Source organism: Kitasatospora sp. NPDC088742 (assembly GCF_055584905.1).
Genome location: NZ_JBVJLD010000062.1, coordinates 1 through 48,663, shown reverse-complemented (window position 1 = coordinate 48,663; position 48,663 = coordinate 1). Strand labels below are relative to the sequence as shown.

The window sequence follows — 48,663 nt, the reverse complement described above, 5'->3', positions numbered from 1 at the left end:
GTTCCAGCACTGCCCACTGGGCGTCCGTCAGATCTCCCCGAGCCATGGATCAAGATCATCGCATGACCTTGATCCACTTCTGAAACAGGCCCTAGTACCCCGTGCGGGGCCGGTCGCTTGCGGTGGGAGGGACTCCGGTCGTGGTGGTTCCGGGTGTGCGGGCAGGTCACGGGACGGTGGTCGCAGGGGGCGCACCGCAGCACTGGTGCAGCGCATCGCGCGCCCCCGGTGACGGAACGCGCCCATGAACCCGTCCGATGCGCCCTTCCGGCGCACGCTCCGTGACCGTGCCCCGCCCTCTGTCCCCACTCCCCCGGATTCGAACCCAAGTCGCAGCCTGATCCGTCGACTGACGGGGCATCACCTTCCCGGACCGTGTCCCGGCACCCTGCGGCCTGCCCGGCCGCAGCCCCGGGACCAGGGGAGGGAGCACACCCGTGCCCGCACACGACTTCAACCGCCGCACCCGCCGCCGGACCGACCCGGACGTGATCGTGGTCGGCGCCGGACTCGCCGGACTGGCCACCGCCCGTTCGCTGACCGGCCAGGGCCTCACCGTCCAGGTCCTGGAGGCCACCGAACGGCTCGGCGGCCGGCTGGCCGCAGACACCTTGGACGGCTTCCGGCTCGACCACGGCGGCCAACTGCTCAACACCGACTTCCCGGAGCCCGGGCGGCGGCTCGACCTGGACCGGCTGGAGCTGCGACCGCTCGCGCCCGGCGTCCTGGTGCACAGCGCCGGCCGCCGGCACCGGTTCGGGGACCCGCAGGGCGCCGCCAGGACGGCGAGCGTGCGCGGCCCGTTCGGCAGTCCGCTGGACCGGGCCCGGCTCTCCTCCGCCCTCGGCCGGCTCGCCGCCACCCCGGCCTCCCGGCTGCTGGCCCGCCCGGAGACCACCGCCGCCCGCGCCCTGGCCGACCGGGGCCACTCCCCGCGCACCGTGGACGGCCTGCTGCGGCCCCTGCTCGGCGCGCTGCTGAGCGATCCGGAGCTCGGCACCAGCAGCCGGGTCGCCGATCTGGTGCTGCGCTCCTACGCGCGCGGCCGTCTCTGTCTTCCGGCGGCCGGGCTGGCCGCCGTCCCCGAACAGCTCGCCGAGGGCCTGCCGGCCGGCACCGTCCGGCTCGGCGTCCGGGTCACCTCGGTCTCCGCCGACGGCGTCGAGACCGCCGCCCACGGCCGGATCGCCGCCCGCGCGGTGGTGCTCGCCACCGACGCCCGCTCGGCCTCGGAGCTCCTCCCGGGGCTGCGGCTGCCCGGCTTCCACCCCGTCACCACCTACTACCACGCGGCCGACCGCTCGCCGCTGGGCGAGCCCGTCCTGCTGCTCGACGGGGACCGGCCGGGCGGACGGGCGGTGCTCTCGCACTCATTGGTGCTCAGCGACGTCTCCGAGGCGTACGCCCCGGCGGGGCGGGCCCTGATCGCCACCACCGTGCTCGGCGGCCGGCACTTCGACCACGGCGGGGCGAGCGGGTACGAGCCGGTGCTGCGGCGACGCCTCGCCGAGCTGTACGGGGCGGAGGCCTCGGGGTGGGAGTTCCTGACGGTGCGGCACCTCCCGGACGCGGTACCGGCGATGCCGCCGCCGCACAACCTCCGACGGCCGGTCCGGGTCGTCGCGGGGCTCTACGTCTGCGGCGACCACCGCGACACCAGCACCGTCCAGGGCGCCCTGGTCTCCGCCCGCCGCGCCGCCCACGCCGTCCTGCGCGACCTCGGCCTCCCGGTCACGGCCCGCGCGGCGGAGGCCGCCTGACGGCTGCGCAGGCGTACCTGGCTGCGCCACCAGGGGCGCGGGCGCGCGGGGGAACGGCAGCACCTGCAACTGGCTGACGGTGCGCGAGTTGCGGGTGAGCCGCCTTCCGACCCGCGCCCCGCGGCGGAGCCGCAAATCGGCAGAGCCTCGCGCCCCCGGCCTCACCCGATTTCGCCAGGCCCCGTGCCAGGATGACGATATGACTCAGAGTCGGGCATATCGCCCATGACGGCCGAGGACGCCGATGCCGTCGCGCTGGTGCTGATCCCGGCCTGTGCCGTCGCCGCTCCGCTGCTGGCGGACCGGGTACAACGCTGGCTGGCCGTCCCGACCGTGGTGTTCGAGATCGTGCTCGGGGTGCTGATCGGGCCCGACGTGCTCAACTGGGCCGAGGTCGGCGACCTGGTGGACGCGCTGTCGCAGTTCGGCCTGGCGATGCTGATGTTCCTGGCCGGGTACGAGATCGACTTCGGCAAGCTGCGCGGCGGCCCGCTCAAACGCGCGGTCGCCGCGTGGCTGGTCACCGTCGCGCTGGCGCTCGGCTTCGGCGCCCTGGTGAACCGGGATCCCCTGGACGGCGCCTTCGCCGGCCTCGCGCTCACCACCACCGCGCTCGGCACCATCCTGCCGATCCTGCGCGACTCGGGTGCGCTGCCGACGTCGTTCGGGTCGATGACGATGGCCACCGGGGCGGTCGGCGAGTTCGGCCCGATCGTGGCCATCGCGGTGCTGCTGAGCGGCAACACGCCCGCGAGGTCTGCGGTGATCCTGGCCGCCTTCGCGCTGATCACCGTCGCGGCCCTGGCCTACGCGCGGCGCCCGCGCCCGGCCTGGGCGGCCCGGCTGATCCGCCGGACGCTCCGCACCTCCGGCCAGTTCGCGATCCGTCTGGTGATCCTGGTGCTGGCCGTCATGGTGGGAACGGCGATCTGGCTGAGCCTGGACATGCTGCTGGGCGCGTTCACCGCCGGGATCATCTCCAAGCTGCTGCTGTCCGAGGTGCCGGAGGCCGAGGAGGAGGTGATCGAGGCCAAGCTGGAGAGCATCGGCTTCGGCTTCCTGGTGCCGGTGTTCTTCGTGGTGAGCGGGATGAACTTCGACCTCGCCGCCCTGCTGGACGACCCCGGCACGCTGCTGCTGGTCCCGGTCTTCCTGCTGCTCCTGCTGGTGCTGCGCGGGGTGCCGGCCGCCCTGCTCGCCCCTCCCGAACTGCACCGGCGGGAGCGGGCGGCGCTCGGCCTGTTCGGCGCCACCGCGCTGCCGCTGGTCGTGGTGATCACCACCATCGAGGTGCAGGACGGGCACCTGCCCTCCTCCACCGCGGCGGCGCTGGTGGGGGCCGGGATGCTCTCGGTCCTGCTCTTCCCGCTGCTCGCCCAGCGGCTGCGGGGGCAGGGCACCCCGCCCCCGCCGGCCCTGGGTCCACGGGTGCGGGCCGAGAGCTGGTGAGGTGCGCGGCCGGAGCTGACAGAGTGCCACTGGCTACCGGGCGGCGCCCCGGCGCACGGCCCTACCGTCGGTACATGGCATCCGACGGCACGGCGATCCTCGCCACCCACAGCACCGAGGCGGTGCCGCCCGCCGTCGCGCACGCCCCCGCTCCGCCCGCGTACCCGATACCCGTGGTCCCGCTCTGGCACGCGGCACCGGACCGGCTCCTCCGCGACACCGGCCGCCCGCGCGACCAGGCCTGACGCCCAGCGCCACCACAGCGCCCCGTCCCGACCGCATGGCAGCACCGCACCGGCTCCTCTGCACCGGCCCGTCCGCACGGGTGCTCCACCCCTTCCCCGGCCCCACCGACCACGGCGAGACCGCCAGGACTCCCCCACACCGGTCAGGCTCGCCCTTCCCATCCCGCAGGCCCCGACCCTCCCCCCCGGTCGGGGCCTGCGGCGTGCGGCACCCGGCCCTGACGCCCGGTCAGATCACCCCCGCCTGGCGGGCGGCCTCGTCGAAGGCGCGGGCGGCCTGGCCGGCGCGGTACGGGGTGAGGCGGCGGTGGAAGTCGCGGAGGTACTCCACGGTGCGGGCGGAGCGCATCTCGCCGGCCGCGCGGAGGGCCTCGGTGGCCAGGCCGCAGGCCTCGTCCACCTCGCCGAGTCCTAGGCGGGAGCTCGCCAGCACCAGGCGGCAGAGGATGCGGCTGCGGGCGAAGGCCGGGGTGCGCAGCCGCAGGGACTTCTCGGCGTGCTGGGCGGCGGGGCGCCACTGCTGGAGGTCGCGGTAGCAGTGGGCGAACTCGTCGGCCAGCTGGGCCTCGTCGAAGTAGCGGGCCCAGGAGGGGAGTTCGTCACTGGGGCGGGCGATGCCGAGGGCCCGTTCGCAGCGCACCAGGGCGGTGGTGCAGGCCCGGACGTCGCCGAGCAGGGCGTGGCCGCGGGCCTCGGCGGCGTGCATCAGGGCCTGCACGGTGGGCGCGGCGGCGGTGCCGACGCCCTGCTGGGCGACCCGGGCCAGCTGGATCGCCTCCCGGCCGTGGCCGAGGTGGACGGCCTGCTGGCTCATGGTGGTGAGCACGTAGCCGCCGAGCACGCGGTCCCCCGCGGCCTGGGAGAGCCGTAGCGCCTGGACGAAGTAGCGCTGGGCCAGACCGTGGGCGGCGATGTCGAAGGAGGTCCAGCCGGCCAGTCTGGTCAGGTCGGCGACGGCGCCGAACAGGGCCCGGCCGATCTGCTCGCCGTACCGGCCGCGCAGCATCGGCTCGGCCTCGCTCTCCAGGTAGCGCACCAGGGCCTGCCGGGCGTGGCCGCCGCCGTAGGCGTGGTCCAGGGCGCGGAAGAGGTCCCCGACGGCGCGGATGGCGGCGATGTCGCCCCGGCCGACCCGGAGCGGCGGGCGCTGCTCGCGGGCCTCCTGGTCGCTGATCGGCGGCAGCCCGCCGCGACTCTGGGCGGGCACCCGTCCGGGTACCCGGGGGACGGCACCGCCGCGTGCGGGCGGCACCGTACCGCGCGCGGCGGCCGGAGCGGGGCGGGCCGCTGACGGTGCGTCGGGCAGGCCGGGCACCGAACCGTCGCGGGCCACCCGCTCGTCGGTGCGGCCGATCAGCCAGTCCCGGCTGGGCACCACCAGGCCGGCCGGGGTGAAGGCGATCCGGCGCAGCTCGGACTGGAGGCCGGTGTCCTTGCGCCACATGGAGGCGACGATGTCCACCGCCTCCTGCGGCGACTCGGCGAACTCCAGCCCGGCGTAGACCGGGGCGCAGGCGTCCAGGCCGATGTCCTGGGCGGTGAGCCGTCGGCCCAGGCGGCGGGTGAAGACCTCGGCGATCAGCGCGGGGGTGGCGCCGCGGGGCTGCTGGCCGCGCAGCCACCGGGTGACCGAGGTCTTGTCGTAGCGGAGGTCGAGGCCGTGCTCCAGGCCGAGTTGGTCGACCCGCCGGGCCAGCCCGGCGTGCGAGAAGCCGGCCTCCTCGATCAGTGCGGCGAGGCGTGGGTTCTGGGTCCGGTCCCCTGAGGCGGTGTCAGCGGCGCGGGCCCGGTCCCCGGGCAGCGCCTCGTCCCCGGCGGCCCGCTCGTGCGGATCGTCGAGGTGCGGGTCGTGCGGATCGTGCGGGTCCAGCTGTCCGTACGCCGGGCTGTCGGTCGCAGGCCGTTGGGGCATATCTGTCACACCTCTCGAGCGCCCCACCAGCCCCCACCTGTCTGGAGGTGCGCCCCCTGTCGGGAATCGGCGCGAATGTAGCGAGCATTTCGCCGCTATGGGTGGATCTGGGCGGGCAATCCTCCGAACGGGTGATGCAATGGCGCCCGTTGTAGGGAAGGTGCGGCGGTCGGCGTTTGGCTTGGACCGAGCCTGTCGCCGTATGGACCACCTGGTTTCGACCACCACGCCACCGCGCCACCCTGTGTGGCTCCGGCACATAGGAGCGAGGGCCGCCACTTCCTACCGTTCTCGGCCATGGACACCATTTCAGCCCGGCCGCTGGACGGCCGTACGGCACTGGTCACCGGCGCCGCCTCGGGCATCGGCCGGGCCTGCGCCGAGGTCTTCGCGGCGGCCGGCGCCCGGGTCTACGTCGTCGACCTGGCCGCCGCCGCGGCCGAGGAGCTCGCCGCGCGGATCGGCGGCGTCCCGGTGGTCGCCGACCTCGGCGACCCGGCGGCGGTGGACGCGCTGCCGGACGACGCCGACATCGTCGTCAACAACGCGGGCCTCCAGCACGTCGCGCCGGTGCACGAGTTCCCGCCGGACCGCTTCGCGCTGATCCAGCGGGTGATGGTGGAGGCGCCGTTCCGGATCCTGCGCCGCACCCTGCCGCACATGTACGAGCGGGAGTGGGGACGGGTCGTCAACATCTCCTCGGTGCACGGCCTGCGGGCCAGCCCCTTCAAGTCCGCCTACGTGACGGCCAAGCACGGCCTGGAGGGCCTGAGCAAGACCGTCGCCCTGGAGGGCGCCCCGTACGGCGTCACCAGCAACTGCATCAACCCCGCCTACGTCCGCACCGCCCTGGTGGAGAAGCAGATCGCCGCCCAGGCGCTGGCCCACGGCATCCACGAGGACGAGGTGGTGGAGCAGATCATGCTCGAACGCACCGCGGTCAAGCGCCTGATCGAGCCCGACGAGGTGGCCCAGCTCGCCCTCTGGCTCTGCTCCCCGACCGCCTCCTACATCACCGGGGCCTCCCTCCCGGTGGACGGCGGCTGGACCGCACACTGATCCCCCGTCAGCCCCGCACTCCCCCCAGACTCCATCTCCCGCAGAAGTGGTGACGCATGCCCAGTTCTCCCGACGCCGCGAGAACGACCGGCGCCTCCCTCAAGAAGGTCGTCGGCGCCAGCCTGATAGGTACCACTATCGAGTGGTATGACTACTTCTTGTACGGAACGGCCGCCGCGCTGGTCTTCAACAAGGTCTTCTTCCCGAACAGCGACCCGCTGACCGGCACCCTGCTCTCCTTCCTCACCTACGCCATCGGCTTCGCCGCCCGCCCGCTCGGCGCGCTGGTCTTCGGCCACTTCGGCGACCGGATCGGCCGCAAGAAGCTGCTGGTGCTGAGCCTGCTGCTGATGGGCGGCTCCACCACCCTGATCGGCGCGCTGCCGACGTACCATCAGGTCGGCGTCGCCGCACCGCTGTTGCTGACCGCGCTGCGCCTGGTGCAGGGCTTCGCGCTCGGCGGCGAGTGGGGCGGCGCGGTGCTGCTGGTCTCCGAGCACGGGGACGCGAAGCGGCGCGGCTTCTGGGCCTCCTGGCCGCAGGGCGGGGCCCCCGCGGGCAACCTGCTGGCGGCCGGCGTGCTCTCGCTGATGACCGCCGTGCTGCCGGACGAGGCCTTCGTCGCCTGGGGCTGGCGGGTGCCGTTCCTGCTCTCCGCGCTGCTGGTGATGGTCGGCCTGTGGATCCGGCTGGCGGTGGACGAGTCCCCGCTGTTCAAGCAGGCGCTGGCCGCCAGCGAGGCCCGCAGGGCACAGGCGCCCGAGCAGCCGCCGCTGGTCGCGGTGCTGCGCCACCACTGGCGCGAGGTGCTCACCGCGGTGGGCGCGCGGATGGCGGAGAACATCTCCTACTACGTGATGACCACCTTCGTGCTGGCCTACGCGGTCGGCCACGTGCACCTGCCCAAGCAGACCGCGCTGAACGCGGTGCTGATCGCCTCGGCCATCCAGTTCGCGCTGATCCCGGTCTTCGGGGCGCTCTCCGACCGGGTCGGCCGCAGGCCGGTCTACCTGGTCGGCGCGGTCGGGGTCGGCGTCTGGGCCTTCGTCTTCTTCGGGCTGGTGGACACCAAGAGCTTCGGCTCGCTGCTGCTCGCGATCACCGTCGGCCTGGTGTTCCACTCGATGATGTACGCCCCGCAGGCGGCCTTCTTCTCCGAGCTGTTCGCCACCCGGATGCGGTACTCCGGTGCCTCCATCGGCGCCCAGTTCGCCTCGGTGGCGGCCGGCGCCCCGGCGCCGCTGATCGCCACCGCGCTGCTCAAGGACTACGGCAGCTCCACCCCGATCTCGGTCTATGTGGCGATCGCCGCGGTGATCACCGTGGTCGCGGTGCTGTGCGCCCGGGAGACCCGCGGCCGCGACCTCGCCGAGGTCGGCAGCGACGAGGCCCCCGCCCTGGCGAAGGTCTGACCTCCGAACGGCCGGTACCCCTTCGGTACCGGCCGTTCCGCACCCGGCAGAGAACTGGCACGATGGCCCGCACCATGGACGACCCGCCCCTCCCCACCAGCGCCGCCGCCCTCCGGCGGCTGCTCGACCTGCTCGCCTCCGGCGCCGCCACCGAGGACTTCGGCGAGGTGCTCGCCGAGGCCCGCCGCCGGGGTGCCCCGGGCGCGGTGCTGGCCGAGATCGACGACGCCACCTGGCTGGCCCTGCGGGTGCACCGGACGCTCCGTCAGCACCGGCGCCGGGAGGCCGAACTGACGGCCCTCTTCGACACCGCCGGGGACCTGGCCGCCTCCCGGGACCTGGACTCCGTCCTCCAGGCGATCGTCCGCCGGGCCCGGATGCTGCTCGGCACCGACACCGCCTACCTGACCCTGCCGGACCGGGCCGCCGGGGACACCTACATGCGGGTCACCGACGGCTCCGTCTCCGCGCTCTTCCAGAACCTGCGGCTCAGCCTCGGCGACGGCCTCGGCGGCCTGGTCGCGCAGACCGCCCGCCCGTACGCGAGCCCCGACTACCGGACCGACGAACGCTTCCACCACACCGGCACCATCGACGCCGGCGTGCTGGACGAGGGCCTGGTCGCCATCATCGGCGTGCCGCTGCTGCTCGGCGGCCAGGTGATCGGCGTGCTGTTCGCCGCCGACCGCTCGGCCCGGGCCTTCTCCCCCGACGAGGTGGCGCTGCTCTGCACCCTGGCCGCGCACGCCGCCATCGCCCTGGACACCGCCAACTCGCTGGCCGAGACCCGGGCCGCACTGGCCGAGCTGAACGCCGCCAACGCCGTCATCCAGGCCCACTCCGAGGCCGTCCAGCGCGCCGAACGGGCCCACGACCGGCTCACCGACCTGGTGCTGCGCGGCGCGGAGGTCCCGGACGTGGCCGCCGCCGTGGCCGCCCTGCTCGGCGGCGAGGTGGGCGTGTACGACGCCGAGGGGCTCGTACTGTCGGGGCGCGCGCCGGGGCCTGACGGACTGTCGGAGCTCGCCGCCGCCTCACGCGCCGAGGGGCGCGCGGTCCGCCACGGCGACGCCTGGATCTGCGTGGTGCTGGCCGGCCAGGAACCGCTCGGCGCCATCGTGCTGCTCGGCCGCCCCGGGCTGGACGACGCCGACCGCAGGCTCTTCGAGCGGGCCGGGGTGGTCACCGCTCTGCTGCTGCTCCTGCGGCGCTCCGTCGCCGAGGCCGAGAACCGGGTCCGCGGCGAACTGGTCGCCGACCTGCTCACCGCCCCCGGCCGCGACCCGGCCGGCCTGGTGGCCCGCGGCCGCCGCCTCGGCGTGGACCTCGGCCGCCCGCACCTGGTGCTGGTCGCCGCCGCCCCACCGGCCGCCCCGCCCGCCGACCGGGCCCGGCTGGCCGGGGCCGCCGCCCGCTACCTCTTCGGCGCGCGCGGCCTGAGCGCCGAACACGGCGAGGCCGTGGTGCTGCTGCTCCCTGACGAAGGGTCACCGAGCCCGGGCGAGGCCGCCGCCCAGGCCGCCGAACGCCTGGCCCGGCTGACCGGCACGCCGGTGACGGTCGGCGCCGGCCGGATCGCGGCCGGGCCGGTGGAGCTGGCCGCCGCGTACGGGGAGGGGCTGCGGTGCGTGCGTGCCCTGCGGGTGCTCGGCCGCGAGGGGGACGGCGCCTCCGCGGCCGACCTCGGCTTCCTGGGCGTCCTGCTCGGCGACGGGCACGACGTGGCCGCCTTCGTCCGGGCCACGCTCGGGCCGCTGCTCGACTACGACGCACGGCGCGGCACGGAGCTGGTCCGCACCCTGCGCTCGTACTTCGACTGCGGCGGCAGCCTCACCCGCGCCAAGGACGAGCTCCACGTGCACGTCAACACCGTCGTCCAACGCCTCGACCGCGTCGAGGTGCTGCTCGGCCCGGACTGGAACCACCCCGAACGCAGCCTGGAGCTCCAGCTCGCACTCCGCCTCCAGCTCTTGGCAGGCGACTGACCGCCCACGGCGCTCAGGGGCACGGGGAACTGCGCGAAGCGGAAGGCGGCCCGGTGTCAGGTCGGGGCACGTCGGCCAGTTGCACGTGCTGCCGTTCCCCTGCGCGCAGTTCCTCGCGCCCCCGGGATGACCTAATTCGCGCAGGCGTACAGTGGCGTGGTCGGTTTTGACGCCTGGCAAGGAGCAGCGGTGAGCGAGCACGTACGGTTCGTGCACATGGGCATAGGCGAGCGCTCGGTCCCCTACGAAGAGGCCTGGGCCGAGCAGCAGCGGCTGCACGCGCTCCGGGTGGCCGACGAGATCCCCGACACCGTGCTGCTGCTGGAGCACCAGCCGGTGTACACCGCCGGCAAGCGCACCAACCCCGAGGACTACCCCCTCGACGGCACCCCCGTGGTGCAGGTCAACCGGGGCGGCGAGATCACCTGGCACGGCCCCGGCCAGCTGGTCGGCTACCCGATCGTGAAGCTGCCGGACCCGATCGACGTGGTCGCGTACGTCCGCCGGCTGGAGGAGGCGCTGATCCGCGCCTGCGGCGAGCTCGGCATCGCCACCACCCGGATCGAGGGCCGCAGCGGCGTCTGGAAGCTCGGCGAGGAGATCCCGGGCGCGGTGGTGGACCCGTCCGAGGTGGTCGAGATCGGCAAGCTGACCCTGCGGATGGGCCTGCCGCTCGGCATCGACCCCCGGCTGGCCGGCCCCGAGTACGCGCCCTCCAACGCGGGCCAGCGCGGCGACGACCGCAAGCTGGCGGCGATCGGCGTCCGGGTCGCCCGGGGCGTCACGATGCACGGCTTCGCGCTCAACTGCGACCCCGACATGACATGGTTCGACCGGATCGTGCCCTGCGGGATCCGGGACGCCGGGGTCGGTTCGATCAGTTCCGAACTGGGCCGCGACTTCGGCGTCGCCCCGGCCCTGCCGGTGGTGGAGCGGCACCTGCGCGAGGTGCTGGCCGAGCTCCCGGAGCCCGCCCTGGCCCGCTGAGGTCCCGTATCGGTACCTTCCGGGCGGGAATGCCGCCCGCCCGTCACGCGCTGTCGTCCCTGCGAATACAGGGCCTGCGCCCGGTGAAACCCGCACAAGCACAGGCGTACCCTAGGGGTACCCCGTCTAGTTCTAGGAGTCGCACGTGTCCGCTGTCGCGCCCGACGGCAGGAAGCTCCTCCGCCTGGAGGTCCGCAACAGCGAGACCCCCATCGAGCGGAAGCCCGAGTGGATCAAGACCCGAGCCAAGATGGGGCCCGAGTACAACGCCCTCCAGTCGCTGGTGAAGAAGGAGGGGCTGCACACGGTCTGCCAGGAGGCCGGCTGCCCCAACATCTTCGAGTGCTGGGAGGACCGCGAGGCCACCTTCCTCATCGGCGGTGACCAGTGCACCCGCCGCTGCGACTTCTGCCAGATCGACACCGGCAAGCCCGCCGACTTCGACCGGGACGAGCCGCGCCGGGTCGCCGAGTCCATCGTCACGATGGACCTCAACTACGCCACCATCACCGGTGTCGCCCGTGACGACCTGCCCGACGGCGGCGCCTGGCTGTACGCCGAGACCGTCCGCCAGGTGCACGCGCTGACCGCCGGCCGCGAGACCGGCCGCACCGGCGTCGAGCTGCTCATCCCGGACTTCAACGCCGTCCCCGAGCAGCTGGCCGAGGTCTTCTCCTCCCGCCCCGAGGTGCTCGCGCACAACGTCGAGACGGTGCCGCGGATCTTCAAGCGGATCCGCCCGGCCTTCCGCTACGAGCGCTCGCTGGACGTCATCACCCAGGCCCGCGCGGCCGGGCTGGTCACCAAGTCCAACCTGATCCTGGGCATGGGCGAGACCCGCGAGGAGGTCAGCCAGGCGCTGGCCGACCTGGTCGGGGCCGGCTGCGAGCTGATCACCATCACCCAGTACCTGCGCCCCTCGGTGCGGCACCACCCCGTCGAGCGCTGGGTCAAGCCGCACGAGTTCGTCGAGCTCCAGCAGGAGGCCGAGGAGCTGGGCTTCGCCGGCGTCATGTCGGGCCCGCTGGTCCGCTCCTCGTACCGCGCCGGGCGGCTGTACCGGCAGGCGCTGGAGCACCGCGAGCGCGCGGCGGTCTGATCGGACGTAGGGCGGAGGCCGGGGCGGGCGCCCCGGCCTCCGGCCTTTTCCGACGGCTTTTCATCGGGCTTTGACCGTTCGGTCACCGTCCGGCAACACAGGAGGGGGAGGCTGTGAGCATGCAGAAGAAGACCGGAGTCCTGGTTTACGCACTGCGTCGCACCGAGCGGGTGCTGCTGGCCGGCGGCCAGCTGAGGGCCCGCCGCAACGCCTGGTCGGCCGTCGTGGAGAACCGGCAGCACGCCGCGGACCGCGCCGAGGTGGCCGGGCTCTTCCCGGCCGAGGCCGACGTACAGCGCCGCCACGCCTGACCTGGGCGGTCGTGGGGTGGCCGTCGAGCACCTGTCGGGGGCGCGTCCGGGTTGCAGTTTGGGGGCGCCCTTGGATATCCCGTGCTCCCGCCACGTACCATGAGCATTATGGCGAGGCAAACATCCGAAACCCCTGGGCGGCTCAAGCAGATCCGCCAGGCGTACACCATGACCAAGAAGGTCGACACCAAGATCGGCCTGATCATCGCGGCCATCGGTCTGCTCACCTTCGGCGTGTTCCTCGCCATCGGCTTTGCGATCGACCACCCGATCTACCTGGGCATCCTCGGCTTCATCGTGGCCTTCCTGGCCATGGCGATCGTCTTCGGACGACGCGCCGAGCGTGCCGCGTTCGGCCAGATGGAGGGTCAGCCGGGCGCCGTCGCGGCCGTGCTGAACAACATCCGTCGCGGCTGGAACGCCAACCCGACCCCGGTCGCGGTCACCCGCAACCAGGACGCCGTCTACCGGGCGATCGGCCGCCCCGGCATCGCGCTGATCGGCGAGGGCAACCCGAACCGGGTGCGTGCCCTGCTGGCCTCCGAGAAGAAGAAGATGGCCCGCGTGGTCGGCGACATCCCGGTGCACGACATCGTGGTGGGCAACGGCGAGGGCGAGGTGCCGCTGAAGAAGCTCCAGGTGCACCTGATGCGCCTGCCGCGCTCCATCACCCCGGGCCAGGTCACCGAGACCAACGACCGCCTGCGCGCGCTGGGCGACCTGCTCTCCAAGGCCCCGATCCCCAAGGGCCCGATGCCCAAGGGCGCCCGGATGCCCAAGGGCGGCCAGGTCCGCTGACCGCTCCCCCACCGACACCACGGCCCCGTCGCGAGACTCTCGCGGCGGGGCCGTTCACTTGCGCCGCTGGTGCGCGGCCGGACTCAGATCCGCACCTCGACGGTGCGCACGGCCTTGTCGTGCAGGCCCCGGGTGTCGCGGTCCCAGACCGCCGCCGGGATCACCAGACAGAGCAGCAGGGTGCGCAGCAGCACCTGAGGGATGCTCGCCCGGCCGCCGTCCAGCCGGATCACCCGAAGGCCGAACAGCCGCTTGCCGACGGTCGTGCCGGTGGTGGAGAGCAGCAGCACGGTGATGACGTAGAGCAGCGGCATGGTCCACAGGTTGGCCGTGCCCGGGTCGCCCTTGGCGATCAGCCCGAACGAGATCAGGCTGCACAGCCAGCTGTCCACGCACAGCGCGCCGAGCCGGCGGCCCGGACCGGCCAGCGAGCCGGAGCCCTCCTTGGGCAGGCCGAGGCGCTCACCCCGGTATCCGAAGTCGGCGCCCATCTTCTCGGCGGCGGCCTTCGGTCCGTCGATCCACGATCCCAACGCTTCTCTGGTGTCCACGAATCCACACTATCCGGGCAGTCCCGGCGATCTTCGAGCCCCTCCCCCCGAGCGGGTGAATCGCTTCCGACGGCCTCCTGCGAATGGTCTGGACCACTTGTCGGGCAGGCGCCGTCCCCAGGTGGTGTTTTGCCCGGAACCGTACGCCTTTGACTCCCCCTTGAGCAGGCCGGTTAACATTCAGGAAACGATGGGGTCACCGGCCAGAAACGGCCGATTCCTAGGGTTGACCCCTAAAACACGCTCGCTGAGGAGGATGGATGTTCAACAACGCCGCCGAGGTCAAGCAGTACATCGCGGAGAACGACATCAAGTTCGTCGACGTGAGGTTCTGCGACCTGCCGGGCGTCATGCAGCACTTCTCCGTGCCAGCGGCGACCTTCGACCCGTCCGAGACCCTGATGTTCGACGGCTCGTCGATCCGCGGTTTCCAGGCCATCCACGAGTCCGACATGGCGCTCGTCCCGGACCTGGCCACCGCCCGGCTGGACCCGTTCCGCAAGGAGAAGCACCTCAACATCAACTTCTTCATCCAGGACCCGATCACCGGCGAGGCCTACAGCCGCGACCCGCGCAACGTCGCCCGCAAGGCCGAGGCCTACCTGGCCTCCTCCGGCATTGCCGACACCGCCTACTTCGGGCCCGAGGCCGAGTTCTACGTCTTCGACTCGGTCCGCTTCGAGACCAGCGCCAACGCCTCGTACTACCACATCGACTCCGAGGCCGGCGCCTGGAACTCCGGCTCCGAGACCGGTGACGTGCGCGGCTACAAGGTCAAGTACAAGGGCGGCTACTTCCCCACCCCGCCGGTCGACCACTTCGCCGACCTGCGCGCCGAGATGTCCCTCGAACTCGCCGCCGCCGGGCTGGAGGTGGAGCGCCAGCACCACGAGGTGGGCACCGCCGGGCAGGCCGAGATCAACTACAAGTTCAACACCCTGCTGCACTCCGCCGACGACCTGATGCTGTTCAAGTACATCATCAAGAACGTGGCCTGGCGGAACGGCAAGACCGCCACCTTCATGCCCAAGCCGATCTTCGGCGACAACGGCTCCGGCATGCACGTCCACCAGTCCCTGTGGACCGAGGGCTCCCCGCTCTTCTACGACGAGCAGGGCTACGCCGGCCTCTCCGACACCGCCCGCTACTACATCGGCGGCATCCTCAAGCACGCCGCCTCGCTGCTCGCGTTCACCAACCCCTCGGTGAACTCCTACCACCGCCTGGTCCCCGGCTTCGAGGCACCGGTCAACCTGGTCTACTCCCAGCGCAACCGCTCCGCCGCGATCCGCATCCCGATCACCGGCTCCAACGCCAAGGCCAAGCGCATCGAGTTCCGCGCGCCCGACCCGGCCTCCAACCCGTACCTGGCCTTCGCCGCCATGCTGATGGCCGGCCTGGACGGCATCAAGAACAAGATCGAGCCCCTCGAGCCCGTCGACAAGGACCTCTACGAGCTGGCCCCCGACGAGCACGCCTCCGTCCCCCAGGTCCCCAACTCCCTCGGCGCCGTCCTCGACGCCCTGGAGGCCGACCACGAGTACCTGCTGGCCGGCGGCGTCTTCACCCCGGACCTGATCGAGACCTGGATCGACTACAAGCGCACCCACGAGATCGCCCCGATCGCGCTCCGCCCGCACCCGCACGAGTTCGAGCTGTACTACGACCTGTAGGACCCCCCTCTGACCTGCGGAAACGCAGTTTGATCTCTCATCGTTTCCGCAGGTCAGGCAGGGTCCTGACCTGCGGAAACGCGTCGCGGGGGGGTCGGCTGCAGTACCTCTGGGGCTCGCGATGTGAAATGAGTGTGAAATGAGCAGGGGTAGATCGAACTCGCCATGACGCCTTCTTGCCCCTGCCAGCATTGGGGAGTACGCCATCTCGCTACTCTCAGTAGCCATAGCTCGCGGCTCCCGGCCCGGCAGGTTCGATCTCTTACCGGCACTGCGCCATCAGGCGAGGTGTCACCTGTGCCCGCCAAGCAGCGGAGCCTGCCATCATCGGGCCGCGCCGGTTCAACGGGCGGCTGATCGGTATTCCGGCCGGCGCGGAGGTCAGCAGCACCGTCGAGAGCCCCGCAGTGGTCGCCTGAGTGAACCGCCCAGGCGGTGCTCGGCGCCCGCACCCGCGACTCGGCGGCGCACACCACCGCGGACCGTATTCCGCCTGCCTTCCACCACCGCTTGCCGAAGCGAGGCGAGTTCGACGATCGGAGGGGTCAACTGATCCCGCTACGCGCACTTGCGGATGGTCACCCGGCCGCCGTTCTTGGTCATCTCACTGGAGTGCGGCGCGAGACAGAGCCCCGTCCACTGGTTGGCGAAGGTGTAGGTACCGCTGATCTTGGTCGGGTTGACCGACCAGAGCTGGTTGCCCGAGTCCCAGCGGGTCTCGCAGCCCCACCACATGAGCTGGGTGTTCTGGCCGGGCGGGGTGCCGTTGTTGTAGGGGACTGTGAGGCAGTAGCCGTTGTTGTTGCGGATGGTGAAATAGCCGTTGCTCGCCTTGACGGCGTTCCATTTCTGCGCGGCCCCGCCGTCGCAGGTACGCTGCACCACGAGCCCGCCGTTGGGGACGGTGGGGCCGATGGCCAGGCACTTGCCGCTCAGCAGGTTCTTGTAGGGAGCCTTGCCACCGGCCGACCACATGTCGTAGGTCTTGGTGGTCGGCGGGTCCTGCCCGCAGATGTCCCTCAGCTCCGTGTCGGTCATCTTGCGGCTCTGATACAACCAGGCGAAGGACCGGCTGGTGTCCGGCACCCGGACGACCGCGTTCTTGACGAGCTCGTTCTTGTTGCCGTCGTAGCGGGCATCGATGTCGACGACCGCCTCGATCAGCGGCTCCTTGACCTCGATCCAGCCGACGCTGCCCAGGGGGACCGCGGCGGTGTGCGTGTGGGTGTCGCTGGTGCTCCAGGTCCAGCTCCAACCGAGCTTGGGCCCGACGGAGGCCTCCCAGTCACCGAACTTCTTCTTCCCGCCGATGTCGAGGCCGAAGGAGAAGCTGGTGGAGGAGCTCTTGGTTCCGGCGACGCTCACGCTGCCGCTACTGGTGCAGCCGTAGGCGATGGGGCTCTTCCCACTGCCGAGCGTGTCGGGCATGGTGGCCTCGCCCCATACTTGCTTGCTGCTTTTGAAGGTGAGGTAGCACTCGGGGTCCCAGTAGATGATGTCCCCGGCCTGCGTGGGCCTCGGGTCGGCGCAGTCCTCGGCTACCTGCGCGGGCGACTTGGCCGCTACCTGTGCGGGCGACTTGGCCGCCGCGAACGCCGTCGGGGTCAGCGGGAAGTAGCTCATTATCAAGGCGAGCAACACGATCGTCTTCTTCATGTTCTTCACGGGGCGTGAGCTTAGGGATCATGAATGGCCGCCGAGGGAACGCCGTATGTATCTCAGGGGCATTGCATGGTTGCGGTCTGTCCGGATTGATCACGTGAGGCCGAGGATTCGCAGGGGTCGGGTGTGGTCGCGGCCGGTGTGGCGGAGGGCAGGGGCGATGTTGGTGTGGCCGTTCTGGCGGAAGATGCCGATGGCGAGGTTGCGCAGGCCGGCCATGGTGCGGGGCAGGTGGCCGGTGCGGACTTTGGAGTCGTCCTCGCGGAAGGTCCGGTCTCGGACGTGGTGCAGGAGGTTCTCGATGCCCCAGTGGCCCCTGATCCAGGTGGCGAGCTGGACGGCGGTGGCATCGTAGGTGTCCAGGCTAGTGATCAGGTAGACCCGTTCGATGGTGAGCTTTCGGCACCGTGCCTGCACTGCTTTCCGGGGAACAACCATCCCCAGAACGAGACATGACATCACATCACAAGACCGGCGAACCGGACCGATCTCGAACATGCAATGCCCCTGGGTGAGTCGCCCGTCAAGCGAGCCGGTGGCAAGCGCGGCCAGTTGGTCGGGGTCGGCCAGCTCGGTCAGGCCAAGGACCGCGACATCCATGCGGTCCGGGGAACCGCGCCAGTTCGGCCCGCTGTCCTCGCCGCCACTCGGTGGCACTGTGTAGCAACCGACCTGGACGGCGCGGCCGCCTACTCGGCGCCGCTCGGCGCTTCTCGTTGCGTCTCATCGTCAAGGGCGCCGCGTGTGCACTGGTTGTGAAATGATCTTCCCTGAGGCCTACGTTTCCGCAGCTCAGAGGCATGTTCGATCAGAACTACGACCTGTAGGGGTACCTCTGACCTGCGGAGACGCAGTTCGATCTCTCAACGTTTCCGCAGGTCAGATGCCCTTCTGACCTGCGGAAACGTCATCAGAGCACGAGGGGGTTGAGCGCGCCGGGAGCAGGGAGGCTGCGGGGGGGGGTGCGTGCGGGGCGCCCTCCCGGGCACAGGAAGGGCGCTGGTGGCCCGGTCCGATCGGGACGGGCAGCACGGACCGGTGTGGGCGGCCTGCCACCAACCGGTACAGACCATGGCCGCCAGACATCCCGGGGCAACCAATCCGCCCCAGGGCATCCATCGGCGCAGCAACCTCGCCCGGCGGTGCGACCTGCGACAGCCCCGGCAGCCCGTCAAGGGCCAACCGACCGGATCGACCACAACCTTCGTACTCAGATCGCGGGCCCTCGCGAGATCGAGGAGGCGGTCGGCGCGATCGTCTTCGGTGAACCGCTCCCGGAAGTCGGACAGCACGCTGAGGTGGAAGCCGGAATCGTCCGGGTCCAGGCACGAGTACGTACTTGAGGTCGATCCGGCACCGCCCGGCCTCCGCAGCAGCACGGTCGGACAGGCCGAACAGGAACTGCAGCACGCTTACCGTGGCCAACTGGCCGGGCGACAGACCCGGCAGCCCGTCGCGCGGCTACCAGCCGACGAAGTCGTCGTCGCGACGAGGCTGCCCACTGACCACGCTCGTCAGCCCGGCTCCGTCAAGATCACCGACTGAGTCGAGCCAACTCTGCGTCAGAACAAACCACCCGGTTGAACACCCGAGGTCAAGGAGGACGCGGGGCCCCGTGGGCAAGGGGCTCGGCGGGCCCTCGTGGCGGTTCGGTGACGTCCGGACGGGTGACCTTCCGCGTGCTGCGCGTGCCCAGGACCCACCGGACGGTCGACGATCACCGGGGGCGACGCGAAGGGAACGATGTGGTCACCAGTACCGGGCTCGATCCGGACGTCCTGCTTCAGCAGCTGTTCTCGACCACCGGGCGCCAGGACCCCTATCCCTGGTACACCCGGCTGCGCGAGGCGGCCCCGGTCCACCGGACCGCTGACGGAACGTACGTGATCAGCCGGTACGCGGAGGCCGCGGCGGTGGTCGGCGATCCGGTGTTCGGGGTCAAGGACGCCGCCTGGTTCGACCACCGTGCCCCCGGCTGGCGGAGCAGCCCCGGGATGTCGCTGTTCTGCTCGTCGATGCTGTTCCAGGACGGGCCGGGCCACCTCCGGACGCGCCGGCTGATGTCGGCGGCCTTCGCTCCCCGTCGGCTGGAGGTCCTGCGCAGGTCGGTGCAGGCCATGACCGAGCGTCAGCTGGACCGCCTCGCGGACGCCGCCGAGGCCGACCTGCACCGCGAGCTCACTCTGCCGGTCCCCCTCGCCACCGCCTGCGCACTGATCGGGGTGCCGACGGAGGACGCCACCGTGGTGTACGACCTGGTGCAGCCCCTGCTCGGTCTGATGGACCCGGTGGTCGACGCCCGTACGCTGGTCCGCTGCGACCGCGCGGCGCTCCGGCTGCGCCCCTACCTCGGTGACCTCCTGACGGAGCGGCGGCGGCGCCCGCTCGACGATCTGGCCTCCGGCCTGGCCGCCGCCCAGGGGCGCGGGCTGCTGGCGGACGGCGAGGCCGAGGCTGCCCTGGTTCTCGCCATGGTCGCCGGGTTCGACACGACCGTCACCCTGCTGGACAACACCCTCCGGGCACTGACGGCGGATCCGGCCCTGGCCGCCTCGGTGGCGCGCTCCACCGCCGCCCTGGGCGCCGCCGTGGAGGAGACGCTGCGCTTCGACCCACCCGCACAGGTGCTCACCCGGGTCGCCAGGCAGGACGCCGTGGCCGGTGAGCTGCGCGTCGAGGCCGGGCAGGACGTCCTGGTCCTGCTCGGCGCCGCCCACCGCGATCCCGAACGCTTCCCCGACCCCGAGCTGTTCGACCTCCGGCGCCCCTCCGGCCGGGTGCTCTCCTTCGGTGGCGGTGCGCACTACTGCCTCGGGGCAGCGCTGGCCCGGATGGAGGCGGGGGTGGTACTGCCCGCGCTGTTCCGCCGATTCCCGCTACTCGCACCTGCCGGGCCCCCCGGGAGCAACGGCCGTATCACGATGCGGGGTTGGCGTTCACTGCCGATGACGCTGCGTCCGTAGCCCGTTCCAACGAGGAGTGGCCGCCATGTCGCTGCAAATGTCCGACACACCATCCGCCTGTCCTGCCTCCCTGCCCCGGCTGGCAGCCGGCGACACGAGCCGGTGGGACGCCCACCGGGACTTCCGGGCCCTTCGGTCGGCAGCGCCGGTCCAACCCGTGCTGGTACCCGGCGGACAGGTGGTGTGGACGGTCACGGGCTACGCCGAGGCGCGGCAGGCACTGGTGGCGCCCGGCCTCGCCCACGATCTGCGCCGGCTGCGGTCGCCGGAGCAGGGATTCGGGGGCCGCCGCTGCCCGGGCGACCTGTTCGCGGTGGAGGGCCGTCACCTGCTCAACAGCGACGGCGCCGACCACGCCCGGCTGCGCGGTCTGCTCACTCCACTGCTGTCGCGGACGGCCGTCCTACCCTGGCGGCCGGTGGTCGAGGAGATCTGCACCGAGCTGGCCGAGGCGATGGCCCGACGGCCGGCCGCCGATCTGGTCGCGGACTACGCCGAGCCGCTGTCCGTCCGGATGACGGCCCGGGTGCTGGGAATTCCGGCGCAACACGTCCCCCGGCTGGCCGAGCTGACCCGGGCCATGGTGACCGCGGGCGATCCGACGGCCGCGCCCGTCCGGCGGGACCGGGTCGAGCTGTTCCGGCTCTGGGCACGCATCCTCGGCGAGCAGCGGCGTTCGCCCGGCGAGGACCTGCTCGGGAGGCTGGCGGCGGCCTGCGGGCGCGGCGAGCTGACGGCGCAGGAACTGACCTCGGTGGCCTGGGGGCTGTTCTCCGGCGGGATCGCGCCCACCACGACGCTGATCGCGGTGGGCGCCGTGGAGCTGATCCGCGCCTCGGATCCGCTCGCCCTCCTCGGCCCCGGCTCCGGAGCCGTCGCGGTCGAGGAGCTCCTGCGGCTCACCAGCCCGTTCGCCTTCTCCGCCTGGCGCTTCGCCGTCGAACCCGTGGACATCGCGGGCACGGTGATTCCCGAAGGCGCCGTCGTGCTGGTCGCGTTGGCCGCGGCCAACCGCGACCCGGGGTGGTTCCCGGAGCCCGACCGGCTGGCAGTCGGCGGCAGGGCGGGTGCCCAACTGGCCTTCGGCCGGGGACCGCACCACTGCCCGGGCACCCACCTGGCCCGGTCGGCGGCCGAGGTTGCGCTGACCGTGCTGTTCACCCGCCTCCCCGGCCTGCGGCTGGCCGTTCCCGAGCAGGATCTACGGTGGCGGGGCGTGCTGGTCGAACGGTGCTTCGAGGCCGTCCCGGTCCGCACCGGGACGGGGCCCAGCCGTTCGGATGGGCTCGATGGGCCGAGCGAATGAGATCAACCCGTACACGCACCAGCATGGTCCGGGACGGGAACGATGGGCGGAGCACCGATCTCCGGAGGACCCCACCGTGATCCGATCGCACCGCACCGCTCGGCAGTTGGCCCTGTCCTGCGCCGCCACCTTGGCCGTGATGGCCGCCGGCCAGCTGCCCGGCTCGGCCGCAGCGACCGAGCCCGCCCCGGCCGCCGTCGTCGACCTGACCATCGACACCCAGCAGGACCCGGTGGCGCCCGGCCACAGCGGTACCCAGTACGTGACCGTCTCCAACAGCGGGGACCGCACCACCGGCCAGTCGCTGGTCACCCTGGTGACACCCGCCTACACCAACATCGACCGTGACCGGCCGCTGCCGGACGGCTGCTCCCTCCGGTACCAGAACCTCGACCCCACCGTGCCCGAGGTGGTCAACTGCCTGCTCCCCGCCGGACTGGAGCAGGGGCAGCCGGTCAGGCTGCCGATCCCCCTGAAGGTCACCGAGCGGGCTCGGCTGACCGGCATCCTCCCGGATCTGGTGAGCGTCGTCCCGGCGCCCGACTCGCCGGACGTCGAGGCGAACCTCAACGACAACTGGTCCGTCGCCTCGCTCACCCTGGTCCAGCCGACCCCGCCGCTCCCGCACGGCAACCAGGTCAGCCTGTACCTGTCCCAGGACCGACCGGTCCTGTCTGCCGACCTGACGACGAAGCAGACCTTCAGCTACGGGAACCTCGGCCCGAACGCGACCATCGGCCCCGTCCAGCTGACCGTGGTCACACCGTTCGGGACCAACGTCGACCGCGAGCAGCCGCTCCCGGACGGCTGCCGGATCGAGCTCTCGGACGAGAGCATCGCCACCCCCGAGATCGTGGTCTGCAGCCTGCCCGCCCTCGGGGTCGGCCAGGACGCCGCCCTGGTGCTGCCGGTTCGGGGCGTGCCGAACGTCCCCGTCGGCAATCTGGTGGGCACCGCCCTGGTCGCCCCGCAGTCCGACTGCGACGTCGAGACCGACCAGACCGACAACTGGGCCCTGGCCGGCCTGAAGGTGCTCAGCCGACCCGCTCCGCGGTGACGCTTCGTCACCGCGGAGCCGAACCCGTGCCGGACCGGACCTGCGGGTCCGGTCCGGTTCTCGCGCGGTGTGATCAGGCGGGGCGTGATCAGTGGGCGGTGAGGGTGACCGGGAGTTCGGCCAGCCCGCGGATGGCGGCGGTGATGTTCTTGTGGCGGGGGCGGGCGGCGGACGGTTCGATCCGCCTGGTCCGGGTGAGCAGGCGGCCGAGGGCGAGACGGGCTTCCAACTGGGCCAACGGCGCGCCGAGGCAGTAGTGGATGCCGGCGCCGAAACACAGGTGCGGGTTGTGCAGGCGCTCCAGGTCGAGCCGGTCGGGCTGGGCGAAGACACGGGGGTCACGGTTGGCGGAGCCGATCAACAGGGCGACCGGTGTGCCCTCGGGCAGCGGCGTGCCGGCGACCACGGCGGGGCGCTGGACGGTGCGGAACGTGATCTGGATCGAGGAGTCGTAGCGCAGCAGCTCGTCCATGGCGCGCCTGCCGAGCTGGCCGGCCCGGACCCGGCCTCGGGCGGCCGCCAGTTGCTCCGGATGCTCCAGCAAGGCGTGAACACTGTTGGCGATGATGTTGGCAGTCGTCTCGTACCCGGCCATCAGCAGGAGCGCGTACATCGGGATCAGGTCGCGCCGGGCGAGGGTGTGACCGGAGTCCGCCTCCGCGATCAGGGCGCTCAGCGCGTCGTCACCGGGAGTGCGGCGTCGTTCGGTGATCTGACGGCGCAGGTAGGCGACGAAGCCGGCGGCCGCCGTTCGGGCGGCATCCCGATCGTGATCGCTGATGGAGTAGGCCGGGTCGAGGAGCCTGCCGATCGGCGGGGTCTGTTCGCGGATCCACGGCTGGTCCTGCTCGGGTAGCGCGAAGAGGCTGCACACCACGCGCAGCGAGAGCGGGTAGGCGAAGTCCGCGAGGATGTCGACGTGCTGTTTGGCCAGGGCGGCATCGAGCAGCTCGTCGACGAACACGCCGATCCGGGGGGCCAGTTCACGGATCGCCCGGGGATTGAAGAAGCGGTAGGCCAGGCGGCGCAGCGGCCCGTGGTCGGGCGGGTCCATACCGAGGAAGGAGAAGATCCGGTTCGGCGCGGTGACCGGCCCGTGGCCCAGTCGGCTGTCCCGCAGGGCCGCCGACACATCAGCGTGCCGGGTCACCACTGCCATGCCGTGCGGGGCTTCGCAGAGCGCGGCCGCCTCCCGGGCCTGGGCGTAGCGCAGGTAGGGGTCGGAGTGCAGTGCGGGATCAAACGGGTCGAAGTACTGCCGGGCTGCGGCCGAAGACTCAAGCTGCAGGTGCAATTCCCTCTCCTCTCACCGGGACGGGTGACATCCGCCCTCCCGTGCCTCCCACTCGAGGACTGCCGCCACAAACCGTCTGCAGTCGAACCTAATCCGTGGCGAGACGGAGGGTGTGAGCCGCGCCAAGCAGTTCACTCCCGCAGCCCCACAAGATCTGACAGTGACGGCCGCCGACGTGAGCACCTCGGCCACCGGCTCTCCAGGTACTCGCCCTTCTTGCAGAAGCTCCCGTGCTGCGGACGAGGTCGACGTGACCGTGGCTGTCCGCTCCCCGGCGGATCGCCGACCATCTGCTCGTCCCGGAGGGCAGGTCAAGCCCCGACCGGGGAGGGAACGGCAGATTCGGGACAAGTGCCGGGAATGCCGGACATCTGCCCTCGCTCACCAGAGAGGTGCACCTGCTCTTGCAGTGGATACGACGTCGCACGCGCATCCTCGCAGTTCAGGAGCACCTCTCTCCAACTCTGCGTCAGACCCACCCTCTTGGTCGAACACCCGAGGTCAACTGGAGCAGGCGCGGCAGCGCCGGGCATGGGGGCGTCCACCTGCGCGGCCCGGTTCCGAGTCCGTGAGGCACATGCGGACGGCGTCCACCTGCCCCTGCCGGCTTCCGGGCGCTCGGCATCAGCCGTGCCCCGGCGGTCAGAGATCTCCGGTGTTGAGCAGTTCGTTCGCAGAGTCCGGGCTCACCGTGAGCACGTTCTTGGTGGACTGCTCGTTGAGCCAGTCGGCGACACCGTTCGGGGTCGTGTCCGGATTCTCCGCCTTGTAGAGGGCGGCGACACCGGCCACGTGTGCGCCGGCCGCCGAGGTGCCGTCCATGGCCACGGCGCCGCCACCGAGCTTGGCCGAGAGGATGTTCACGCCGGGGGCGTAGATGTTGAGACAGCGGCCGAAGTTGCTGAAGGCGGCCTGCCGGTCGTTCACATCGGTCGCCCCGACGGTGAAGGTCCGCCTGGCCCCGGCCGGGGAGACGTCGCAGGCGTCCTGCGCACCGTTGCCCGCCGCGACCACGGGCAGCACGCTCCGGTAGTCGACGGCGTTGATCGCCCTGTCCACCGCGGGGCTTGAGGCGCCACCCAGCGAAACGTCGAGCACGGCGGGGAGCTTGGCGTACCCGGCTACCCAGTCGAACCCGGCGATGACCCCGGACCAGCTGCCTCTGGCGTCACAGCCCAGCACCCGGACGCTGACCAGCGACACCTCCGACGCCACCCCATAGGTGGCCCCGCCCACGCTCCCCGCGACATGGGTGCCGTGGCCCTGGCAATCCTGCCCGTTCCGGCCGTCACCCATCGCGTCGAATCCGGGCACCGCCCGGCCGCCGAACTCGGCGTGCTGGTAGTCGATTCCGGTGTCCACCACGTACACGGTGACACCCCTGCCGGTCCCGTGGACGTCGAACTGCCCGTCCAGCGGCAGCTTCTGCTGGTCGACCCGGTCCAGTCCCCAGGTGGTGGCGGGAACCCGGGGCACCCGGGTCTCCTCGCCGAACGCGGTGGCGGTGGCATCCTGTTCGACCGCCTCGGTCTCCGGGCGGTTCCGTACCGCGTCGACCTGGGCGGGGGCCAGCTGGGCGGCGAAGCCGTTCAGCGCCGCCGAGTAGACGAACAGCGGCACCACTCCCGGCAGTTGTCCGCGGACGAAGTCTGCCGGATCTACACCCTTCTTCAACGTGACGATGTACTGGTCAGGGATCGGCACCGCGGTCCGGTGCAGCGGGGCGGGCTCGGCCCGCTGCACGGTCCCGGCGCTCCGGGCGACGGCGGTCGGTGCCGCCACCAGTGGGGACAGCAGGAGAAGTGCGGCCGACGCACGGCACGCGGACAGTCGCATGGAACACTCCGAACGGTAGGGACATCCCGGAGCGGCCGGGCCCGGGGCCAAGCCTTCGCCCGCCCGATGATCCTTCGCCCACGACACACTGTGCGCTTGAGCGCTTCCATCCGTCCAGCCCACACCCATCACCCCCGGACGGGGACGGGAACGGCGCGGATCCGTCTCCGGACGGCGACTTCCGGGACGGCTTTCCCTCCTTTCGTGACACGGCGCACCACTCCGGGACGGACGGGTTCGCACTCGGGCCGCCAACTCGGCACAGGGGCCGAGAAATTACCGAAGAGGCCTGAACCTCTCCTGTGAATCGGCAGCCGCTGCCTGGGCGCCGCCGGCCAGGTCGATGCCGGTGCCGCCGGTGTGGGCGATCTCGACGCCGGTGAAGGTGATCCGCGAGCCGCGGTGCACCTGGACGGCGGCGGGGATGCGGGTGGGGGCGTGGGTGGTGGCGTCCCAGAGCACGCCGGCCTGGTTGTCGATGCAGCCGGCCGTGGAGGGCAGCGTCCAGGTGGTGTACGCGAAGGTCAGGCCCCGGAACGTGATGTCGTGCGCGGGCGCGATCGCGTCCGGTACCACGGTGAAGCCGTCGACGACCGGGTACGAACCGGAGGTCTTCACCAGCTTGACGGTGTGCTGACCCCTGGTCAGGCCGCTGACGGAGGCGACGACCTGCTGGGCGAGCCGCGACGAGGCGAAGGCGGTCACGCTCTGCACCTTGCTGCCGTCGACGTAGACGTCGATGCCGCCCTCGTCGGCGTTGGCCTCCGACAGCACGTCGACCCCGGTGCCGGTGAAGGTCTAGTGCCGTGCCCGGCAAGGTTTGCCCCGTCGCGTCGTTCGGTGCGTGCTATCGGCGTGCCGGGCGAAGGCCCGTCGTAGCGGAGCTACCCGGGCTTTTGGCCGGTGCGGCGAGAGTGCGCACCGGGCGGCGTGACGGGGCAAACCTTGCCGGGCACGGCACTAGCTCACCGAATCGCCGTTGGCCGTGGTGGCGTGCACGTCGTTGAGCGGGTCGCCGAGCCCGCGCCCGCCGTTGGACCCCCAGCCGGAGCCGGTGTAGGTGATCCCCGAGTCGCTGTCGTTGACCGGGGCGAGGTGGCCGGGGCGAGGTGGCCGGGGGTGCCGCTCACGTTCAACAGCGTCTGCTGCTTGGGCAGTTCCACGTCGGCGGTGCCGAGGTTCTCACCGGCGCGCGGCTTGTAGTAGACGTGTCCGGCCGCGCTGTCGAGGTAGAACTCGCCTGCGGTGTCGAGCAGTTGGTAGGCGTTCTCGACGTAGGTGACGGCGTTCAGGGCCGGGAGGCCGGCGCCGTTGAAGGGGAAGCCCCGGTTGGGCACCGAGGTGTTGTTGTTCGCGAAGCAGGCCGGATCGACGTCGAGGCTGGACCCGCCGCCGCTCGGCACGGTGATGCTCGCCAGCGGGCAACGCATCTGCTTCCACTGAGCGCGGATGGTGCCCACCGGTCATGACGAAGCTTCAGGGCGGGTGCGGAACGTGGCGCGGTAGGCGCTCGGTGGGACGCCGACCTCGCGGGTGAAGTGGGCGCGGAGCGTCGTCGGCGATCCGAACCCGGTGGCCGTGGCGATGCGTTCGACGGAGAGCTCGGTGCTCTCCAACAGCTGCTGGGCGCGGTGGATCCGGGCCCGGAGCAGCCACTGGAGCGGCGTCGTGCCGACCTGGGCGCGGAACCGGCGGGTCAGGGTGCGGACGCTCATCGCCCCGTGGCGGGCGATCTCGTCGAGGAGCAGCGGCCGGTGGAGCTGGCTCTCCATCCAGGCGAGCACCGGCTGCAGTGCGGTTCCGGTGTCCTCGGGGGCCTCGTGCCGGATGAACTGGGCCTGTCCGCCGTCGCGTTGGAGCGGCATGACGATCCGGCGGGCCGTGGCCGCGGCCACCTCCGAGCCGTGGTCGGCGCGGACGAGGTGGAGGCAGAGGTCGATGCCGGCCGCCACCCCGGCGGAGGTCGACACGGAGCCGTTGTCGACGAACAGCACGGCGGGGTCGACCTCGACCAGGGGGTGACGGCGCGCCAGTTCCTCCGCGTGCAGCCAGTGGGTGGTGGCCCGGAGACCGTCCAGCAGGCCGGTGGCGGCGAGCAGGAACGCCCCTACGCAGATCGAGGCGATCCGGGCTCCGCGCTCGGCCCCCGCCCGGAGCAACTCGACCACCTCGCCGGGCTGGCCGTCCAGGCAGGAGTCGTGACCGGGCACGACGACGGTGTCGGCGTCGAGGAGGCCGTCCAGGCCCCACGGGGTCTCCAGCCGCATGGCGCCGAACCGCGGAGAGGTGCTCGCCCCACCCGGGGCGGAGCAGACGCGGACCTCGTACAGCGGCTCCCCGCGCTCGTCGGTGGCGGTACCGAACACCTGGCCCGCCGCCGCCAGATCGAATGCGACGACCCCGTCGAGCGCGAGCACCGCGACCACATGCATGGCCAGAACCTAGCGCAGATGGTCATTCGAGACACTGTCACGACCGAACGCACGGTCAGAGGATCTCCATATGACCGATCACTTCAGCGAGTTCACCCTTCCCGACACCACACTGACCCGCAGGGCCCACGCACTGGCCGAACGGACCGTGACGCCGGCCATCGCCAACCACAGCCTGCGCGCGTACCTCTTCGGCCGTGCGCTCGGAGCCGCACGAGGGCTGCGGCCGGGCGAGGCCTACGACGACGAACTGCTTTTCCTCGCCTGCGTCCTGCACGATACGGGCCTGTCCGAGGCGGCCGGACACGGCGAGCGCTTCGAGGTCGAGGGAGCGGACCTGGCCGCGGCGTTCCTGCGGGCGGACGGGGTCGGCGACGAGCAGGTCCGGACCGTCTGGGAGGCGATCGCCCTGCACTCGAGCGTGGGCATCGCCCACCGCATGCGCCCGGTGACCGCGCTCACCCACCTCGGCGTCGGCGCCGACGTCACCGCCCGCGGCACCGAGGCGCTGCCGGCGGGCTTCGCCGAGCAGGTGCACGCCGCGTTCCCGAGGCTGGAACCGGACGCCGGCCTGACGGACGCGATCGCGGAGCACGCCCGCCGCCACCCGGCCGGGGCTCCGCTGTTCAGCCTGGGCTTCGAGGTGCTCCGCCAGACCGATCCCGGTACGCCCGTCCCGGACTTCCGCCACGACCTCTGCTCCGCCTGGCCCGGCGTGGCCTGAGGACGGCTTGGCCTGACGACGGCTTGGCCCGAGGTGTCGGGCCCCGTCCGTCCGGGCGGGGCCCGACGCGCTTGCTCAGAGGTCGAGTTGGAACTCGTGGGCGACGTGGGTCGGGAGGTAGCCGAGGGCGTCGTTGACGTGGCGCATGTAGGGGTTGTTGTCGGCGGTGTCGGTGAGCAGGCCGACGAGGCGGGGGTGGTGGCCGGCGGCGTCGAGGATGGCGGCGGCCTTCATCCAGCGGGCCAGGCCGTGGCCGCGGTGGGCGGGGAGGACGGCGGTGCCGTAGTGCTGGGCGTCGCCGGTGCCGTCGGCGGGGACGACGAGTTCGGTGAAGCCGACGATGGTGCCGTCGGTGCCGTCGGCGGTGGAGACGGCGGCGACGGTGTGGAGGATCTCGCCGCGGGCGGCGACGGCGGCGGCCGCGGCGCGGACGCGGTCGAGGTCCCAGACGACGATGCCGTAGTCGACGGCGCCGATCGGCATGTCGTCCATGGCGGTGCGGGAGGCGACGTAGGTGTCGGCGAGCTCGTCGGGGACCTGGCCCTGCCAGGAGGTCAGCCGGTAGCCCGCGTGGGGGGTTTCGGCCTCCGCCTTGAGGGCGGACAGGTCGGCGTCGGCCAGGGCGAGGCGGGTGTAGGTGAGGGTGGCGGCGACCCGGAAGTCCCGGGCGGCGAGGAAGGCCTGGCCGGAACTGCCCTCCTCCGCCTGGGCGATGACGCTGCTCCGGCCGTCCGCGCGGGCCGCCGCCACGGCGGCGGCGAGCAGGGAGGTGCCGACCTGGCGGCGACGCTCGGCGGGGTGGACCCGGATGTCGAGTTCGGCGAGGTGGCGCTGGCCCTCCTTGTCGAACAGGCGGAGGAGGGCGGACCCGACGGGGTTGCCGTCGGAGTCGGCGGCCAACCAGGTCAGGCGGCGGCCGGAGCCGTTCTCGGCGGGGTCGGTCAGGGCGGTGATGCGGAGGGACAAGCTGACTCCGTTGCTGGTGCGGTCGTGCGGAAGGCTTGCTCACGAAGGGTACTGACAGGACCTCAGCGCGCCCACGGCAGGACCCGGGTGTCCTCGGTGCCCGCCACGACGACGACGCCGTCCGCGCGCATCGCGACGTGGGCCTCGGCGTCCTGCGGGGCGTGCACCCGGCGCGGCAGGCCGGGCGGCAGGACGAGGGTGTGGCCCGCCGGGACGGTCTCGGTACGGCCCGAGTGGCTGACCTCGAGTGCGCCGGCGGTCACCGTCCAGACCTGCTCGCGGCTGACGGTGTGCTCCGGGCCGGTCTGACCGGCCGTCATGGCGACCGTCCAGGTGCTGAGTTCGGCGCTGCCCCGGCTGGGGGCGGCGAGGCCTGTCATCCGGGCGTTCGGCGTCTCGGTGACGTGGTCGGCGGCGGGGGCGATCAGGTGTACGGCGGGCGGCGCGGGCTCGACCGAGGCGTCGGTCTCGGTATCGGGGGTGACCCATTCGACCAGCTGGACGACGACGCCGTTGGGGTCGGTGAGCTGGAACAGCCGCTCTCCCCACGGCTCTTCGCGCAGCGGGAGGGTGATGGGGGCTCCGGCCTCGCGCAGTCGCTTCTCCTCCGCGTCGAGGCCGGTGACGGTGAGCGCGAGGATCAGCCCGGCCGCCCGCTGGTGGCGCTGCTCGGGCGGGAGGACCTCGGTGCCGGTGCGCAGCAGGACGACGTCGGCGGCGGCGTCCTCGCGGCTCAGCGAGGCGAAGCCCTCGGCGGCTACGGCGACGCGGTAGCCGAGGTGGGCGCAGAGGAAGTCGCGGGAGGCGTCGACGTCGTCAACGGTGAGGGACACGGTGGTGGCGGTGACGTTCAGGGCTACTCCTGGGCTTGATTCACTGGGTTCGATTTACTGGGGCGAACTTTGCGACGGACGTAACTTTAGGGCGGGCGCACCACATAGGGCAAGCGTAATTTTGCGACGGGGGTAAGATTTTCCCGTGACCATCGAACCAGGGCTCCGTGAGTCCAAGAAGCGGGAGACCAGGCAGCTGATCTCCGACTGCGCGACCAGGCTCTTCATCGAGCAGGGCTTCGAGCGGACCACCATCGCCGAGATCGCGGCCGCCGCCCGGGTGGCCAAGAAGACGGTCACCAACTACTTCGCCCGCAAGGAGGACCTGGCCCTCGACCACCACGAGGAGTTCACCCAGGGCCTGGCCCGGGCGGTCGCCGAGCGCGGGCCGGAGGAGGTGCCACTGGCCGCCCTCGGCCGGATCTTCCGGTCCGCCCTGCTGGCGCACGACCCCGTGGTCGGCTTCACCGGCCTGGACTTCGCCCGGATGGTCGCCGACAGTCCGACCCTCACCGCCCGGCTCCGCGAGTTGCACGACCTGCGCGAGGAGGCCCTCGTCGTCGCCCTCGCGGAGGCCGCCCCGCCCGACACCCCGGCGATCGCCCCCCGGGCCACCGCCGCGCTGATCGCGGCCTCTGACCGGCTGCTGTTCCGACGCATCCAGAAGCTCACGCTGGCCGGCCGCACCGACGACGAGATCGAGGCCGCGCTCATCCCTGAGGCCGACCACCTGTACGTCATGCTCGTAGCCGCCGTCGCCAACGACCCGTCCGGCACCGTCGGGTGAGCCCGCCACGGGCGGTGGGCGCACTCCCTCCCGCGCGACACGCCCACCGCCCCCGGGGCCCGCTCTACGTCACTGGGTGGAATGCCGACCCGGACCCGTGACCGCGTCGGCGGGCGGTAGTTGGACCCGGCGTGACAGAGCCTGCGCATACCGGCACCCTGCCCGTGGCCCCTCTCCCCTGGACGACGGTCCAACCCCTGCTCGCGGCACTGACGGCGGCCGGGGTCCCCCTACGGACCGGCGACCTGGAGCAACTGAGACTCGCCGCGGTGATCGGCCCCGACTTCGCCCGGGTGCTCGCCCGGTGGATCCGGGACGCCCACGCGGCAACGGGCACGGGGACGGGCGCGGTAACAGGCGCGGGGACGGGCGCGCCCCCGGCGCCCCTGCCGTCCGCCCCGGTGCTGTGGAGCATCGCACCCCGCCCCGAACGGCCCGCGCTCGGCGGAGCGTCCCCGGCCGTCCCCGACCTACAGGCTTCCTGACCGACCGCACCCCCACCACGACCGACGGACCAGACATGCCCCTGATCAACGAACCCCGCCGCGCCAGAAGCGAGTCGGCGCACCCCTCGCACCGGCCGGGCGAGCTGCCGGAGCGCTCCGACCCCTCCCTGACGACCGGTCACCAGGCCGCCGCCCAGCTGCTCGGCCTGCGCGAGGTGGCCCTGCCGGCCGCCGTGGTGGCGGCGGCCGACCTGTTGCTGGACGACGCGCTGCGCAGTGAGGACCCGGTCACCCGGGAAGCCGCCGCCGTCACCCGGAAGAGACTGCGGGCCGCGCTCGGTCAGCACTGACCGCCTTGTCCGTCATTCGGGCATTCCATCACCCGGACCTGGCGTGACCACCGTCACCGCCGCGCGGCCCCTCCGGGAGACCCGTGCGAAACCTCCACAACGGCGCCCGAGAGCGTTCCCAGCCTGGCCACGGCGGTGCGGGCCGGGACTGGGGGCCGTTCCGTGTGCTGACGAACGGTCAGCAAGTGTCGACAAATCGGTCTTATGGGAGCCCAGTTGTCCTTACCCATGAGTAAGGAGCAACCGAGCCGGGTTGATTGACCGGCTTCAAGGTGCTTCGATACGGGCCATGGGGAGGAACCGAGGCGCCATCTGCTCATTGAGCACGGTGAAAGCGCTCTCAGGTGTGCGCGACGGCCAGGTGCTGCTCCGCAGACCGCAGGAGCGGGACGCGGACACACTGCTGGCCGGGTCGCGCGATCCGCTGGTGCGCGAGTTCATGCAGGGCATCCTGGCCCACCCCGACCGCGAGTCCGCCGTCCGCTGGATCACCGAGGTGGCGCCCCGGCTCTGGGACGCCGACCGGGCCGCGTACTTCGCGGTGACCCTCGCGGACGGGACAGAACCCGAGGGCGGGCCCGCGATCGGGCTGGCCGAGCTGGTGGACCTGAGACCCGAGGAGGGCGCGGCCGAGGTCTCGATCTGGCTGCTGCCCGAGCACCGGCGGATGCGCACGGCGGCCTCCGCGATGCGGCTGGTCTGCCGTTTCGGTTTCGAGGAGTTGGGGCTGCGGCGGATCGACGCCTACGCCGCCGCCGAGAACATGGGGGTGCAGGTGGTCGGGGCCTCCATCGGCTTCCGCCGGACCGGCTTCCGCCCCGCGCTGTTCCGCAGCTCCCGCACCCAGGAGCTGCACGACGCCGTCTACGCGACCCTGGTACCCGAGGACCTCTGCTGAACGGCGGGCCTTCGGGACGGGGCGCGTTCACCGATAGGTGCGCGGTCCGTTCGCCGCACGTTGGCTCCACGCACGCTCGCTCCACACACACTTGTTCCACGCGCACCTGCTCCACGCGCACCCGTTCCAAGCGCACTTGCTGTAAGTGCGCCTGTTCCACACGCACTTGATCCACGTGCAGTTGATCTACGCGCATCGCGCGGCTGGTTTGTCCATGTACCAGGGCTGGGGGTTCGGAAGATGTCGGCACCGGTGGAGTTCTCGGTCGGCGGGGAGCAGCTGCCGGGAGGCAGGCTCGAGCTGACCCTCGATCAGGTCGGCGGGCTACAGGTGCGCCACCACAGCGGCGGCACCGAGGTGGTGCGCACCGCGACGGTGGACCCGGCGGTGCCCGCCCGGGTGCTGAACGCGCTGCGCAGCGCCGCGCCCGGGGCCGGCGGCGGGGCCGACGGGGCCCGGCGGCTGGTGGTCGGCGAGCTGGCCTGGGCGGACGGCACCGACACCCCGGTGCCCGGTATCGCGCGGCTGCTGGAGGCCCTGGCCGGCCAGCTGATCCGCCCCGAGGCCCCGGCCCAACTCCCGGGGAACCTGGTCCAGTTGGCGGCGGTCGATCCGGCCGAGGCCGCCCCGACGGCCGCCATCGGCACCGTCGCCGGCCGCCCGGCGTTCGCGCTGGCGGTCGCGGGCCGGGGCTTCGGCCTGGCCGAACTGGCGGACGGCGGTTCCTCCCTGGGCGACTCCGACCAGGAGGCCGGGTTGCTGCCCACCGCCGTGGCGCTGGGCCGGGTCGGCGAGCGGGACCTCTTCGCGGTCGGCGCGCAGGACGGCGCCGTCCAGGTCTGGGACGCGACCACCGGCGGTCTGCTGCACGGGACTTCGGGCGGCGAGGGCGCCCAGGTGGTGGCCGCCGCGGTGGTCGACGGGGTGCCGCTGGCCTTCTCCGGCGGCCGGGAGGGCGAGGTGCGGGCCTGGCGTGCCGAGGACGGCAAGGGCCTCGGACTGCTCGCGGTGAACAACCGGGGCGCCTCCGCCCTGGTGCACGCGCACTGCGCCGGGCTCGACCTGGTGGCCGCTGCCGGTGGCGACGGCACCATCCGGGTCTGGGACGCGGCCGCCGGCGCCCGGCTGCACCTGCTGGTGGGCCACACCGAGCGGGTCACCTCGCTCGCGGTGCTCTCGCTGGGCGACCAGGCGGTGCTGGCCTCCGGCGGCGTGGACCGGGAGATCCGTCTCTGGGACCTGGCCACCGGTGAGCCGCTGGCCGTGCTGGTCGGCCACTCGGCCACCGTCACCGGCCTGGCCTTCACCGAGCTGGCGGGTGAACCGGTGCTCGCCTCCTGCGCGTTGGACGGCACCGTGCGCACCTGGGACGTCTACCGCGGCACCGGCCTGAACGGCTGGGCCACCGGCGGCGCCTGGCTGACCGCGCTCGCGGTGGTCCGCCAGGGCGCCGGCGACGGCCCGGCGGCGCTGGCCGTCGGCGACGAGCGGGGCCGGATCCGGCTCTTCGACCCGGCCGACGGCACCGCGCTGGCGACCTGGGAGCCGCCCGGCCCGGCCACCGGCCCGCGCCCGCTGAACGCCCTGGCCGCCACCGCGCTCGCGGACGGCACCCTGGTGCTGGCCGCCGGGTACGGCGACGGCACCGTCCGGCTCTGGGACGGCGGCGTCGAGCGGCTCCAACTCGCCGATGACGGCGGCTCGGTGAGCTCGGTCGCGGTGACCGAGGGCCTGCTGGTCTGCGGCACCGTCACCGGTGCGGTGCGCTGCCATCGGCTGTCCGACGGCGCCGCGCTCTCGGTGCCCACCCCGCACACCGGCCCGGTGACCTGCCTGGCGATCGGTGAGACCACCCTGGTCTCCGGCGGCGCGGACGGCGTGGTGCGGGTGCGCGGCGCGCTGGACGGCGCACCGCTGCTGCGCCTGGCGGCCCATCAGCAGGGTGTCACCGCCCTGGCGATCGGCCCGCAGCAACCCCGGCCGCTGCTCGCCACCGCGGGCGGCGACCGCACCGTGCGGATCTGGGACGCCGTCAGCGGCGCGCCGGGCCCGGTGGTGGGCGGGCTGGCCGCGCCGGTCGCGGCGCTGGCCTTCGCCACCCACGCCGGGCGGCCGGTGGTGCTGGCCGGCACCGCCGACGGCGCCGTCCGGGCCTTCGACGCGGAGAGCGGGCAGGCCGTCACGGAGCTGGCCGGGGGCGCGGCAGGGGTGCGCACGCTGGTCTGCCAGGAGATGGACGGCGAGGCGCTGGTCGCCGCCGGGGACGAGCGGGACACCGTGCGGCTGTGGCACCTGGGCAGCGGCACGCTGCTGAACGAGGCGCCGCTGGACCGCGCGCCGCTGGCCATCTCGTTCACCGAGACCGGCCTGTACGTGGTCGGCCCGGGTGGGGCCGTCACGCTCTGACGTTTCGTCAGGCGCGGTGATTCACGGGGATTCACGGGGATTCGGCAGGCAGTCGACGGCCGGCGGACTGGGCCGCCGGCCGGCGTTGGGGCAACGAGCGAGGGGCGGAAATGGCCGAGGGGAAGAAATTCCGGGTCGACCTGGAACAGGTCGAGGCGGCGGCGAAGATGATCCAGACCATGCTGGACGACCTGGAAGGGCCCACCGCCCAGCTGAAGGCGACGGTCGAACAGATCAAGCCGACGGTGTACGGCAACGACCGGCTCGCCAAGTCGCTGACCGGTGCCACGGGCTCGGTCGGCGGTCTGGCGGACCACCAGAAGCAGGTGCTGGAGGGCATTCAGAAGTTCCTCGCCAACAGCGCCCAGGTCGCGGCCAACCTGCGCACCGTGGTCGCCAACTACCGCACCGTGGACGAGTCGAACGCGACCTCGCTGCGGGCCATCGAGGGGGCCGACGCACCCGTGGCCCCGGTCAAGCCGGACTCCCGGACCAAGCCGGTCACCGTGGTCGTCGCGGGCGAGACCGGTGGCCCGGCCACCGCCGACTCCAACTTCAACTCGGCCGACGCGCCCACCCTCGACTACAACGAGTGGGACGACCCGGAGCCCCCGCCGCCGCACCCGTCCGGCGGTAGCGGACCGAAGCTCGCCTGACCCCTGCCCGAGTCGACCCTCGCAGAAGGACTGACACCGTGATCCAGCTGCCCCCCGACCTGGCAGAAGTGCTCAAGGTCATCCAGAGCAACGAAGACGGGAAGGCCATCGTCTTCCCGGACGCCAACGAGGACCTCATCGGCGACCTCGCACTCGCCTGGGAGAAGTGGAACACCTTCGCCGAGACCCGGGTCGGGGCCATCGTGGCCAACGCCAAGCTGGCGATGGAGGCGATGGAGGGCGAGGCCGCCGAGAGCTTCGCGACCTACCTGCGCAAGTTCTGCGAGGGCGACGGCTCGCACGTCACCACCACCGTCACGGCCGCGGGCGCCATCGCGCAGTCGCTGCGCGGCGCGATCGAGGCGGTCACCCAGACCAAGAACGAGATGATCCGCGAACTCCAGTACACGAAGGAGTACATCGAGGACAACCCGGCCGGCAAGAACGACGACATCGCCAAGTCCGAGGGCATCAAGGAGGCCGCGGCCACCTACAACACGTACGTCGGCCAGGTCGGCACCAATGTGGACGCGATGCTCCGTCAGGGCTCCAGCCACTTCCAGGCGATGACCGCGGCCGCCGAGGTCGCCTCGCTCACCGGCGGCAACGGCGGTGGCGGCGGCGGGGGTTCGGCTCCGACGCCGCGCACCGGGCTGGACGGCGTCACCGGCGTCAACGCGCCCACCCTGCAGACCGGCATCACCATGCCCGGCGTGCAGGCACCCGCGCCGGTGGACATCCAGGGCTTCAACCCCGGCGGGGTCGGCCCCGGCGGCCTCGGCGGGCCCGGCGGTCTGCCGGGTGGCGGCGTCCCCGGGATGCCGGGCGGCCCGCTCGGCGGCCCGGGCGGCACCGGCGGAGGCCCCGGTGGCGGGCCCGGCGGGGCACCCGCCCTTCAGCCCTTCAAGATGCCGACCGCGCAGGCACCGACGCCGTTCAGCGGCACCTCGGGCAGCCTCGGCCGCGGCCTCACCGGCGGAGTCCCGGGCGGCGGTTCCTTCGGCGGCGGGAGCGGCAGCGTCGGCGGGCCCTCGCTCGGCCCGGACGGCAAGCCCTCGTTCAAGCTCCCGACGGTCGGCTCGCCCGGCAACCTCACCCTGGCGGGGCACCAGCCGCTGAGCACCGAGGGCACCACCACCGGGCAGCTGCGGCCGATGACGGCGCTGCGCCCGTTCAGCCCGGGCGGCTCCGATCCGAGCACCATCGGCAGCCTCGGCAACTTCCCGCTGTCGAACCGCGGCGGTACCGGCAGCTCCCCGCTCAGCCCGCTGACCGGCCGCCCCGGCGGTCTGCCCGGCGGCACCCTGCCGGGCCGCACCACGACCTCTCCGTTCAGCCCCGGCGGCCGCGCTCCCGGCTCGATCACGGGCGGCGGCCCCGGCGGCGGACGCGTCGGCTCCGGCCCGGGCGGCTCCGGTCTCGGCGGCGGCGCCCGGGTGGGCGGTGCCGGCGGCGGCGCGTCCGCGCTCGGCGGCTACAACCCCGGCGGCGGACGGTCCGCGGGCGGCGCCGGCGGGGCCCACCCGCTCGGCACGCCCACGACGGCCGGCGGTGTCGGTGGCGTCGGCCGCGGAAGCGGCGGTACCTCCGGCACCGGTCTCGGTGCGGGCGGCGGCGCCGGTGCGTCCGGCTCGGCCGCAACCTCCGCGCGCGGCGCGGCCGGTGGCGCCATGCCCGGCGCGCAGGGGATGGGCGGCGGCGCCGGGGCCGCAGCGGCCAAGTCCGGCTCGCGGTTCGTCCGGCCGACCCGCTTCGGCGTGGAGGAGGACGAGGAGGAGACGGTGGCGCTGCGCGACGCCGGGATCCTCGGCCAGGCCGTCCACCACGATGCGCAGGACCGGCACTGGCACCGGATGCGGCAGCGCTGGGTCGAGGAGTCGGGCATGGCCCCGGCACCGGAGCCCGTGCACACCGCGGTGGCCTCGGCCGGCGGGGAGACCCCTGCGGGCGGTGGCGACTTCATGAGCCAGCTGGCGGTGGCCGTGCTGGGCCCGGAGGGTGCGACCTCGCTCAACGGGGCGCCGGAGTCCGGTAGTTCGGCGGCCGGCGAGGGCACCTCCACGGCTGCGTCCACGAGTGCGGCCGGCGGCTCCGGCGGCTCCGATGAGGCGTACCTGGAGCGCGCCCGGTCGGTGGCCGAGCGGCGCGGACGGACGGACGAGGACGCCCCCACCCTCGAACCCGCCTCGGCAACGGCCGCTCCGGCTGCTCCTGCCGCTCCGGCTGACGGTCCGCCACCGCTCCGCGAGGAGGGTGGCTTCCAGGTGCCGACACCGTTCATGCGGGCGGCACTGGCCCGACTGGCCAGTTCGGGGGGCTTCCCCGAGGGCAGCGGTGAGGCTCCGCCCGCCGGTGCGGCCGGTTCGGCTGGTCCGGCCGCCGGCCAGGGACGCTGAGGAGCGCGATGGAAGAGCAACAGGAGCTGAGGCGGGCCGAGTCGGTGCCCGCCCAGACCGAGGAGCCCACGGCCCGCCTCGAACCCCTGCAGGCCACCGAACGGCTCGTCCCGTTCGAGCGCGTGCAGGCCGCCGAGCGGTCGGTACCGCTGGAGCCCCTGCAGGCGACCGACCGCATGGCGCCGTTGGAACCGATGGAGGTGGCCGACCGCATCGCACCGACCACACCCCAGCACCTGACCGACCGCATGGCACCACTGGAACCGATGCAGGTGGCCGACCGCATCGCACCGACCACACCCCAGCACCTGACCGACCGCATGGCACCGCTCGAACCCATGCAGGTGGCGGACCGCATCGCACCAACGGCACCCCTGCGGGCAACTGACCGCATGGCGCCGACGGAGCCCCTGCACGCGACCGACCGCATGGCACCGCTGGAGCCCATGCAGGTCGGCGAGCCGATGACCGCACGGGTGGCCGCCGACGCGGTGCGGCCTACCGCGCAGTTGCAGGACCGGATCGCCGCCCAGCCGACGGAGAGCACCAAGAGGCTCGCGCAGTCCGCGACCCCCGCCGGGGGTCCGGACGCCGGCAAGGGCTTCAACGTCGATCCGGAGAAGTACCGGGCGGCGGCCGGTCCGGTCCTCGCCGCCTCGGACCAACTCACCGAGATGGCCCGAGGGTTGAGCGCCTACATGTCGGGGATGACCAGCCGCGCCCCCTGGGGCAACGACGACTCCGGCGAGAAGTTCGCGAACGGTGAGAAGGGCTATCTCACCTACAGCGGCAAGGTGTTGGACGGCATCGGCAACCTGCCCGCCGCGCTCAAGTACATCGCGGACGGCCTCAAGGTCATGGCCCAGAGCTACGACAACGCCGAGGAGGGGCTCTCCACCGGCCTCACCTCCATGGAGGCCGAGCTGCCCGAGACCGCTCTCTTCCACCCCGACCTCTCCCTCCGGGACGTCGCCAAGGGACGCCCCCACCAGACCGGAAGGCCCTGATCGAATATGGCGGTTGAGCTGCCCGAACCCCTTCAGTGGGTCCTTCTCCTGCTGGCCGGCACCCGCTGGCCGGAAGGTGAGGAGGACTTGATGCGCGAGATGGCCGAACGTTGGCGCGACGCCGGGAAGACCCTGGCGGACGTCGGCACGTCGGTCGACTCGACCATCAAGCGGGCGCTCGACGGCCAGCAGGGCAAGGCCGCCGAGGGATTGGCCACGCACTGGGCCAAGTTCTCGGTGGGCAAGGGCACGGAGGAGGACCCCGGGTTCTTCCCCAGCATGGTCAAGTCCTGCGACGGCATGGCCGAGATGCTGGAGAACATGGCCAACTCGACCGAGTCCGCCAAGATCCAGATCGTGGCCCAACTCGGCATCCTGGCCTTCGAGATCGCCACCGCCGAGGCCTCCGCGCCGTTCACCGCCGGGGCCTCGCTGGCCACCATTCCGGCGGCGGTCGCGGTCAGCCGCGTCGTGGTCCAGCAGATCCTCAAGAAGCTGCTCAAGGAGGCCCTGGAGTTCGCGGCCAAGGAGGCCGCCCAGGAAGTCGCGATCAACCTGCTCGCGCAGACCATCCAGATCGCCGAGGGCCACCGCTCCGGGCTCGACACCAAGGAGCTCGGGCAGAGCGCCATCGGTGGCGCGGTCGGCGGCGCCGCCGGCGGCATGATCGGCAAGGGCATCGGCGCGGGCGCCGGCAAGGCCGGGTTCGGCAACGCGGCGAACAGCGTCGGCGGCAAGATGGCGAGCGGCGCGGTCTCCGGCGTCGGCGGGGACGTCGCCGCCCAGCTCGCCACCACCGGCACCGTCGACGGCGGCAGCCTGCTCGGATCCGGCCTCAGCGGTGGCTCCAACGTCGGTCTCCAGCACGGCGCTTCGGCATTGAAGGGCAAGTTCGGCGGCGGGGACATCCCGAACATCCCCGCCGGCGGCACCCTGCCCGGCGCCGACGCCCCGCCGACCTTCGGCGGGCAGCCGGGCGGCGGCTCCTCCACCGGATCCGCCGGTTCCTCCGGGACGCACGGTGCGGACAGCACCGGGTCGACCGGCGGTGCCGAGGCGTACCGGGGCCCGAGCGGGGGCACTCACGACGGCAGCGGCACCGCGAGCCCGTCCACCAGCGGTGGCCGCACCTTGGCTCCGTTCGGTTCGGACCGAGGCGGCTCCGGCACCCCCGCCGGCACCCACGACACCAACACACCCATCAGCAGCGGCAGTTCCACCTCGGGCGGCTCGCACTCCGGTGGTCCGAGCACCACCTCGCGCGGCAACGACTCCGCGCCCTCGGGAGCTGCCCAGCACAGCCCCGCGCCCGACAGCGGCAGCGCCCCGCGCCCGCAGCCCGCCACCGCGCACACCGAGGCCCCGGCTCCGTCCCCTGCTCGGGCGGACGTCCCGCCTGCCACCACGCACCCGGACGCGACGCCCCGTCAGACCGAACCGGCCCCGCGCGCAGCCGATCCCGCACCGCACGCCACCACCCCCGACCGCACCCCCACCCCGCAGGGCGACACCTCGCCGCCCCCGCGTCAGGCCGACGCGCCCGCGCCGACGGCCCGCCCCGAGCCCGAGGCGACCTCCGCCCGCCCGGAGCCGACCGTCCGTCCGCAGACCGACACCCCGCCGCCCGCCGAGGCGGTCCGCCCCCAGCAGGACACCCCGTCGGCTGCCCGCCCGGAGAGCCCCGCCCCGCAGCCGGCCCGGCCGTCGGAGCACATCCAGGAAGCCCCGGCCGCCCAGCCCCGGCCGACCGAGACCCCGGTCGCCGCCCGGCCCGAGCCGGCCGCACCGCACCAGCAGGCCGACCCGAGCGAGCCGGTCCGCCAGCAGCCGCAGGCCCAGCAGCACGAGGCCCCGCCCGTCCGCCCCGAGGCCGAGCCCCGCCCCGCCCCGGCCGACACCGAGCGGAACTCCGTACCGCAGCCGCGCCCGGAGTCCGACCCGACGCCCCGTCAGCAGCCCCAGGCCCAGGCCGAGCCTCAGCTCCAGCCCCAAGCCGAGCCCCAGCCCCGTACCCAGCACACCCCGGAGCCGCAGCCGCACAGCGAGCAGCCGCCGCAGCACCAGCCCGCACCGCCCCGGCCGGAGGCCCAACCCCACGCCGAGCAGCAGCCGCAGCCGCAGCCGCGCAGCGAGCAGCCGCAGCCCAACGCCGCCCAGCAGCCGCGCACCGAGCACCAGCAGCCCGCCACCCCCGAGCCGACGCCCCATCAGCAGCCGGCTCAGCCCCAACCCCACGCGGAACCCGCCGCGCGCTCCACCCCCGAGCCCACCCCGGTCCGTGCGGACGCCACCGCCGACCCGCACACCCCCGCGCCCGAGGGCACCCGCATCGCGGGCGGACCGATCACCGCCCCGCGCCCGTCCGCGACCCCGGCCGCGGACCACCGCTCGGACTCCCCGCTCCCGCCCACCACCGACCCGACCCTCACCCAGGCGCCGCCCACCCAGGCCCCGCCGGTCTCCCAGGTCTCCCCGCCGCCCCCGTCGACCACCACCCCGAGCCCCACCCCGAGCCCGACCCGCACCCCCGCGCCCGACCGGAGCGGCAACGGTCTCGGCCCGGTCCGGCAGCCCGCCGCCCCCTCCCAAAACCCCTCCCCCGCACCGCGGTTCACCCCTCGCCCCGGTACCGGCGACACCACCCCCACCCCGGCCCCCGAACCGCGCGGCACCAAGCGCGGCCGCGAGGACGACGCCCTCCCCCAGGGCCGTCCCGAGGGACCGAAGCGCCAGCGCACGCCCGCCTACGAGAACACCGCCGGCCCGCTCCGCGACCGCGGCTACGAGCCGGCCACCCGCGAGCAGTACCAGGCCCTGGCGGACCACCTGGCCGAGCACGGCTCCACCCCGCACCCGGACCTGACCCCCGACCTGCTGGACCACGTCAACCCGCACAGCGCCACCATGGACGGCGGCGACCTCTACAGCTGCCTGGAGGCGGTCGAGGCGCTGCGCGACACCCACTACGGCAACCCGCGCCCCTCCGGCCTGCCGCTGTCCTCCGTCGCGGAGAACAACTCCGCCTGGACGTTGACGAAGCGTCACGGCACCCCGGTGCCGCTCGGCACCGGGCAGCAGGGCGTGGACTCGGTGATCGACCAGGTCCGCGACGCCGGGCCCGGCAGCTTCTCGACCGTCCTGTTCTCCGACGGCCCGGGCACCGAGGGGCACGTGGTGGCCCTGGTGCACGGCCCGGACGGCACGCTGCGCTGGGCCGACCCGAGCACCGGCGAGGTCCGCGAGGCCCGTCCGAACGACCTGCCCGGGGACTGGGCGGACGGCAAGCACGTCTGGGCCGCCACCTCCGACCCGGAGGGCGACCCGCTCGACTCCCGCCTGGACCAGTCGGTCTTCGACGGTGACGCGCCGACCTTCGGCGTGCTCTCCGTCGTCGCCGACGGAAGCAAGCTCGACGCCGCCGACCGCGACGTGGTGCGCCAGCTCGCGCAGGACATCGACACCCAGGTGGAGGACGCGGCCAGGCTCGCCCTGGCCAACCCGGAGTCGGTGCCCGACCTCGACGGCCACACCAGGCAGTGGTCCAAGAACTACACCGAGTGGGCCGACCCGAAGACCTCGGCGGACCGGCGGGCGGAGATCCAGAAGCTGCTGCCCCGCCAGTTCGGTTACGTGGTCGAGTCGATGGCGACCAACATGATCCGCGAGAACGTCACCATGCCGCCGGGCTACGACTTCGACACCCAGGTGACCCACGGCCCGACCCGCCCCGACCTGGTGATCGTGAAGACCGGCCCCGCAGGCAAGACCGAGCTCGGCTGGCTGGACATCACCGCCAGCAACTCCGAGGGGCACATCGGCGACAAGCAGAGCACGCTCTGGAAGTCGCGTCCGTACGTGGCCGAGACCCTCTACCCGTCGCTGGTCCTGGGGGACCTGGGCCAGGGCGGGTCGCCCCAACAGCGGGCGCTGGTCCAGGCGTTGGTCGAGAGCCAGACGGCCGAGACGCAGCGGGTCAAAAAGGCGGTGAGCGACTTCGGGGCCAGGGTCGACGCTCCGCTCGAAAGCAACAACAAGGCCGAGCGGCGCAAGGCGATCGAGGAGAGCCTCGGCGACCTGCTCAACGGCGGCGAGAAGCTGAAGCCGTCCGACGCCCGCAACGTGCTGAAGGCGCTGTACGACGGCGGCCACACCACCTCCACCCTGACCGACTACGGCTACTCCGGAGGCAAGACCTCCGCCAAGGAGGGCGTGCAGTTCATCGACTCCCGCCTCCGCGACGACGCCCCGCAGCCGCAGCCCGCCACCTCGTCCACCGACCGGACCTCCGACGAGCCGGAGAGCCAGGACTCCGACGAGCAGACGCGGGCGACCCCCGACCCCGCCGCCGAGCGGTCCGACGAGAGCATGCGGTCCACCCCCGAGCCCGCTGCCACCCAGCAGTCCGACGACAGCATGCGCGACCCCGGGTCGCCGGCCAGTCAGAAGTCCGACGACAGCATGCGGGACGCCTCCCCGCCGCCCGTCGACCCGGATCTCGTCTCGCCGCCGCCGGCCGCCACCGACCGCTCGCTGAACGCCCCTACCCCGGAGGGCTCGCGCTCCGTCCCGCCCCGGGACGACTACGCGGTCACCCGGCCCGCCGACATCGGCGGCCTGACCCGCGACCTGCCCCAGCTCCCGCCCCGCGACCGCGAGGCGGCGATCGCCTCGCTGCCCGCCTCCGACCGGCGCGGCCTCGCCCAGGACCCGGCCTTCGTCTCCGCCCTGCGCGACACCCTGCCGCCCGGCGACTTCGCGAGGACCGCCGCCCAGCTGATGGTGGACGTCGACGGCGGCGCCGACCGTCCGGCCTCCGCCCGGGCCGAGGCGACCGCCCAGCTCACCCGGATGCTCCAGGACCCGGACACCGCGGCCCGGTTGCTCACCGAGGGCAGCCGGATCGTCGTGGTACCCAAGGACGTGGCGATGACCGACCTCGCCCCGTTCGCCGGCCTCGGCGGCCGGACGGCCGACAGCGAGGCGGGCGGCGGGCGCGGCTGGGACGACGTGCGCGGCTCCGGCGGCAAGTGGGCCGCCGTCACCGAGGAGAACCTGCTCGGCGAGCGCACCACCGTCGGCCCGGACCAGCACTACGCCGACGGCTACTCCACCACCACCCACGAACTCGCCCACACCATCCACAAGTTCGGCATCACCGACGCCGACCGGCAGCTGATCCGCGACACCTTCGACGAGAAGCTCGACAACGAGGCGATCCCCCGCCTGTTCGGCGAGGACGGCCCCTCCGAGTGGTCCGACGGCGCGCGCCGCCGCCTCGACGGCGGCGAGGCGGAGAACTACGCCGCCCGGGACGAGTACGAGTACTTCGCCCAGGTCAGCAACGCCTACCTCGGCACCAACCACGGCATCGACCCGTACACCGGCCAGCCCCGCAACAACGGCGCGGACTGGGTGCGGGCCAACGAGCCCGAACTCCTGCCCCTGCTGGAGCGGTTGTACGGCCCCGACCCGTCCGCCGTCCACGACGCGCCCGCCAACCCGGTGCGCGCCACGGACACCGAGAACGACGCGTACCAGGGCCTGCGCGACTTCACCGCCCGGGTGGAGGGCGGCGACCTCCCGTCCCAGGAGACCGACACCGGCCACCACGGGCCGACGGACCGCAGCGCGCCCCCGGCGACGGACACGGACACCGACTTCCCGTCCCCGCCGCCGCAGGCCGCCGCCCCGGCCCACGCCGACGGCGATGCTCCGCAGCACACCTGGCCGTCGACCGGCCGGACGCTGCCCGATCCGGCCGACCGCGCCGCCGAGTTGGCCGCGCGGCACGGCCTCGCCGACCCCGACGCACTCGCCGGGCAGATCCGGGACGTCCGCGCGGGCGACCTCGACGCCGTCCGCGAGCTGCTCGGCGGCGAGCACGGCCCGGAGCTGCTCAAGGACCTCGGCCGCGAGGTGCCCGAGCACACCCTCTGGCGGCTCGGCGCCCAGGACCCGGGCAGCGCCGACCAGTTGAAGGAGATCATCACCCACCGGCGGGGCGGCGTACCGCCGACCGACCTGGAGGTCGAGGCCCGGCAGGAGGTCGCCCAGAAGCTGGCCGACCAGCCCTCGGTCACCGTCGTGGTCGCCTCCGGCCCCGGTTCCGGCCACCAGGCGGCGGCGGTCAACATGATCCGCTCGCTGCGCGAACTCGGTTACGACGGCCAGATCGACCTGGTCGCCCCGACCAACGTCCGCTCCCGCCTGGACCGGATGCTCGACGCCGAACTGCTCGGCGGCGGCCAGGTCCACTACGCGCCGGACGAGTTCGACCCGCACGGCGAGAACCAGCCGGCCCCGGTCGGGCACGGCGGGCTCACCCTGGTCGCGGCCAGCGACGAGATCGGCGCGGACGGGGACAACTCCAAGGCGCTGCTCTCCTACACCGGCGCCGACAAGGCCGTGGTGCTGGCACCCTACGCCTGGGGCATGTCCACCCGCGCGGTCTTCTCCCGCACGGAGGACGGCTTCGGCGTGCTGCCGCTCGAAGGCACGGTGGACAAGAAGAACGCGCTCTTCCAGCAGCACGTCCCGGCCCCCGACCCGCACTCCTTCCCCGGCAACCCCGGTCTCCAGTCGATGGCCGACCGGATCAACTCCGGTGCGCTCGACCTGATGCCGCTCTACGGCCTGGCCCGGCTCACCCCCGACCGCCAGGCGGGCGCCCCCGACTACCTCGCCGCGGGCATCCACGAGGCCGGGCTCGGCAAGCCGGCCGTCCTGCTCCAGGTCGGCAACCACGACGTTCCCTACGCGCCGCGGTACGACCAGCCCTGGCTCAAGCGCGCCGACCTCTCCACCCTCGACGCAGACGGCATGAACCACCTGCTCGACTCGCTCGGCCCGGACGACGTGCTGGTGCTGCGCTCCGGCCCGCTCTCCCAGGACTCCTTCGAGAAGGTCTTCCAGCTCGGCAGCCTGCCCGCCGTCCAGGAGGGCGCCAACACCACCGGCACCAGCCAACTCACCGGCCGCCCCTACTTCTCCCCCGTCACCGGCACCACCCCCTACCCCGAGGCGGTCTCCTCCACCGCCGCCCAGGACCTCACCTCCCGGGCCGGCGACCACCTCTCCGGCGACGCCAAGGGCCGCCTCACCGACTCCTGGGACGCTGCCCTCAAGCCCGAGGCCACCAAGGCCGAGGTGGACACCGCCGTCCGCGAACTCCGCGCCGCCGCCGACCTGTTGGCGGACCGGGCGGACGGGGTGACCGACCCCGCCGACCAGCGCGCCCTGCGCGAGCTGGCCGAGAGCGGCACCAAGAGCGCGGACGCGCTGGAGCGTTCGCACGAGGCGGTCGCCGTCCGTGAGCAGCTCCAGAAGGTCACCGACGCCCTGACCGCCGGCAACGACTGGACCACGGCCGTCGAGGACGACCCGACGTACAGCGAGCTGCGCAAGGCCGCGTACAACCGGGAGATCGCCGAGGGCTGGCTCAACACCCTTCCCGCCGACGACACTTCGGGCCGCCCGTTCGACCTCAAGAGCGACCAGCTGTACGGCTTCGCCGAGGGCCTCGGCCACGACTACGACCGGCTCGCCGACATCCTCGGCGAGGGCATGACCCCGGAGCAGCGCGAGACCCTCGACCACTACCTCTCCCCGCAGGGACGCCGGGCCGAGGAACGCGTCACCATGATGGGCGACAAGCTCTCCGAGATCCCGCTCGGCAGCATCCCCGAGGCGCGGCAGCGGCTCGCGGACGTCGCGGCCGCCATCCGCGAGCGCGAGAACGGTTTCATCCAGGAGCTCAAGGACTCCGACGACCTCAAGAACGAGTCCACCGCCCCGGACCCCGACCAGGTCCGGGTCATCGCCGATGTCCTCAACGGCTTCGCCCAGCCCGGCTCGCCGTACCAGCAGTACACCTCCGAACTCACCGGCCGGGCCAACGACTGGCAGCAGAACCAGCTCCTGATGGCCCTCCTCCACCTGGACGACCAGCCCCGCGAGGTCCTTCGCTCCTCCCCGCCCCCGTCCGTCGAACCCGAACCCGCTCCCGTCCGGGACGTCGCTCCGGTCCCCGGCCCGCGCACGGAGACCGCCCCGCCGACCCCGGAGCCGGTGCACACTCCCGCAGCTCAACCGCCGTCGCCGGAGCGGCCGTTCCAGCTGCACGACTCCAGCGCTGGGCCGAGCCTGTTCGACGACGACTTCACGCTCAACGACGACAGCGACACGGAGAGCGTCAGCGACCGCTCCTCCGAGACCGGTTCGTTCCGGACGGCCCCCGAATCGCCCCTCGGCGACGGCCCGCTGCACGCTCCGGCCACCGCGACCGACAGCGGCCCGAGCATCTTCGACGACGGCTTCGTCCTCAACGACGACAGCGACAGCGACTCCGAGCGCCACCAGCCCTCCCCGCCGCCGCCCGCCGCCGCCCCGTTCCAGCTCGGCCCGGTCCGCGGCCCCGCGTCCGACGGCGTCAACGGCCAGCCCTCCGGCTTCGGTTCGACGGCCCGTCAGCCGGCGACGCCCGGCCACACCCCCTCGCCCCCGCCGCCCGCGACCTCCCACCGCTCCGCGCCGCCCGCCCAGGACCGCGGCGAGCCCCCGGCCAAGCGCCGCCGCACGCCCGCCTACGAGAACACCGACGCCGTCCTCCACGACCGCGGCTACCGCCCGGCCGACACCGACCAGCACTCCGCCCTGCGCGACCACACCGACGGCCGCCGCTTCCCGGAGCCCACCCCCGAGCTCCTCGCCCTCCTCACCCCGCACCAGCAACCCGTCGCCCCGAGCCCGGACTTCCGCCTCGGCGACGACCTCCAGAGCTGCCTCGAAGCCGTCGAGGCCTACCGCGACACCCACTACGGCCGCCCTCGCCCGTCCGGCCAGAGCCACACCGGCGCGGTGGAGCAGCACGCTGCCCAGGTGCTCAACCGCCGTCACGACCTGCCGCACCTGTTCGGCGAGGGTCAGCCCGCCGTGGACTCGCTCCTCGACCACGTCCGCCGCGGCGGCCCGGGCTCGTTCGCCACCGTGCTGGTCGGCCGCGAAGGCGAGGTCGGCCACACCGTCGCACTCGTCAACGGGGCCGACGGGCAGCTCCGTTGGGTCGACCCGAGCACCCGTCAGTCCTGGGAGGCCACCCCCGGCTCACTCCCGGACCCGCGCACCACCGACTGGAAGGTCTGGGCCTCCGCCGCCGGCCCGGACGAGTCCACCCTTCCCGGCCTCACCCCCGACCGGAACTTCCGGGCGGACTTCGGCGCGCCCTTCCTCGACTCCCTCTTCGGCAACACCACCCCGGCCCCGACCCCCCAGGCCGCCCCACCGGTGGCCACGCCGCAGCCGCTCGCCCTCCCCGACCCGGTCGAGGCGAACCGTCAACTCACCGACGCCCCCGCCGACTTCCTCCGGGACAACATCCTGTCCTACGACGGTGCACTCGGGATGG

The 48,663-nt window shown here is 73.0% G+C and carries 34 protein-coding genes; 23 read left to right on the top strand and 11 right to left on the bottom strand.

The features are described from left to right. Positions 1-437 precede the first annotated feature (437 nt). The 3 genes from ACZ6ZR_RS34145 (at position 438) to ACZ6ZR_RS34135 (ending at position 3,454) form a co-directional block, all read left to right on the top strand. A complete protein-coding gene (locus tag ACZ6ZR_RS34145) occupies positions 438-1,760 on the top strand; it encodes an NAD(P)/FAD-dependent oxidoreductase (RefSeq protein ID WP_465649138.1) in 1,323 nt (440 codons plus the stop codon). A gap of 225 nt (positions 1,761-1,985) precedes the next feature. Continuing rightward, on the top strand, positions 1,986-3,209 hold the full coding sequence (locus tag ACZ6ZR_RS34140; RefSeq protein WP_465649136.1) for a cation:proton antiporter: 1,224 nt from the start codon (positions 1,986-1,988) through the stop codon (positions 3,207-3,209). 74 nt (positions 3,210-3,283) lie between these two features. After that, positions 3,284-3,454, top strand: coding sequence for a hypothetical protein (locus tag ACZ6ZR_RS34135; RefSeq protein ID WP_465649134.1), 171 nt, complete (start codon positions 3,284-3,286; stop codon positions 3,452-3,454). Positions 3,455-3,683: 229 nt separating this feature from the next. Here the strand turns inward: ACZ6ZR_RS34135 and ACZ6ZR_RS34130 are convergent, their stop codons facing one another. Continuing rightward, entirely contained in the window at positions 3,684-5,366 is a 1,683-nt protein-coding gene (locus tag ACZ6ZR_RS34130) for a regulator (protein ID WP_465649132.1), read from the bottom strand. Between the two features lie 297 nt (positions 5,367-5,663). Here ACZ6ZR_RS34130 and ACZ6ZR_RS34125 point away from each other — a divergent pair, with 297 nt between their 5' ends. The 7 genes from ACZ6ZR_RS34125 to ACZ6ZR_RS34095 all read left to right on the top strand — a co-directional run bounded on the left by ACZ6ZR_RS34125 (position 5,664) and on the right by ACZ6ZR_RS34095 (position 13,017). Continuing rightward, entirely contained in the window at positions 5,664-6,425 is a 762-nt protein-coding gene (locus tag ACZ6ZR_RS34125) for a 3-hydroxybutyrate dehydrogenase (RefSeq protein ID WP_465649130.1), read from the top strand. A 56-nt stretch (positions 6,426-6,481) separates the two neighbouring features. Next, the gene (locus ACZ6ZR_RS34120; protein ID WP_465649128.1) at positions 6,482-7,837 is read left to right on the top strand and encodes an MFS transporter; all 1,356 of its coding nucleotides are present in this window, start codon (positions 6,482-6,484) and stop codon (positions 7,835-7,837) included. Between the two features lie 62 nt (positions 7,838-7,899). After that, positions 7,900-9,822 carry a helix-turn-helix domain-containing protein gene (locus ACZ6ZR_RS34115; RefSeq protein ID WP_465649126.1) on the top strand — a complete coding sequence of 641 codons (1,923 nt, stop codon included), beginning with the start codon at positions 7,900-7,902 and terminating at the stop codon, positions 9,820-9,822. A 216-nt stretch (positions 9,823-10,038) separates the two neighbouring features. Beyond that, on the top strand, positions 10,039-10,809 hold the full coding sequence (gene lipB, locus ACZ6ZR_RS34110; protein WP_465649142.1) for a lipoyl(octanoyl) transferase LipB: 771 nt from the start codon (positions 10,039-10,041) through the stop codon (positions 10,807-10,809). Positions 10,810-10,954: 145 nt separating this feature from the next. Then, positions 10,955-11,908, top strand: coding sequence for a lipoyl synthase (locus ACZ6ZR_RS34105; RefSeq protein ID WP_465649124.1), 954 nt, complete (start codon positions 10,955-10,957; stop codon positions 11,906-11,908). Between the two features lie 119 nt (positions 11,909-12,027). After that, positions 12,028-12,219, top strand: coding sequence for an SCO2195 family GlnR-regulated protein (locus tag ACZ6ZR_RS34100; protein ID WP_465649122.1), 192 nt, complete (start codon positions 12,028-12,030; stop codon positions 12,217-12,219). 108 nt (positions 12,220-12,327) lie between these two features. After that, complete coding sequence (locus tag ACZ6ZR_RS34095) at positions 12,328-13,017, top strand: DUF4191 domain-containing protein (protein ID WP_465649120.1); 690 nt, start codon at positions 12,328-12,330, stop codon at positions 13,015-13,017. Between the two features lie 83 nt (positions 13,018-13,100). Here the strand turns inward: ACZ6ZR_RS34095 and ACZ6ZR_RS34090 are convergent, their stop codons facing one another. Beyond that, positions 13,101-13,568, bottom strand: a complete 468-nt coding sequence (locus ACZ6ZR_RS34090; protein ID WP_465649118.1) for an RDD family protein — start codon at positions 13,566-13,568, stop codon at positions 13,101-13,103. A gap of 260 nt (positions 13,569-13,828) precedes the next feature. On the opposite strand from ACZ6ZR_RS34090, the gene glnA reads away from it, so the two are divergent. After that, the gene (glnA, locus tag ACZ6ZR_RS34085) at positions 13,829-15,241 is read left to right on the top strand and encodes a type I glutamate--ammonia ligase (protein ID WP_465649116.1); all 1,413 of its coding nucleotides are present in this window, start codon (positions 13,829-13,831) and stop codon (positions 15,239-15,241) included. A 558-nt stretch (positions 15,242-15,799) separates the two neighbouring features. On the opposite strand, the gene ACZ6ZR_RS34080 is transcribed toward glnA, so the two are convergent. Next, a complete protein-coding gene (locus ACZ6ZR_RS34080; RefSeq protein WP_465649114.1) occupies positions 15,800-16,897 on the bottom strand; it encodes an RICIN domain-containing protein in 1,098 nt (365 codons plus the stop codon). A 99-nt stretch (positions 16,898-16,996) separates the two neighbouring features. Continuing rightward, positions 16,997-17,503, bottom strand: coding sequence for a transposase (locus ACZ6ZR_RS34075; RefSeq protein ID WP_465649112.1), 507 nt, complete (start codon positions 17,501-17,503; stop codon positions 16,997-16,999). A 1,145-nt stretch (positions 17,504-18,648) separates the two neighbouring features. Between ACZ6ZR_RS34075 and ACZ6ZR_RS34070 the strand changes: the two genes are divergently transcribed. From ACZ6ZR_RS34070 to ACZ6ZR_RS34060, 3 genes are all read left to right on the top strand, one after another. Then, positions 18,649-19,866: a cytochrome P450 gene (locus ACZ6ZR_RS34070; protein ID WP_465649110.1), complete on the top strand. Its 1,218-nt coding sequence runs from the start codon at positions 18,649-18,651 to the stop codon at positions 19,864-19,866. Between the two features lie 181 nt (positions 19,867-20,047). After that, the gene (locus ACZ6ZR_RS34065) at positions 20,048-21,172 is read left to right on the top strand and encodes a cytochrome P450 (protein ID WP_465649108.1); all 1,125 of its coding nucleotides are present in this window, start codon (positions 20,048-20,050) and stop codon (positions 21,170-21,172) included. A gap of 76 nt (positions 21,173-21,248) precedes the next feature. Then, the gene (locus ACZ6ZR_RS34060) at positions 21,249-22,229 is read left to right on the top strand and encodes a hypothetical protein (RefSeq protein WP_465649106.1); all 981 of its coding nucleotides are present in this window, start codon (positions 21,249-21,251) and stop codon (positions 22,227-22,229) included. Positions 22,230-22,317: 88 nt separating this feature from the next. On the opposite strand, the gene ACZ6ZR_RS34055 is transcribed toward ACZ6ZR_RS34060, so the two are convergent. The 5 genes from ACZ6ZR_RS34055 to ACZ6ZR_RS34035 form a co-directional block, all read right to left on the bottom strand. Continuing rightward, complete coding sequence (locus ACZ6ZR_RS34055) at positions 22,318-23,523, bottom strand: cytochrome P450 (protein WP_465649104.1); 1,206 nt, start codon at positions 23,521-23,523, stop codon at positions 22,318-22,320. A 642-nt stretch (positions 23,524-24,165) separates the two neighbouring features. After that, complete coding sequence (locus ACZ6ZR_RS34050) at positions 24,166-25,359, bottom strand: S8 family peptidase (RefSeq protein ID WP_465649102.1); 1,194 nt, start codon at positions 25,357-25,359, stop codon at positions 24,166-24,168. A gap of 276 nt (positions 25,360-25,635) precedes the next feature. Then, positions 25,636-26,133 carry a hypothetical protein gene (locus tag ACZ6ZR_RS34045; protein ID WP_465649100.1) on the bottom strand — a complete coding sequence of 166 codons (498 nt, stop codon included), beginning with the start codon at positions 26,131-26,133 and terminating at the stop codon, positions 25,636-25,638. A 191-nt stretch (positions 26,134-26,324) separates the two neighbouring features. Further along, entirely contained in the window at positions 26,325-26,789 is a 465-nt protein-coding gene (locus ACZ6ZR_RS34040; RefSeq protein WP_465649098.1) for a hypothetical protein, read from the bottom strand. 33 nt (positions 26,790-26,822) lie between these two features. Then, entirely contained in the window at positions 26,823-27,791 is a 969-nt protein-coding gene (locus ACZ6ZR_RS34035) for a GlxA family transcriptional regulator (protein WP_465649096.1), read from the bottom strand. 70 nt (positions 27,792-27,861) lie between these two features. Between ACZ6ZR_RS34035 and ACZ6ZR_RS34030 the strand changes: the two genes are divergently transcribed. After that, positions 27,862-28,515 carry an HD domain-containing protein gene (locus tag ACZ6ZR_RS34030; protein ID WP_465649094.1) on the top strand — a complete coding sequence of 218 codons (654 nt, stop codon included), beginning with the start codon at positions 27,862-27,864 and terminating at the stop codon, positions 28,513-28,515. A 75-nt stretch (positions 28,516-28,590) separates the two neighbouring features. On the opposite strand, the gene ACZ6ZR_RS34025 is transcribed toward ACZ6ZR_RS34030, so the two are convergent. Then, positions 28,591-29,481, bottom strand: coding sequence for a GNAT family N-acetyltransferase (locus tag ACZ6ZR_RS34025; protein ID WP_465649092.1), 891 nt, complete (start codon positions 29,479-29,481; stop codon positions 28,591-28,593). Positions 29,482-29,543: 62 nt separating this feature from the next. Further along, positions 29,544-30,314, bottom strand: coding sequence for a VOC family protein (locus ACZ6ZR_RS34020; protein WP_465649090.1), 771 nt, complete (start codon positions 30,312-30,314; stop codon positions 29,544-29,546). Between the two features lie 145 nt (positions 30,315-30,459). Here ACZ6ZR_RS34020 and ACZ6ZR_RS34015 point away from each other — a divergent pair, with 145 nt between their 5' ends. From ACZ6ZR_RS34015 to ACZ6ZR_RS33980, 8 genes are all read left to right on the top strand, one after another. Then, positions 30,460-31,101 (top strand): TetR/AcrR family transcriptional regulator, encoded by a 642-nt coding sequence (locus ACZ6ZR_RS34015; RefSeq protein WP_465649088.1) that lies wholly within the window; start codon positions 30,460-30,462, stop codon positions 31,099-31,101. 520 nt (positions 31,102-31,621) lie between these two features. Further along, positions 31,622-31,897 (top strand): hypothetical protein, encoded by a 276-nt coding sequence (locus tag ACZ6ZR_RS34010; RefSeq protein ID WP_465649086.1) that lies wholly within the window; start codon positions 31,622-31,624, stop codon positions 31,895-31,897. Between the two features lie 328 nt (positions 31,898-32,225). After that, complete coding sequence (locus ACZ6ZR_RS34005; protein WP_465649140.1) at positions 32,226-32,795, top strand: GNAT family N-acetyltransferase; 570 nt, start codon at positions 32,226-32,228, stop codon at positions 32,793-32,795. 240 nt (positions 32,796-33,035) lie between these two features. Beyond that, complete coding sequence (locus tag ACZ6ZR_RS34000; RefSeq protein WP_465649084.1) at positions 33,036-35,201, top strand: WD40 repeat domain-containing protein; 2,166 nt, start codon at positions 33,036-33,038, stop codon at positions 35,199-35,201. A 110-nt stretch (positions 35,202-35,311) separates the two neighbouring features. After that, positions 35,312-35,857, top strand: coding sequence for a WXG100 family type VII secretion target (locus tag ACZ6ZR_RS33995; RefSeq protein ID WP_465649083.1), 546 nt, complete (start codon positions 35,312-35,314; stop codon positions 35,855-35,857). Between the two features lie 38 nt (positions 35,858-35,895). Continuing rightward, positions 35,896-38,253 (top strand): WXG100-like domain-containing protein, encoded by a 2,358-nt coding sequence (locus tag ACZ6ZR_RS33990; RefSeq protein ID WP_465649081.1) that lies wholly within the window; start codon positions 35,896-35,898, stop codon positions 38,251-38,253. Between the two features lie 8 nt (positions 38,254-38,261). Further along, a complete protein-coding gene (locus tag ACZ6ZR_RS33985; protein WP_465649079.1) occupies positions 38,262-39,260 on the top strand; it encodes a hypothetical protein in 999 nt (332 codons plus the stop codon). 6 nt (positions 39,261-39,266) lie between these two features. Further along, a partial coding sequence (locus tag ACZ6ZR_RS33980) for a WXG100-like domain-containing protein (RefSeq protein WP_465649077.1) occupies positions 39,267-48,663 on the top strand: 9,397 nt, incomplete at its 3' end.

What these genes read in the sequence shown, in the direction of transcription:
- ACZ6ZR_RS34135 (WP_465649134.1), top strand. Translation starts at nt 3,284, where the DNA reads ATGGCATCCGACGGCACGGCGATCCTCGCCACCCACAGCACCGAGGCG.
- ACZ6ZR_RS34000 (WP_465649084.1), top strand. Translation starts at nt 33,036, where the DNA reads ATGTCGGCACCGGTGGAGTTCTCGGTCGGCGGGGAGCAGCTGCCGGGA.
- ACZ6ZR_RS34095 (WP_465649120.1), top strand. Translation starts at nt 12,328, where the DNA reads ATGGCGAGGCAAACATCCGAAACCCCTGGGCGGCTCAAGCAGATCCGC.
- ACZ6ZR_RS34030 (WP_465649094.1), top strand. Translation starts at nt 27,862, where the DNA reads ATGACCGATCACTTCAGCGAGTTCACCCTTCCCGACACCACACTGACC.
- ACZ6ZR_RS34050 (WP_465649102.1), bottom strand. Translation starts at nt 25,359, where the DNA reads ATGCGACTGTCCGCGTGCCGTGCGTCGGCCGCACTTCTCCTGCTGTCC.
- ACZ6ZR_RS34140 (WP_465649136.1), top strand. Translation starts at nt 1,986, where the DNA reads ATGACGGCCGAGGACGCCGATGCCGTCGCGCTGGTGCTGATCCCGGCC.
- ACZ6ZR_RS33985 (WP_465649079.1), top strand. Translation starts at nt 38,262, where the DNA reads ATGGAAGAGCAACAGGAGCTGAGGCGGGCCGAGTCGGTGCCCGCCCAG.
- lipB (WP_465649142.1), top strand. Translation starts at nt 10,039, where the DNA reads ATGGGCATAGGCGAGCGCTCGGTCCCCTACGAAGAGGCCTGGGCCGAG.
- ACZ6ZR_RS33995 (WP_465649083.1), top strand. Translation starts at nt 35,312, where the DNA reads ATGGCCGAGGGGAAGAAATTCCGGGTCGACCTGGAACAGGTCGAGGCG.
- ACZ6ZR_RS34100 (WP_465649122.1), top strand. Translation starts at nt 12,028, where the DNA reads ATGCAGAAGAAGACCGGAGTCCTGGTTTACGCACTGCGTCGCACCGAG.
- ACZ6ZR_RS34125 (WP_465649130.1), top strand. Translation starts at nt 5,664, where the DNA reads ATGGACACCATTTCAGCCCGGCCGCTGGACGGCCGTACGGCACTGGTC.
- ACZ6ZR_RS34120 (WP_465649128.1), top strand. Translation starts at nt 6,482, where the DNA reads ATGCCCAGTTCTCCCGACGCCGCGAGAACGACCGGCGCCTCCCTCAAG.
- ACZ6ZR_RS34040 (WP_465649098.1), bottom strand. Translation starts at nt 26,789, where the DNA reads ATGCGTTGCCCGCTGGCGAGCATCACCGTGCCGAGCGGCGGCGGGTCC.
- ACZ6ZR_RS34010 (WP_465649086.1), top strand. Translation starts at nt 31,622, where the DNA reads ATGCCCCTGATCAACGAACCCCGCCGCGCCAGAAGCGAGTCGGCGCAC.
- ACZ6ZR_RS34130 (WP_465649132.1), bottom strand. Translation starts at nt 5,366, where the DNA reads ATGCCCCAACGGCCTGCGACCGACAGCCCGGCGTACGGACAGCTGGAC.
- ACZ6ZR_RS34075 (WP_465649112.1), bottom strand. Translation starts at nt 17,503, where the DNA reads ATGGATGTCGCGGTCCTTGGCCTGACCGAGCTGGCCGACCCCGACCAA.
- ACZ6ZR_RS34035 (WP_465649096.1), bottom strand. Translation starts at nt 27,791, where the DNA reads ATGCATGTGGTCGCGGTGCTCGCGCTCGACGGGGTCGTCGCATTCGAT.
- ACZ6ZR_RS34115 (WP_465649126.1), top strand. Translation starts at nt 7,900, where the DNA reads ATGGCCCGCACCATGGACGACCCGCCCCTCCCCACCAGCGCCGCCGCC.
- ACZ6ZR_RS34080 (WP_465649114.1), bottom strand. Translation starts at nt 16,897, where the DNA reads ATGAAGAAGACGATCGTGTTGCTCGCCTTGATAATGAGCTACTTCCCG.
- glnA (WP_465649116.1), top strand. Translation starts at nt 13,829, where the DNA reads ATGTTCAACAACGCCGCCGAGGTCAAGCAGTACATCGCGGAGAACGAC.